This window comes from Ectothiorhodospira mobilis (assembly GCF_016584115.1).
Classification (GTDB): domain Bacteria; phylum Pseudomonadota; class Gammaproteobacteria; order Ectothiorhodospirales; family Ectothiorhodospiraceae; genus Ectothiorhodospira; species Ectothiorhodospira mobilis.
In genome coordinates this window covers 1-56,627 of sequence record NZ_NRSK01000018.1, presented here as the reverse complement: position 1 = coordinate 56,627, position 56,627 = coordinate 1, and the positions used below count along the sequence as shown (strand labels likewise).

At 69.7% G+C, this 56,627-nt stretch carries 51 protein-coding genes, 2 tRNA genes and 3 pseudogenes (1 of these 56 running past the window's edge); 25 read left to right on the top strand and 31 right to left on the bottom strand.

The features are described 5' to 3' along the window. The 9 genes from prsT to CKO33_RS08675 all read right to left on the bottom strand — a co-directional run. Positions 1-963: the start of an XrtA/PEP-CTERM system TPR-repeat protein PrsT gene (prsT, locus tag CKO33_RS08715; protein WP_200181555.1), read on the bottom strand. 1,812 nt of this gene lie to the left of the window's left edge; the window shows 963 of its 2,775 coding nt (coding positions 1-963); it begins with the start codon at positions 961-963; its stop codon lies off the left edge, out of view. Positions 964-1,136: 173 nt separating this feature from the next. After that, complete coding sequence (gene prsR, locus CKO33_RS08710; RefSeq protein WP_242472554.1) at positions 1,137-2,522, bottom strand: PEP-CTERM-box response regulator transcription factor; 1,386 nt, start codon at positions 2,520-2,522, stop codon at positions 1,137-1,139. After that, positions 2,519-4,705 carry an XrtA/PEP-CTERM system histidine kinase PrsK gene (gene prsK, locus CKO33_RS08705; RefSeq protein WP_200181553.1) on the bottom strand — a complete coding sequence of 729 codons (2,187 nt, stop codon included), beginning with the start codon at positions 4,703-4,705 and terminating at the stop codon, positions 2,519-2,521. The genes prsR and prsK overlap by 4 nt, the downstream gene beginning before the upstream one ends. 12 nt (positions 4,706-4,717) lie before the next feature. Continuing rightward, complete coding sequence (locus CKO33_RS08700; protein ID WP_242472553.1) at positions 4,718-6,085, bottom strand: TIGR03013 family XrtA/PEP-CTERM system glycosyltransferase; 1,368 nt, start codon at positions 6,083-6,085, stop codon at positions 4,718-4,720. Between the two features lie 539 nt (positions 6,086-6,624). Next, positions 6,625-7,368, bottom strand: a complete 744-nt coding sequence (cysZ, locus tag CKO33_RS08695) for a sulfate transporter CysZ (RefSeq protein ID WP_200181550.1) — start codon at positions 7,366-7,368, stop codon at positions 6,625-6,627. A 150-nt stretch (positions 7,369-7,518) separates the two neighbouring features. After that, a tRNA-Thr gene (locus tag CKO33_RS08690) sits at positions 7,519-7,594 on the bottom strand. Between the two features lie 81 nt (positions 7,595-7,675). Further along, entirely contained in the window at positions 7,676-8,305 is a 630-nt protein-coding gene (locus tag CKO33_RS08685) for a hypothetical protein (protein ID WP_200181548.1), read from the bottom strand. After that, positions 8,305-9,057: a type III pantothenate kinase gene (locus CKO33_RS08680; RefSeq protein WP_200181546.1), complete on the bottom strand. Its 753-nt coding sequence runs from the start codon at positions 9,055-9,057 to the stop codon at positions 8,305-8,307. The genes CKO33_RS08685 and CKO33_RS08680 overlap by 1 nt, the downstream gene beginning before the upstream one ends. Next, positions 9,054-10,034, bottom strand: coding sequence for a biotin--[acetyl-CoA-carboxylase] ligase (locus tag CKO33_RS08675; RefSeq protein WP_200181544.1), 981 nt, complete (start codon positions 10,032-10,034; stop codon positions 9,054-9,056). Before CKO33_RS08675 ends, CKO33_RS08680 begins: the two co-directional genes overlap by 4 nt. Positions 10,035-10,091: 57 nt before the next feature. On the opposite strand from CKO33_RS08675, the gene CKO33_RS08670 reads away from it, so the two are divergent. After that, on the top strand, positions 10,092-10,718 hold the full coding sequence (locus CKO33_RS08670; protein WP_200181542.1) for a lytic transglycosylase domain-containing protein: 627 nt from the start codon (positions 10,092-10,094) through the stop codon (positions 10,716-10,718). 7 nt (positions 10,719-10,725) lie between these two features. Here CKO33_RS08670 and pgeF read toward each other — a convergent pair whose 3' ends face one another. Further along, complete coding sequence (pgeF, locus tag CKO33_RS08665; RefSeq protein ID WP_200181541.1) at positions 10,726-11,466, bottom strand: peptidoglycan editing factor PgeF; 741 nt, start codon at positions 11,464-11,466, stop codon at positions 10,726-10,728. A gap of 23 nt (positions 11,467-11,489) precedes the next feature. Then, positions 11,490-12,791, bottom strand: coding sequence for a sensor domain-containing diguanylate cyclase (locus CKO33_RS08660; protein ID WP_200181539.1), 1,302 nt, complete (start codon positions 12,789-12,791; stop codon positions 11,490-11,492). Positions 12,792-12,995: 204 nt separating this feature from the next. Here CKO33_RS08660 and CKO33_RS08655 point away from each other — a divergent pair, with 204 nt between their 5' ends. Further along, on the top strand, positions 12,996-14,570 hold the full coding sequence (locus CKO33_RS08655) for a glutamate synthase-related protein (RefSeq protein ID WP_200181537.1): 1,575 nt from the start codon (positions 12,996-12,998) through the stop codon (positions 14,568-14,570). Positions 14,571-14,669: 99 nt separating this feature from the next. Here the strand turns inward: CKO33_RS08655 and CKO33_RS08650 are convergent, their stop codons facing one another. From CKO33_RS08650 to moaC, 7 genes are all read right to left on the bottom strand, one after another. After that, a complete protein-coding gene (locus CKO33_RS08650) occupies positions 14,670-15,059 on the bottom strand; it encodes a type II toxin-antitoxin system VapC family toxin (RefSeq protein WP_200181529.1) in 390 nt (129 codons plus the stop codon). Continuing rightward, positions 15,056-15,295 (bottom strand): type II toxin-antitoxin system Phd/YefM family antitoxin, encoded by a 240-nt coding sequence (locus CKO33_RS08645; RefSeq protein WP_242472552.1) that lies wholly within the window; start codon positions 15,293-15,295, stop codon positions 15,056-15,058. Before CKO33_RS08645 ends, CKO33_RS08650 begins: the two co-directional genes overlap by 4 nt. A gap of 429 nt (positions 15,296-15,724) precedes the next feature. Further along, positions 15,725-15,800, bottom strand: a tRNA-Phe gene (locus tag CKO33_RS08640). An 89-nt stretch (positions 15,801-15,889) separates the two neighbouring features. Beyond that, positions 15,890-16,168 carry an oxidative damage protection protein gene (locus CKO33_RS08635; RefSeq protein ID WP_200181527.1) on the bottom strand — a complete coding sequence of 93 codons (279 nt, stop codon included), beginning with the start codon at positions 16,166-16,168 and terminating at the stop codon, positions 15,890-15,892. After that, complete coding sequence (mutY, locus tag CKO33_RS08630; protein WP_200181525.1) at positions 16,134-17,249, bottom strand: A/G-specific adenine glycosylase; 1,116 nt, start codon at positions 17,247-17,249, stop codon at positions 16,134-16,136. The genes CKO33_RS08635 and mutY overlap by 35 nt, the downstream gene beginning before the upstream one ends. Beyond that, the gene (locus CKO33_RS08625; RefSeq protein WP_200181524.1) at positions 17,233-19,398 is read right to left on the bottom strand and encodes an AsmA family protein; all 2,166 of its coding nucleotides are present in this window, start codon (positions 19,396-19,398) and stop codon (positions 17,233-17,235) included. The genes mutY and CKO33_RS08625 overlap by 17 nt, the downstream gene beginning before the upstream one ends. Before the next feature lie 122 nt (positions 19,399-19,520). After that, positions 19,521-20,054, bottom strand: coding sequence for a cyclic pyranopterin monophosphate synthase MoaC (gene moaC / locus CKO33_RS08620; protein WP_200181522.1), 534 nt, complete (start codon positions 20,052-20,054; stop codon positions 19,521-19,523). Positions 20,055-20,232: 178 nt separating this feature from the next. On the opposite strand from moaC, the gene moaD reads away from it, so the two are divergent. Both moaD and CKO33_RS08610 read left to right on the top strand, forming a co-directional pair. Beyond that, a complete protein-coding gene (gene moaD, locus CKO33_RS08615) occupies positions 20,233-20,466 on the top strand; it encodes a molybdopterin converting factor subunit 1 (RefSeq protein ID WP_200181520.1) in 234 nt (77 codons plus the stop codon). Position 20,467: 1 nt separating this feature from the next. After that, positions 20,468-20,896, top strand: a complete 429-nt coding sequence (locus CKO33_RS08610) for a molybdenum cofactor biosynthesis protein MoaE (protein ID WP_200181518.1) — start codon at positions 20,468-20,470, stop codon at positions 20,894-20,896. A gap of 24 nt (positions 20,897-20,920) precedes the next feature. Here the strand turns inward: CKO33_RS08610 and CKO33_RS08605 are convergent, their stop codons facing one another. Together CKO33_RS08605 and CKO33_RS08600 are read right to left on the bottom strand one after the other, a co-directional pair. Next, complete coding sequence (locus CKO33_RS08605) at positions 20,921-21,874, bottom strand: DnaJ C-terminal domain-containing protein (protein ID WP_200181516.1); 954 nt, start codon at positions 21,872-21,874, stop codon at positions 20,921-20,923. 90 nt (positions 21,875-21,964) lie between these two features. Further along, on the bottom strand, positions 21,965-22,402 hold the full coding sequence (locus CKO33_RS08600) for an Hsp20/alpha crystallin family protein (protein ID WP_200181558.1): 438 nt from the start codon (positions 22,400-22,402) through the stop codon (positions 21,965-21,967). A gap of 158 nt (positions 22,403-22,560) precedes the next feature. Here CKO33_RS08600 and CKO33_RS08595 point away from each other — a divergent pair, with 158 nt between their 5' ends. The 6 genes from CKO33_RS08595 to CKO33_RS08570 all read left to right on the top strand — a co-directional run bounded on the left by CKO33_RS08595 (position 22,561) and on the right by CKO33_RS08570 (position 26,905). Beyond that, on the top strand, positions 22,561-23,427 hold the full coding sequence (locus CKO33_RS08595) for a YicC/YloC family endoribonuclease (RefSeq protein WP_200181515.1): 867 nt from the start codon (positions 22,561-22,563) through the stop codon (positions 23,425-23,427). 122 nt (positions 23,428-23,549) lie between these two features. Beyond that, the gene (locus tag CKO33_RS08590) at positions 23,550-23,771 is read left to right on the top strand and encodes a DUF2835 domain-containing protein (protein ID WP_090483304.1); all 222 of its coding nucleotides are present in this window, start codon (positions 23,550-23,552) and stop codon (positions 23,769-23,771) included. An 83-nt stretch (positions 23,772-23,854) separates the two neighbouring features. Next, entirely contained in the window at positions 23,855-24,574 is a 720-nt protein-coding gene (gene rph / locus CKO33_RS08585; protein WP_200181513.1) for a ribonuclease PH, read from the top strand. Positions 24,575-24,862: 288 nt separating this feature from the next. Continuing rightward, positions 24,863-25,474, top strand: a complete 612-nt coding sequence (gene rdgB, locus CKO33_RS08580) for an RdgB/HAM1 family non-canonical purine NTP pyrophosphatase (RefSeq protein WP_200181511.1) — start codon at positions 24,863-24,865, stop codon at positions 25,472-25,474. A gap of 31 nt (positions 25,475-25,505) precedes the next feature. Beyond that, positions 25,506-26,654: a radical SAM family heme chaperone HemW gene (hemW, locus tag CKO33_RS08575; RefSeq protein ID WP_200181510.1), complete on the top strand. Its 1,149-nt coding sequence runs from the start codon at positions 25,506-25,508 to the stop codon at positions 26,652-26,654. 56 nt (positions 26,655-26,710) lie between these two features. Then, the gene (locus CKO33_RS08570) at positions 26,711-26,905 is read left to right on the top strand and encodes a CPXCG motif-containing cysteine-rich protein (protein WP_200181504.1); all 195 of its coding nucleotides are present in this window, start codon (positions 26,711-26,713) and stop codon (positions 26,903-26,905) included. A gap of 7 nt (positions 26,906-26,912) precedes the next feature. Here CKO33_RS08570 and CKO33_RS08565 read toward each other — a convergent pair whose 3' ends face one another. From CKO33_RS08565 to apbC, 8 genes and pseudogenes are all read right to left on the bottom strand, one after another. Then, positions 26,913-28,478: a lipoyl protein ligase domain-containing protein gene (locus tag CKO33_RS08565; protein ID WP_200181502.1), complete on the bottom strand. Its 1,566-nt coding sequence runs from the start codon at positions 28,476-28,478 to the stop codon at positions 26,913-26,915. Next, complete coding sequence (ubiV, locus tag CKO33_RS08560) at positions 28,475-29,374, bottom strand: ubiquinone anaerobic biosynthesis protein UbiV (protein ID WP_338081755.1); 900 nt, start codon at positions 29,372-29,374, stop codon at positions 28,475-28,477. Before ubiV ends, CKO33_RS08565 begins: the two co-directional genes overlap by 4 nt. Then, positions 29,371-30,372, bottom strand: a complete 1,002-nt coding sequence (ubiU, locus tag CKO33_RS08555) for a ubiquinone anaerobic biosynthesis protein UbiU (RefSeq protein WP_439099431.1) — start codon at positions 30,370-30,372, stop codon at positions 29,371-29,373. The genes ubiV and ubiU overlap by 4 nt, the downstream gene beginning before the upstream one ends. A gap of 11 nt (positions 30,373-30,383) precedes the next feature. After that, positions 30,384-31,343 carry a tRNA modification radical SAM protein MnmL/YtqA gene (gene mnmL / locus CKO33_RS08550; protein WP_200181498.1) on the bottom strand — a complete coding sequence of 320 codons (960 nt, stop codon included), beginning with the start codon at positions 31,341-31,343 and terminating at the stop codon, positions 30,384-30,386. A gap of 186 nt (positions 31,344-31,529) precedes the next feature. Continuing rightward, positions 31,530-31,754 (bottom strand): annotated as a pseudogene (locus CKO33_RS14010) (dCTP deaminase); the annotation flags it as partial. Continuing rightward, positions 31,755-32,909, bottom strand: a pseudogene (locus CKO33_RS08545) (Hint domain-containing protein); the annotation flags it as partial. It abuts the pseudogene before it with no gap. Continuing rightward, positions 32,883-33,233 (bottom strand): annotated as a pseudogene (locus tag CKO33_RS13625) (dCTP deaminase); the annotation flags it as partial. The pseudogenes CKO33_RS08545 and CKO33_RS13625, both read right to left, overlap by 27 nt. Before the next feature lie 93 nt (positions 33,234-33,326). Next, positions 33,327-34,421 carry an iron-sulfur cluster carrier protein ApbC gene (gene apbC / locus CKO33_RS08540; RefSeq protein WP_200181494.1) on the bottom strand — a complete coding sequence of 365 codons (1,095 nt, stop codon included), beginning with the start codon at positions 34,419-34,421 and terminating at the stop codon, positions 33,327-33,329. Between the two features lie 265 nt (positions 34,422-34,686). Here apbC and dauA point away from each other — a divergent pair, with 265 nt between their 5' ends. The 13 genes from dauA (at position 34,687) to CKO33_RS08475 (ending at position 49,507) form a co-directional block, all read left to right on the top strand. Next, positions 34,687-36,444: a C4-dicarboxylic acid transporter DauA gene (dauA, locus tag CKO33_RS08535; protein ID WP_200181492.1), complete on the top strand. Its 1,758-nt coding sequence runs from the start codon at positions 34,687-34,689 to the stop codon at positions 36,442-36,444. Positions 36,445-36,522: 78 nt separating this feature from the next. Further along, positions 36,523-38,553 (top strand): methionine--tRNA ligase, encoded by a 2,031-nt coding sequence (gene metG / locus CKO33_RS08530; protein WP_200181484.1) that lies wholly within the window; start codon positions 36,523-36,525, stop codon positions 38,551-38,553. Between the two features lie 168 nt (positions 38,554-38,721). After that, the gene (locus CKO33_RS08525; protein WP_200181476.1) at positions 38,722-39,711 is read left to right on the top strand and encodes a LysR substrate-binding domain-containing protein; all 990 of its coding nucleotides are present in this window, start codon (positions 38,722-38,724) and stop codon (positions 39,709-39,711) included. A 77-nt stretch (positions 39,712-39,788) separates the two neighbouring features. Continuing rightward, entirely contained in the window at positions 39,789-40,415 is a 627-nt protein-coding gene (gene mtnB, locus CKO33_RS08520; protein ID WP_200181474.1) for a methylthioribulose 1-phosphate dehydratase, read from the top strand. Continuing rightward, a complete protein-coding gene (gene mtnC, locus CKO33_RS08515) occupies positions 40,412-41,110 on the top strand; it encodes an acireductone synthase (RefSeq protein WP_200181472.1) in 699 nt (232 codons plus the stop codon). The genes mtnB and mtnC overlap by 4 nt, the downstream gene beginning before the upstream one ends. A 23-nt stretch (positions 41,111-41,133) precedes the next feature. Beyond that, positions 41,134-41,712, top strand: a complete 579-nt coding sequence (gene rsxA / locus CKO33_RS08510; protein WP_200181471.1) for an electron transport complex subunit RsxA — start codon at positions 41,134-41,136, stop codon at positions 41,710-41,712. Positions 41,713-41,751: 39 nt separating this feature from the next. After that, positions 41,752-42,333: an electron transport complex subunit RsxB gene (gene rsxB / locus CKO33_RS08505; RefSeq protein WP_200181469.1), complete on the top strand. Its 582-nt coding sequence runs from the start codon at positions 41,752-41,754 to the stop codon at positions 42,331-42,333. Positions 42,334-42,364: 31 nt separating this feature from the next. Beyond that, positions 42,365-43,945, top strand: a complete 1,581-nt coding sequence (gene rsxC, locus CKO33_RS08500; protein WP_200181467.1) for an electron transport complex subunit RsxC — start codon at positions 42,365-42,367, stop codon at positions 43,943-43,945. Positions 43,946-43,998: 53 nt separating this feature from the next. After that, the gene (rsxD, locus tag CKO33_RS08495) at positions 43,999-45,051 is read left to right on the top strand and encodes an electron transport complex subunit RsxD (RefSeq protein WP_200181465.1); all 1,053 of its coding nucleotides are present in this window, start codon (positions 43,999-44,001) and stop codon (positions 45,049-45,051) included. Continuing rightward, complete coding sequence (rsxG, locus tag CKO33_RS08490; RefSeq protein WP_200181464.1) at positions 45,048-45,680, top strand: electron transport complex subunit RsxG; 633 nt, start codon at positions 45,048-45,050, stop codon at positions 45,678-45,680. Before rsxD ends, rsxG begins: the two co-directional genes overlap by 4 nt. Beyond that, complete coding sequence (locus tag CKO33_RS08485; RefSeq protein WP_200181462.1) at positions 45,677-46,366, top strand: electron transport complex subunit E; 690 nt, start codon at positions 45,677-45,679, stop codon at positions 46,364-46,366. The genes rsxG and CKO33_RS08485 overlap by 4 nt, the downstream gene beginning before the upstream one ends. Before the next feature lie 8 nt (positions 46,367-46,374). Further along, the gene (gene nth / locus CKO33_RS08480) at positions 46,375-47,007 is read left to right on the top strand and encodes an endonuclease III (RefSeq protein WP_200181460.1); all 633 of its coding nucleotides are present in this window, start codon (positions 46,375-46,377) and stop codon (positions 47,005-47,007) included. A gap of 214 nt (positions 47,008-47,221) precedes the next feature. Beyond that, positions 47,222-49,507: a diguanylate cyclase domain-containing protein gene (locus tag CKO33_RS08475; protein WP_200181458.1), complete on the top strand. Its 2,286-nt coding sequence runs from the start codon at positions 47,222-47,224 to the stop codon at positions 49,505-49,507. 6 nt (positions 49,508-49,513) lie between these two features. On the opposite strand, the gene CKO33_RS13875 is transcribed toward CKO33_RS08475, so the two are convergent. Next, a complete protein-coding gene (locus tag CKO33_RS13875; RefSeq protein WP_200181451.1) occupies positions 49,514-50,290 on the bottom strand; it encodes a flagellar brake protein in 777 nt (258 codons plus the stop codon). A gap of 173 nt (positions 50,291-50,463) precedes the next feature. Here CKO33_RS13875 and CKO33_RS08465 point away from each other — a divergent pair, with 173 nt between their 5' ends. Further along, positions 50,464-53,250: a sensor domain-containing protein gene (locus tag CKO33_RS08465; protein WP_200181444.1), complete on the top strand. Its 2,787-nt coding sequence runs from the start codon at positions 50,464-50,466 to the stop codon at positions 53,248-53,250. Between the two features lie 9 nt (positions 53,251-53,259). Here the strand turns inward: CKO33_RS08465 and CKO33_RS08460 are convergent, their stop codons facing one another. Further along, entirely contained in the window at positions 53,260-53,841 is a 582-nt protein-coding gene (locus tag CKO33_RS08460; RefSeq protein ID WP_200181442.1) for an isochorismatase family protein, read from the bottom strand. Between the two features lie 51 nt (positions 53,842-53,892). After that, positions 53,893-55,260: a nicotinate phosphoribosyltransferase gene (locus CKO33_RS08455; RefSeq protein WP_200181440.1), complete on the bottom strand. Its 1,368-nt coding sequence runs from the start codon at positions 55,258-55,260 to the stop codon at positions 53,893-53,895. A gap of 108 nt (positions 55,261-55,368) precedes the next feature. Here CKO33_RS08455 and CKO33_RS08450 point away from each other — a divergent pair, with 108 nt between their 5' ends. Beyond that, positions 55,369-56,427: a carboxysome shell carbonic anhydrase gene (locus tag CKO33_RS08450; RefSeq protein ID WP_200181438.1), complete on the top strand. Its 1,059-nt coding sequence runs from the start codon at positions 55,369-55,371 to the stop codon at positions 56,425-56,427. Positions 56,428-56,627: the final 200 nt, after the last annotated feature.

Here is a 56,627-nt window from a genome sequence, read left to right as displayed (position 1 = left end):
ACGTTTGAGGTAATACTCGGACTGTTCGGCATTACCCAACCGGCGATGCACCTGCCCCAGGGCAAGCAGGGCGGGGGCATAGTCGTTCTGTCGACCCAGGGACTCCTCCAGGCTGCGGCGGGCCTGCGCCAGACGGCCCGCCTGCAGATGCAGCATCCCCTCCAGGTAATCGATCCCCGGATGCCGGGATTCCCCTTGTTCCAGGGTATCCAGATCCTCCCGGACCCCCTCGAGATCCCCCATCTCCAGACGCACCATAGCGCGATACAGATGATCCGGCCCCGGCAGTGCCCGGGTGGCGATGGCCCGGGTGTAGGCCTGTTCGGCCCCCTCCCGATCCCCCCGCAGGCGGCGATGATTGCCCAGGGCACTCCAGGCGGGTCCCAGTTCCGGATCGGCCTCCACGGCAGTCTCCAGCCAATGTAAAGAGGTGTCCCCCTCCCCCCGGGCCAGGGCAAGGCGAGCCTGGGTCAGGGCCCGCAGGGCGCGACCCGCCTCTGCATCCCCACTCTCTGTGAGGGATTGCCGGGCCAGGTCCCGGTTCCCTGCCGCGGCATGGGCATAGGCCTTGAGCGCGTGCAGGCGGGAGGCATCCCCGGGAGAGAGGCCATCGGGCAGCGGCCATTCACGGATATCCTCCCAGCGCCCCGCCTCCAACAGGGCCTGCCCCATGGGCCAGGCCTGACGTGCCGGTTCCGCCCCCAGTTCGATGGCCCGGACCCATTCGTCATAGGCCGCATCCGGATTCCCCAGTTCCAGATAGGTCCGGGCCAGCAGGCTGCGCCCTTGAGGGGATTCTGGATTCGCCTGCAGTGCGTTGAGCAACTCGATGCGGGCCGCATTGAACCGTTCTTTTTCCAGGAAGACCTCGGCCCTGGCCAGATGCTCCGCCTCGCTCTTCGGGGACGTATCCCCGCAGGCTGTGACCCCAAGAAGCAGCGCCACCGAGCAGGAAAGGGCCAAACCCCGCGCGGCACGCCCCGACCTTTTGCCAGCCGTCCCGCCTTCCCGGTACCCAAAGCCCGGGAACGCACCCGGTGTGTGTCTGTTCGTGTCCATTTCACCTCTCTCCAGGTTCCTCAGGGTCAATCTCCGTTCCGCCCAGGGTGACGGATCACGGGCCGTTGAAGCCGGGCTTACGCAGGGGATGCACCACGGCTCCTGTCCAGATCATGCTTCTTCATCAGGTCGTACAGCGTCGGGCGGCTCACCCCCAGCAGTTCCGCCGCGCGGGAGATGTTGCCGTCCACCATCTGCAGGGCGTGACCCACGGCGCGGCCCTCGGCCTCGTCCCGCACGCGGCGCAGGTTGAGCATCAGGGGCTGGTCGGCGTCCGGGGACAGTTCCAGGTCCTCGGCGGTGACCTGGCTGGCGTCGGCCATGATGACAGCCCGCTTGACGCGGTTTTCCAGCTCGCGGACGTTGCCGGGCCAGTCATGGCGTTCGATGGCCTGGATCGCGTCCTGGGAGAAGCCCCGCACCGAACGGCCCTGGTCCCGGGCATAGCGCTGCAGCAGGGCCCGGGCCAGGAGATGGGCGTCGCCGGTGCGGTCCTTCAGGGGCGGGATATGGATGGTGATCTCGCTGATGCGGTAATACAGGTCCTCGCGGAAGCGGCCCTCGCTGATCAGGGCGGAGAGGTCCTGGTGGGTGGCGCAGACCACGCGCACGTCCACGGGGATGCCCTCGCGCCCCCCCACGCGCTCGATCACCCGCTCCTGCAGAAAGCGCAGCAGCTTGGCCTGCAGGGCCTGGGGCAGGTCGCCCACCTCGTCCAGGAACAGGGTGCCGCCGTCGGCGTACTCGATCTTGCCTTTGGTCTGCCGGTTGGCGCCGGTGAAGGCCCCCTTCTCGTAGCCGAAGAGTTCGCTCTCCAGCAGGTTCTCCGGGATGGCGGCGCAGTTGATGGCGATGAAGGGCCCCTTGGCGCGCGGGCTCAGGCCATGCAGGGCCCGGGCGATCACCTCCTTGCCGGTGCCGCTGTCCCCCAGCAGCAGGGTGGTGGCATCGGTGGGGGCCACCTTCTCCACGGTGCGGCAGACCTTGAGCATCTCGGGGCTGCCGGCCACCAGCCCGGGGAGCGGCTCCGGGGTATCCCGGCGGGCGAGGCGACGGTTCTCCGCCTCCAGTTCGAAGAGCCGGTGGGCCCGCTGCACGATGAGGTTGAGGAGATCGGCATCCACGGGCTTCTGGTAGAAATCATAGGCCCCCATGGCCACGGCCTGTACGGCGTTGTCCCGGTCATTGTTGCCGGTGACGACGATGACCTTGGTCTCGGGGGCCAGGGCCAGCATCTCCTTCAGGGCCGCCAGGCCCTCGCTGGCCCCGCCCGGATCCGGCGGCAGGCCCAGGTCCAGGGTGACCACCCGGGGCTCGCCGCGGCGCAACTGGGCGATGGCCTCCTCACGGTCCTTCGCGGTGAGCACCTCGAAGTCCTCGAAGCACCACCGCAGCTGGCTGAGCAGGCCGGGGTCGTCCTCCACGATCAATAGGGCGGGTTTTTGCTGTGTGCCTCCGGTCAAGGTCTGGGTGCCTCACTGGCTGATGTGAAATGCTGTTGCCGCTCAAGCCCCACGGCCAACGGTATGCTGATCCGGAACCGGGAGCCCTGGCCGGGTTCGCTCCAGACCTCCAGATCCCCCCCCAGGGCGCGGATGAACTCCCGGCTCTCAAAGGCGCCGATGCCCATGCCGGTGAGTCCCTTGGTGGTGTCGAAGGGACGGAACAGGCGGTCACGGATGAATTCCGGGGTCATGCCGGTGCCGGTGTCCGTGATCTCGACATGGGCGTTGCGGCTGTCCCGCCACAGGGAAAGATCCACCTGCCCATCGCCGGCGGTGGCCTCCTGGGCGTTCTGGATGAGGTGGTTGAGCACGGAGCGCAACCTCTCGCGGTCGGCCAGCACGGGGCATTCCTCTCCATTGTGCGCCAGTTGCGGACGGGGTGCACGACCCTGGGCATCCGCCACGGCCTGCTCCGCCAGTCCCGTCAGATCCACGGCTGTGGCTTCGTGACCGGGATCCCCGCTGCGCAGCTGCAGCATGAGCCGGTTCATGCGCTCCACGGCGTTCTCCACGGTGCCGATGGCATCCTTGAGGAAGGCCGGGTTGTCGCCATGTTTGCGCGCATTGCTCGCCACCAGGGAGAGCTGGGCGATGATGTTTTTCAGATCGTGCACCACATAGGCCGAGAGGCGGTTGAAGGCCTCGAACTGACGGGCCTCGGAGAGCGCCTGCAGGGCTTCCATCTGGGCCAGGTGGCTGGCCGCCTGCATGCCGGCGGTCTTGAGCAGATCCCGGTCCTCCCAGTTGATCGCCTTCAGGGCCCTCGAGGGGGCCAGGAGCACGAATCCCAGCAGATCGTCCTCCTGCCTCAGGGGCACCAGCAGCCAGACGCGGGCGTCCGCCGCCAGCCACCCGGGCAGCTCCAGGCCGGGATAGTCCTCCGGGTGGGCGCGCACCTCGGGCAGATCCAGCACCCAGCCGGTCTGGGCCAGATAGCCCCCGAGGGCGCCATCCCGGGGTTCCCCCGCCGCCGTGGGTGGGGCCATGTTCCACTGCGCCACCGGCCGGAAATCCCTTCCACCATCGCGCATCCACAACTGCCCCCCCGGGCTCTCCACGATATCGGCCAGGGCCCGCACCACCCGGTCGGGCAGCCCCTCGCGGGAGCGGCTGTCCGACAGGGTGTGGATGAACCGCAGCCATTCCTCCCGATAATCATATTTGTAGTTGAAGAAATGCTTGCTGACGAACACCCGGAAGCGGGAACGCAGGTGGCCGGAGGCCCAGAAGACCAGCACCCCGAGGAGGGCGGCGAAGAGGAAGACCGCCTGCAAAACGGTGCCCCATTCACCGCCGAAGGTCCGCAGATAGTATCCGGCGGCGGCCATGAGCAGCAGGTAGCCCCCCGCCCCCAGCAGGGTGGCGGTATGGAAGACCATGCCCCGGGAGACATAGACATCCAGGGACCACTGGGGGTTGCGGGCCGCGGAAACGGCAATCAGGGGCACCACCAGGGCACTGACAAAGCCCCGGGACGCCCACAGCCCCCCGGAGATCTGGCGGAACAGCAGGCCCTCGGCATAGAGGTAGAAATCGAAGCCGTAGATCCCCAGCAGGGCGAGACAGAGATACTTGACGGCCCATCGGGCCTCGGTGGTGCTGTTGCGGAAGATCTGCTCCACCAGCAGCAGGACCGCCAGGGCCACCAGGAGCTTGCCCGCCAGCAGGACATCGCCGCGGGATCCCCCCGGAGGCAGCCAGGGCAACAGGGCGGCGTAACAGGCCAGCAGGGCCACCAGGAGCAGGGCGCCAAGGCCCAGGGCCCGCAGCGGGGGGCTCAGGCCCGCCGCACCCCCCGGCAGGGCGGAGACGGCGCCGGTTGCATGCCTGTCGCCACGGGGCGGCCCCGGCCGGGATGGCACCTCGGCGCCGTCCGGACTGCGGGCCTGGCGGATCAGGCCCCACAGGAAGGCGATCCAGGCCGCGTCCCGCAGCAGTTCGGCCAAAAAGACCACCGGGATGCCCACGACCTCCGGATAGGCCGCCCGCAGACCCAGCACCACCGACCAGATCAGTCCGGCCAGGGCGGCCAGGATGAGCAGGGCCCCCTGCACCCGGCGCTTCCAGCCGATGGCAAGGACGGCCACCAGAAGCAGGTTCGCGACCGCCGCGACACCATAGCCCGTGACCCCCACGTCCATGCTGGGCGGGCCTTAGCGGGAGCCGCGGCCCCAGAGCACCACTTCCACCGTCTGCAGGATGGTGAGCAGATCCAGGGCCATGCTCTGGTTCTTGACGTAGTAGAGGTCGTACTTGAGCTTCTCGAAGGCGTCCTCTTCGGAGGCGCCGTAGGGGTAATGGATCTGCGCCCATCCCGTCAGGCCCGGCTTCACCCAATGGCGGTGCCGGTAGTAGGGCAGCTTCACGGCCAGGGATTCCACGAATTCCGGACGCTCCGGCCGCGGACCGACAAAGCTCATATCCCCGCGCAGGACGTTGAACAACTGCGGCAGTTCGTCCAGGCGGGTCTTGCGCATGAAGGCCCCGAAACGGGTCACGCGGGGGTCTTGCTTCTGGGCCCACACGGCCTTGCCGTCCTTCTCCGCATCCATGACCATGCTGCGGAACTTGAACAGGGTGAAGGGCTGGCCCTTCTGCCCCGTGCGCACCTGACGGAAGATCACCGACCCGCGCCCCCGGCTCTCCAGGGCGATCCCCAGGGCACAGATCAGCATCAGCGGCCAGGTCAGGCCCAGCAGGGCCAGGGAGGTGACCACATCCAGGACCCGCTTGGCGTGATCCCGGTAGACGCTGTGGCGGAATCCCCGGCCGAAGACGAAGCTGGAGGGCCGCAGGATGTCCAGCCGCAGCAGCCCCGCCTCGCGTTCGAAGAAATCGGCCACATCCAGGACATTGAGACCATGCATCTTGCAGTGCATGAGCTCGTCCGCGGGGAAACCGCGCCGGGGGTCGTCGTAGGCCACCACCACATCGTCGATGTGGTGCCGGCGCACGAACTCGGGCAGCGGCTCATCCAGGCGCACGACGGGTTCGTCCGCCACCCGGATATGCTCCTCCCCACCCGGGACGAAACCCACCACGGTGAAGGCCACCCGGTCCGACCTGCGGCGCAGGCGCTGGAACATGCTGGCGCCCTCCCCCGCGCCCAGCACCAGGACGCGGCGCTTGAAGGCATCATGGGCCACCAGGTGATAGATCCCCAGGCGCACGGCGAGGAGGCCGGGCAGGGCCAGCCCCGTGGCCGTCAGCAGGACCTGCCAGGGTATCGACACCCCCGGGAAGAACAGGACCAGGCCCGTCAGCAGGACCGTTCCCAGGGAAAGGGCCCCGATGATCCGGGAGGCCACCGCGGCCACGCCCCCCCGGAATCCCCGCCGGTAGAGCCCCATGCAGAGCATGCCCACCATGTTCAACGCCATGAACAGGACGATCTGCGTGGAACCGACCGTGGCATCCGCCGGAGGAATGGAGGTCCGGGACAATCCATGACCGGTCAGCAGGATGGCGAGGGCGAGGACCAGGGCCTCGGTGCAGAACAGCAGCAGGAAGGGGGAGGACAACTCCCGGCCGAGGATGCGCAGGTGGAAATGCCGGATGCGAAGGGGCCTTCGCCCGCCGGAGGGCTCCCGGGGCCCTGGTGCAGGCGGGCCTCCATCGATGGATCTCAGTCCCGGCCCTCCGGCCACCCCGGGTGCACCCGCCATGGTCACCACACGGTCTTCCGCTGGATCGCCCATTCCATACCCCCATTGACCCGGCTCATGACCCTTATGCCGGTTCCTTCAAGCCCTTCCGAGCCACCGGACATCCGGCAGGATCGGGCCTCGGTCACGGCTCAACTGTGACTCAATTCACAGTCTAGCAGTCCTTTTGAACGAGTCCAGTCCTTCCGGACAGGCGTCGTGCCACGGCAGGAAAAGACCAATCCCTTGTGCGGGGATCCACCCCCTCGGCAGGTACCGGAAGTAAGGATGGACCTCCACCCCCGACACTGCAAGTGCAATCGCGCCAGCACAACGCCCGATCCACGGTCTCTCACCGGCGGGAGACCGCATCCCTCAGCCGCGGAATCCGGAGGCCGGGCATGGCCCCCATGGGGTTACGAAGGCACCTCCGGCCGCAGCCGATCCACCCAGAGGGCGCTGGCCCCGGCCACCGCCGCCGGCATCACCAGAAAATTCGCCAGGGGGATCAGGGTGGCCAGCATCACCCCGGTGCCAAACCCCAGGGACAACCATCGCTGCCGCCCCAGGATACGGCGCTGCCGGTCGGGCCGCAGGTCGTGATGGCCCATGGGGTAATCGGCATACTCCAGGGCCAGCATCCAGGCGGTGAACACCGCCCAGACCAGGGGGGCGAGCAGGTTCACCCCCGGGATGAGGAATAGGACCAGGAGGGGCAGCGCCCAGCGGATGAAATAGCCGAGCTTGCGCAGTTCGTCCAGCATCGCCCCCGGGGCCCCCTTCACCGCCTGCCAGAGCCCTCCGCCCCCCGGCGGGGCGCGGCCGCTCAGGCGTCGCTCCACCGCCTCCGCCAGCAGGTCATTGAACGGCGCGGCGATCAGGTTGGCGACCACGGAGAAGGTGAAAAACAACAGCACCGCCGCCGCCACGAAGAACACCAGCCACAGCACCCCGGCGAGCCAGGCCAACCACTGCGGCAGGGCCGGGAGGACGGCATCCACCAGCAGGCCGAACTGATCGGCGGCCAGCCAGAGCAGCACGGCGAACACCAGGGCATTGATCAACAGGGGCAGGGCCACGTAGCGACGCAGCCCGGGCTCGGCGATGAGGCGCAGGCCGCGCAGGAGATAGCCGGTACCGGCGAAAAATGGCTTGAGCATGGTCGCGGCCCCCGATGCGTTGCAGCGGCCTCAGGCCGCCGGGGCGGGAGGATGGGGCAGGCTACGGTCGGGATCACCAGCGGGGGCTTCAGGCCCGCCCGGCATGCCGCAACGACCCCGCGCCCGAACGCATCCCTGGCGATGAAGAAGTGGTGCCGGAGATAGGGATCGAACCTACGACCTTGGCATTACAAGTGCCCTGCTCTACCAGCTGAGCTACTCCGGCATTGTGGCTGGCATTATGGTAGACGACCCCCCGCACCGCCGCAATCGGATCAGCCCAAAAGCCCGAATCCGGCACGGAGGTTCATGACCCCGGGCAGGGCTGGCGTTGCAGACGCATCCCCTCCACCGGCAGCGGCAGGACACCGAGGTCGGCAGCGGCGGGGGCGGCCAGATCCAGCCAGTATTGCGGCCGCTCCTGAAAGCGTACCACCAGGACCGGGTGCAGCCCCAGGGAGCGGATCCGGTGCAGGTGCCGGGCGGCCCGCACCTTGTCGGAGAACAGCCCCAGGGACAGATCCCCCTTCCGGGCTCCGTCCAGGATGACAAAGTAATCCGTAAGCCCGGCCGCCCGCAGCCGCCGGATCAGGGGCGCGGGCCCCGCCTCCCCCGTGGGCAGGACCACCCAGTAGGAGGCCGGCACCTGTACGCTCATGCGCCGCAAGGCCCCGGTCATGCCGGCGGCTCGGAAGGCCTCCAGACGGCGAGCCGCCTCCGCCTCCCCCTGAAAGGGCCCCAGGCGATGGCAGGCGGGCCCGGCCGTGGCTGTGGCGGCCGGCGGCGGGTCCGCCTTCTCCGCCAGGCGCAGCAGGGGCACGCCGGGACGGGCCGCGGACAGGGCGCCTCCCGCCGGGTCCGGCAGTGGCGGTGACAACAGGGCCCAGGCCAGCCAGGCCAGGTTCAACACCACCAGCAGGGCGAACAGGACCCGCATCAGCCCCGCTCCAGGGCCCAGGCCAGTCCCTGCAGCACCAGGTCCGGCATATGCACGGCGCCGCAGGCCAGATGGGGGACAAGGCGCGGGGCGTCCCCGCCGGTGAGGAGGACCGCCGCCTGGGGCGGCGTTTCCCCCAGGCGGGCGGTCAGGGCATCGATGGCGGCGGCCAGCCCCAGCAGCGTCCCCGAGGCCACGGCATCGCCGGTGCACACCGCGGGCACGCAGGATTCCCCCCCCTCCACGGCCCCGCCCACGCCGGGGGCCAGGCCGAGGCTACGGCGCATCAGGCCCAGCCCCGGCAGGATCAGACCGCCGCTGTGGTGCCCACCCGGCAGCAGCCGGTCCAGGGTCACGGCCGTACCGCAATCCACCACCACGGCCGACTCCTCCCCCAGGGCCCGGGCCCCGGCCAGGGCGGCGTAGCGGTCCCGGCCCAGACGATCGGGGTCGTGGTAGGCGGAGACGATGCCATGCTGCGCCGCATCCACCTCCAGGAAACGGGGATCGGGCCAGCCCCGGCGCCGTGCCCAGGCGGCGCAGGCCGCGCGAAAGTCGGGGCCCACCACCTCCACGGCCCAGACCCCTTCCACAGGCCGCGCCGGCAGACGCTCCCCCAACGCTTCCAGCAGTGCCTCCCAGGGGGCATCGGCGGCCCCGGGATGTTCCAGCGCCCCCCGATCCTGCAGTGTCCGCCCATCCCAGAAGGCCCATTTCAGGCGGCTGTTGCCCACGTCCAGCAGCAGCCTCATGGCGTCCTCCGCAGGCTGATCTCCCCGGTCTCGATCCATTCCCTGCCCCGGGCCGTCTCCAGGCAGAGCCGCCCCCGGGCATCCACGCCACGGGCGATCCCCCTGCGCTCCCCCCCCCCGGTGAGGGTCACGGGGCGATTCCGGGTGGCATCGCGCCGGTTCCAGTCCCCATGGAAGGCCGCGAATCCCGGCTCCGGATAGGCCTGCAGCATCCCCACCAGGGCACGGATCAGGGCGGCGGCCAGACGGCTGCGGGAGGGCAGTGGTTGCAGACCGGCCCCGGCCAGATCGGCATGGGGCTGGCCCACCTCCAGGTGGGGGGGCAGGCGCAGGTTGATCCCCACACCGAGGATGAGGGCATCGGGCCCGCCCCGGCCGGCCCGGGCCTCCACCAGGATGCCCCCCAGCTTGCGCCCGTGCAGATACAGATCGTTGGGCCACTTCAACTGCAGGCCCCGCACCCCCAGATCCTCCAGGGCCTGCGCCAGGACAACCCCGGTGGCCAGGGGTACGGTGGCATCGGGCCGGGGCCAAGGGCGGATGTCCCAGAGCAGCGACAGGGCCATCCCGGCACAGGGGGGCATGCGCCATTGCCGTCCCCGACGGCCGCGCCCGGCGCTCTGGAAATCGGCGCAGCAGGCCACAGGCCCCTGCACCCCCTGGCGCCGGGCCCGGTCCAACCAGGCGCTGGTGGAATCCACCTGCTCCAGGGCGTGCACCTGTGGCACCTGCGGCAGGTCCTCCAGGGCGGAGCGCACCCTCCCGGCATCCACCGGATCCGGGGGCGGCTCCGGGGGCAGGATGGTCTCCCCCTGCCGCCGCCAGGCCAGCCCCACCTCCCGCAGGCACTGCAGACCGGCCTCCACCTCCGGCACCGGCAGGTCCAGCCGCGCCGCCAGTTCCTGCAGCGTACGGGGCACGGCCAGCAGCCGCAGCAGGCCATCGGGGAATCGGGGCAGGGGATCGGAGGTGGACATGCGTTGCAGGCTCGTTCGCGGTATCCCTATGATCCGCCCAAGGGGGACCGAAACTCAATGCACACCGCACCACCCATCCGCCGCGCCGCCCCGTGGCTGCTGGCCCTGGCCCTGGCCCAGGGGACGGCCGCTGCGGACGAGGTCTATGTGCACCGCGACGAGCACGGCGGTACCTGGTTCACCGATCAGCGGGAGATGGGGGAGGGATTCACCTTCATCGAACGCCGATACTACGGTCGTCCTCCGGCCCGCAGCGCCTGCCGCGGACTGACCCCGGACGCGCTGGAGCGCCGGGCGCAACGAGAGATGGGATGGGTGCGGCACTACGCCCGGCTCAACGGGCTGGACCACCGGCTGATCCGGGCCATGATCACGGTGGAATCCTGCTTCGACCGCCATGCCGTGTCGCGGGTGGGGGCCCGGGGGCTGATGCAGCTGATGCCGGCCACCGCCCGGGAACTGGGGGTGGAGGATGCCTTCGACCCGCGCCAGAACATCCGCGGCGGCACCACCTATTTCGCCCGTATGCTGCAGCGCTTTCATGAGGACACGCGCCTGGCCCTGGCGGCCTACAACGCCGGACCGGGGGCCGTGGAGCGCCACGACGGCATCCCCCCCTATCCCGAGACGCGGGACTACGTGACGCGGGTGATGTCCCTCTACCAGGGCCTGGGGGGCGGCTGAAGGCGGATCATTCACGCCAGATGAGGGTGGCCATGCGTCCGGTGCGCCCGTCCCGGCGATAGGAGAAGAAACGCCCCGCTTCCCCGTGGGTGCAGGCCGTCATGCCGTGCACCTCCCCCACCCCGCAGGCGATGAGCCGCGCCCGGGCCAGGGCCTGCAGGTCGGCGAGCCAGCGGTCCCCCCGCGCCGGTGTGAAGGCGCAGGCCATGCCGGGATCCTGTTGCACAAAGGCCCGGCGCACCTCCGGCCCCACCTCGAAGGCCGCCGGGCCGATGGCGGGTCCGAGCCAGGCCAGCAAGGCCTCCGGGGGACGGGTGAAGGCCGCCACGGTGGCCTCCAAAACCCCGGCCGCCAGGCCGCGCCAGCCGGCATGGGCCACGGCCACCTCCTCCCCCGCCCGGTCACAGAGGCACACCGGCAGACAGTCCGCCGTGAGCACGGCGCAGACGACGCCCGGCCGCCGGGCGATGGCGGCATCCGCCCGGATGGCATCCGGCGTCACCTCCGCCGCCTCCGCCACGGTGGTGCCGTGCACCTGTTCCAGCCAGACCGGCTCCCCGGGCAGGCCCAGGGCCCGCACCAGGTGCCGCCGGTTCTCCCTCACTGCCTGCGGGTCATCCCCGGTATGCAGGGCCAGGTTCAGCTCCTGGAAGGGGGGACGGCTCACCCCGCCGCTGCGGGTGGTGACCACGGCGCGGACCCCGGCGGGGGCGGGCCAGCGGGGTTCGATGCACAAAGGTTCGGGCAAGACGTGCTCCTCGTCGCAATGATTCAGCAGGGGGATTCCTCCAGATCCTCCGTTCCCGGCGGCCCGGCCACGGCCACCCGGTTGCGCCCCTCGCCCTTGGCCCGGTAGAGGGCCAGATCGGCCCGGCGCCGGGTGGCGTCGGAGTCCTCGTCCCGGGGATCCAGGGCCGCCAGGCCGACGCTCACCGTGACCCCCACGATCCCGCCGCGGTAGACCACGGGGGTGGATTTGACGGTGCGCCGCAGCCGCTCCGCCACCCCCCGCGCATCCTCCATGGCGGTGGCCGGGAGCAGGGCGGCGAACTCCTCCCCGCCCATGCGCGCCCCCAGGTCCATGCGCCGCAGGATGGTGCGCAGGAGTTCGGCCACGTGCCGGATCACGGCATCCCCGGTGGAATGGCCGTAGGTATCGTTGATGCTCTTGAAATGATCCAGATCCATCATCAGGACCACCGCCGGTTGATCCGGACGGCGCTTGACCCGGGCCAGCTCATCGACCATGCGCCCCAGGAACTGGCGGCGGTTGGCCAGGCCGGTGAGGAAATCCGTGCTGGCCAGACGGCGCAGTTCCTCCTCGCGGTGTTTGCGTTCGCTGATGTCCGCGAGGGTGCCGGCCATCCGCAGCGGACGGTCATCGCCATCGCGACAGATCACCCGCCCCCGTCCCAGGACCCAGATCCAGCCCCCGGAGCGGTGACGCACGCGGTACTCGCAGGCATAGTGCTCGCTCTGACCCTGCACATGCCGCTGCAGGGCGGAGGAGACCCGGGTCAGGTCCTCCGGATGCAGCAGGTGCAGCCACTGATCCAGGCTTTCCTCGAAAGGATCCCCCTCGGCATAGCCCAGGATCCCGCGCAGGCGGGGGCAGTACCGGATACGCCCGGTGCCCAGGTCCCAGTCCCAGACCCCGTCCCCGGCACCCTGCAGGGCGAGGCGCCAGGGCTGTGCGACCGTGTCCCACCGGCCATCCCCGGAAGGGACGTCCAGGGTGCACAGAAAGTGCCTTACCTCGCCCAACCGGGCCAGATGGATCACCTCCGGGAACGACGTCTCCCCGTCGGGGGAGAACAGCACCTCCCGGTACACGGGGCGACCATCGGCAGGGCAATCGGCCAGCCAGCGTTCCAGGGCCTCCCCTCCGGCGCCGGGCACAAGCCCGGCGAAGTTCGGCCATGCCCCCGGCACACCGCCCAGGCCCAACCGGGAGCGGGCCGGGGGATTGGCCGCCCGGATCGCACCATCGGGCGCCAGCACCAGGGCCGGCACCGGCAGGGCCCGGATCACCCCCTCCAGGGGATCCGTGGCCGGGTCCGTGTATCGCGACAAACCTCCTTCTCCTTGTGCCCATCCTGCAGGGTACGGGCACGCCTCTATCGCAAGCCGATCATCATAATCCGGGGCCGGGGACGATGCCAGACAACCCCTTCCTCCCCTGACCCGCCCCGGGGCGGATCTTCTAGACTCGATGTAGCGGCCACAGTCCGGCCACCGGGGTTGAATCCCCCCTCCATTCCACTGCGGGAGGACGCCATGAGTGACTGGCAAACCGTATGCGAAGCCACCGAACTGAAGGAGGACCGGGGCCACGAGGTGTGGGTCAACGGCCGCCCCCTGGCCCTGTTCCTGCACCAGGGCCGGGTCCACGCCCTGGACGATCGCTGTCCCCATCTGGAGGGCCAGCTGTCGGAAGGTCGGGTGGTGGGTGGGGACGCGGTCTGCCCCCTGCATGGCTGGAACTTCGACCTGGAGACGGGGATCTCCCCCTACCATCCCGGCGACCGCATCGACACCTATCCGGCCCGGCTCAAGGATGGCCGGGTGGAGGTGGACGCCGCCGCCGTCCCGCCCCTGCCCGCCGCCACCTTCGAGGGCTACCAGGGGCGCTGGCGGCGCTGGTCCGGGGATACCCGGGGTAAGGCCGAGATCCGCCGCCTGGCCATGGGCAAGGGTCCCGCCTTGGCCCCCATGGGGGCGCCGGCCGAGTCCCCCGGTCCGGTGCCCGGATTCGACCACTTCCACCTGGCGGCGGCGCAACTGGAGCCCATGCCCCGCCTCGACGGGGAGCCCGCCGACACCCGGGTGATCCTGGGGTCGGGGGCCGGGGCGCCGCTGCACCTGGCCCTGCCCGTAACCATCTCCCACATGTCCTTCGGCGCCCTCTCCCGGGAGGCGAAGATCGCCCTGGCGGAGGGGGCCGCCCGGGCGGGCACCCTGATCGGTTCCGGCGAGGGGGGAATGCTGCCCGAGGAACGGGCGGCCGCCGGGCTCTACGTCCTGGAGATGGCCAGCGGCTACTTCGGTTGGAACGAGGAATCCATGGCCCGGGCCGATGCCTTCGAGATCAAGCTGGGCCAGTCGGCCAAGCCCGGTCTTGGCGGGGAACTGCCGGCCACCAAGGTGACAGAGGAGATCGCCCGCGTGCGCGGCATCCGGGCCGGCGAGGCCGCCCGCGCCCCCGCCCGTTTCCCTGACCTGGAGGATGCCCGCGCCCTGGGGGAGCGCATCACGGCCCTGCGCCGGGATCACCCGACAAAGCCCGTGGGGCTGAAGATCGCCGCCAACCGCCTGGAGGCGGACCTGGAGGCCGCCCTGGCCCTGGAACCGGACTTCATCACCGTGGACGGCTTCGGCGGCGGCACCGGCGGCGCACCGGTGCATGTCCGCGATCATTTCGGCATGCCCCTGGTGATGGCCCTGCCCCTCGCCCGCCGCCGCGTGGATGCCCATAACGCGCTCAGCGAGCGGCCCGTGACCCTGGTGGCCACCGGTGGCATCCGCACACCGGCCGACATCCTCAAGGCCCTGGCCCTGGGGGCCGATGCCTGCGCCCTGGCCACGGCGGCCCTCTTCGCCCTGGGCTGCGAGTACTACCGCGCCTGCCACACCGGGCGCTGCCCCACCGGCGTGGCCACCCAGACCCCACGCCTGCGGGCGCGGGTGGACCCGGCCGTGGCCGCCGAACGCGTGGCCCGTTTCCTTGACGGCACCCGCGCCATCCTCGAGGACTACCTGCGGGTCACGGGCCATGCCGGGATCGGGGCGCTGTCCCGGGATGACCTGATCCCCCTCACCCCGGCGGCCCGGGACCTGCTGGAGGCGGGCTGAAGGCACCGGGGAGGACTCCAATGGAGGATATGTTGACACCCTCTGAAGCCGAGTGGTCCCTGCAGATACCCCCGAGGGTTCCCCCAGCGGCCCCCCACGCTAGGAACGCGCAGATTGGAGGTGAACTCCGTACTTGGAGATTTCGGCATCGGCGGTAAGGATGGTCAGCCCTTCGGCTTGTGCCTGGGCGATGCGCATGCGGTCGAACGGGTCCTTGTGGTGCTGTGGCAATGCGCCGGCCTGCGTGCCGTGGAAGAAGGTCATCGGCAAGTGGTTGAATCCCTCCTCCTCGACGATGCTATCGAGGTCCTGGTCCTCGATGCGTAGCTTGCCCATGGCCTGTTTGATTGCGATCTCCCAGCCGGTGGCCGCGCTGACGAAGACCTGGTTGCGGGGATCGGCGATGGCCGCCCGGGCACGCTCGCCAAGAGACGGGTCCCCGCTGAGCCACCAGAGGAACGTATGGGTGTCGAGCAGCAGACGCCTCATGCCCCCCCCTCAAAGGCCTTGATGACCTCTGTGGGGGTCTCGTCGAAGTCCGCCGACATGTGGATCCTGCCGGCGAGACGACCTGGCTTTCGTTGCCCCTGGGGCGCGACGTAGGGACGAAGCTCAAGATAGGGCTTACCGTTCTTGGCAATGATGACCCTTTCTCCCGCCCATGCTTGCTCGGCCAACTGGGAGAGCTTCGTCTTGGCCTCGTACATATTGATCTGGACTGACATTGCAACCCGAACCCCCGCATAGTCTAGTTGGTCTAGACTATTGCGTGAGAGCAAGGTTCGCAATCACGACTCGGCATGTGCCTGGCAAGCGCGTTGGGCCGGATTTCTGGCGGGCTAAAGCAGCGTCCCCCTGAACCGGGTTTACGTCCACAACGGGCTTGTGGACGTCCTTCCAGAAGACTTTCAACACGTGAGTTAAACCCCTTGGAAACGGCAGGGCCTGCCCGCCAGACAGGGTGGCAAGAAAGCGGGCGGCACGGAAGAACGGCCTCGATCCTCAGCCAGGTGGACGGGGAGTCCGGCATCCGGGAGGCGGGATAGCACGGGAGCTACACCCTGCTGTGCGGCAGGGTTTTGCGGGCTGGTGTCCCGGCAGTACCCCAAGAAACGAAAAAGCCCGCTCAATAGCGGGCTGAGTCGTTGCTTATATGGTGGCCGGGGACGGAATCGAACCGCCGACACGGGGATTTTCAATCCCCTGCTCTACCAACTGAGCTACCCGGCCTGACCTTGTTGCTGCAGGGGAGGCCCCTGCGCGAAGGCACGTATTAAAGCGTTCCCCGGGGCTTTCGTCAAGCCCCGCGGGGGATCAGGTCACGCACCCCGGCCCGGATCCACGAAGCCTTCGGGCCGGGTGGCCCCCTCGCCGAAGAAAAACTTCTCCATCTCCCCTTCCAGGAATTCCCGGGCCTTGGGGTCGATGGGGGTCAGGCGGTACTCGTTGATGAGCATGGTCTGGTGTTGTATCCACTTCTGCCAGGCCTGCTTCGAGACATTCTCGAAGATCCGCTTGCCCAGTTCCCCCGGATAGGGGGGGACATCCAGGCCCTCGGCCTCTTCACCCAGCACAACGCATTTCACCATGCGAGTCATCGTCTTCTCCGTCGTCTTGCATCACGTGTTGCAGCAGCCGGCTCACCGGGGCCGCCAGGCCCAGGCCGGCATGGGCGTGCCCGTTATACCAGACCCGGTCCGGGGCTTCCATCACACCCGGCGCGGGGGCTTTCACCCGCAACTGCACCGGGGTGATCTCCAGGCGGAAGTGGGTGAAGGTGTGCACGAAGGCGGGCAGTGCCCGCACCTCCACGGGATCCGCGCCCAGATGCCGTCGGCACCAGGCCTGTGCCGCCTCTCCGGATCCGTCCTCCTCCACCTCGGGGAGCCCCCACAGTCCGCCCCAGAGCCCCGCGGGCGGGCGCCGCTCCAGCAGCACCCCCTCCGGCGCCGTCACCAGGAGCATGGTGGTACGGCGCAGGGGCTGCGCCCGCCGGGGCCTGGGAGTGGGCAGATGTCCCTGCAGGCCCTGCTCCCGGGCGATGCAGTCCGCCGCCAGGGGGCAGTCCCCGCAGGCGGGGCGACGGCGGGTGCAGACCGTGGCCCCCAGGTCCATGATGGCCTGGGTATAGTCCGCCACCCGCTCGGCCGGGGTCAGGGCCTCGGCCAGGGTCCAGAGTCGGGCCTGCACGGCGGCGGCGCCGGGCCAGCCCTCCACGCCCCGGTGACGGGCCAGCACACGCCGCACGTTGCCATCCAGGATGGCCTCCCGATCCCCGAAGGACAGGGCCAGGATGGCCGCCGCCGTGGAGCGGCCGATGCCCGGCAGGGCACTCAGGGCCTGCCGATCCCGGGGGAATCGGCCACCGTGCAGATCCACAATGCGGCGGGCGGCCTTGTGCAGGTTGCGGGCCCGGGCGTAGTAGCCGAGCCCGGACCAGTGGTGCAGCACCTCATCCAGGGGGGCATCCGCCAGGTCCCCCACCCCGGGAAAGCGCGCCATGAAGCGCCGGTAGTAGGGAAGGACCGTGGCCACCCGGGTCTGCTGCAGCATGATCTCCGAGACCCACACCCGGTACGGGGTGGCGGGCCGCTGCCAGGGCAGGTCGTGGCGTCCGTGCCGGTCGAACCAGGCCAGCAGGCGGGGGGCGAATGCCCGCGGCTCAGCGGAAGCGGTCAAGCAACTGCTCCTGGAGGCGCCCGGCCTCCTCCTTCAGCCGCTGCTCCTGCTCCTGGAGGGCGGCGTCCGCCTCCTCGCGCACCCGCTGCTCCGCCTCTTCCCGGGCCTGCTCCGCCTCCTGCTCCACCCGGGCCTTGAGCACCGATTCCAGATCGAGCCCGATGCGGGGATCATCGAAGGTCCCGCCCACGGTGATGGGCAGGTTCAGGTTGCGCAGGTTGTCCAGGGGGCGTCCCCCCTGCCCCTCCAGGGTGGCCACGAGATTGGTGTCCACGCGGTAGTCCAGACGCCGGGGCGGCAGGTCCACCTCGCCCTGTCCGCGCACCCGAAGCAGGGGCGAGGCGGCCTGCAGGTCGTCGTTTCTCACCAGGCCGTCTTCGATGGTGAAGCTGCCGGTGAGCTCGGTGAAGTCGGTCTGCCGGGGGGCGTCCCCTTCTTCCAGGGTCTGCCCCCGCAGCCGGGCCTCGGCCTGGCGGATCACCTGGGCGATGTTGATGCCCTGGACGGCGCCGTCCCGGAAGCGCAGATCCCCATTGCCGTCCAGGGCGGAGACCAGGGCCCGCACCGAGTCCCCCCGGGTGGACAGGGACAGGTTCACATCGCCGGTGCCGGTGAGCTTGCCATCGCCGGTGAGGTCATCCAGCAGGGGGCCGATGCGCACCGAGGACAGGGCCGCCCCGGCGCTGTAGGTGGGGGTATCCTGGCGCACGTCCAGCCCGAGACGGCCCTCCAGGCTGCCGTTGTAGAGGTTGCCGCGGATGGACTCCACGCCCAGGCGCCCGTCCCGGGCCTTGACCTTCAGGGACACGCCCTGCATCCGCAGCCCCGAGACCCTGAAATCATCCACGCGGAAGGTGCCCTCCAGGTTCAGGCCGCGCAGGGTTTCCATGGGCAGGGCGATGGGGGTGTCCGGCCAGCCCGTGGGACCCGTTTCCTTGCCGGCCGCGTCCCCGGTCTCCTCGGCAGCCGGGGGCAGGTAACGGTCCAGATCGATACGATCCAGATCGATGCCGAAGGTCACCGCCGGCTGCGCAAAGCCCTGCAGGGCGGCCCGGCCGGAGAGGGTGCTCTGATCCAGGGTCATCAGCAGTTGATCCACATCCAGCCGTTCGCCCTGCATGTTGAAGGCCAGGTCCAGGGCGGCCTGGGTGAGCACCTCGGGATCGGCGGTGGCGGGGGCTTCCATCTCCAGGGCCGCCAGGACCTTGCGGGGGTTGAAACGACCGCTGCGCAGCTCGCCTTGGACCCGGGGGGTTGCGTCCAGGCCGGTGACCTCCACCAGCCCGGTCCAGTGGGTCTCCAGGGCATCCAGGGTCAGGCGCTCCACCTTGGCCAGCCCGGATGCCAGATCGGCCACCAGGTCCGCCTCCAGACGGGCCTCCACGGGGGCCGGAAGGGCCTCTCCCCGGGCATCCAGCCGGGTCACCATCTGGCGCAGGGCATAGCGCTGCCCGGCCGGGTCCAGCATCAGCAGGCCCTGGGTCTCCAGGCGGGCATCCAGCCCCGGGTCGGGCACCTGCAGGCTAAGGGAGATCTCCAGCGGGGCCTCCTCCCCCATGCGCAGCTGCCCCAGGGTGAGGTCGAAGGGGTCGATGGTCATCTCCGTACCGGCCTGGGCGTCGCGCCAACTCACCCGGGCATCGCGCACGTTCACCCCGGCGATATCCAGCCCCCGCAGGGCCGGCGGCACGGGTTCACCGGCTCCCGGGGACGGGGTCTCTTCCTCCGGGGCCTCCCCTGCGGACGGGGCCGCCGTCAGATCCTCCCAGTTGCCGCGGCCTTCGGCGTCGCGGGCCAGGTTCAGGTCCAGCCCCTCCAGGCGCACCCGCTGCACCTCCAGTTCGCGCCGCAGCAGGGGCAGCAGGGCCACGGAGACATCCACCTGCCGGATACGGGCGAAGTGCTCCCCGGGGAAACCCTCGGCGTTGGACAGGGTGGTCTCCCCCAGTTCCAGCCCCAGGCGGGGGAACAGGGACAGGCCGATGTCCCCCCGGATCTCCAGGTTGCGACCGGTACGCTGCTCCACGGCGGCGCTGATCTCGTCCTTGTACTCGTTGGGGTCCACGGTGATCAGGACCACCCCCGCCAGGGCCACCAGGACCACCAGCAGGACCGCCACTGCCACCAGGCTGCGCTTGATCCACTTCATCGATGCCTCCGCGAGCAACCCCGCACCCGAACGGCGCGGTGTGCATCCAGTCGTTTGAACGCGCTCAGTCTAACCGCCGCCCGGTCTGCATGCACGACCCATCCCCGCTTCAGGGGCAGGCCTCAGCCCCTGCCCCGGGACGGACATCCGCCCTCCCCCGCCGTGGCATCCCCGTCCCCTGCATCCCGTACCCATTCCCCTGATCGCCCGCCAGACTTGTGCACCAGGGCGATGCCCTCCATCACCATCCCGCGATCCACCGCCTTGCACATGTCATAGACACACAGCAGGGCCGCCTGCACCGCCGTCAGCGCCTCCATCTCCACACCGGTGGAGCCCACGGTGCCGGCGGTGACCCGGCAGTGGATGCGGGGCGGATCGTCCCGGGGCTCCAGGGCCACGTCCACATGGCTCAGGGCCACGGGATGACACAGGGGCACCAGGTCCGCCGTACGCTTGCTGGCCATGATCCCCGCCACCCGGGCCACCCCGAGGACATCCCCCTTGCCGTGCCCCCCCTCGCGGATCCGGTTCAGGGTATCCGGGGCCATGCGGATCCACCCCTCGGCGGTGGCGGAACGCCGGGTGGGCGGTTTGCCCCCCACGTCCACCATGTGGGCCTCGCCGGCGGCGTTGAAATGGGTGAGCAGGTGCATGGATCCGGAACTCCATCATGAGGCTGCGGTTACGGGGAACCATGCTAGCGCAGCCGCGCCCGGGGTGTCCGCCGCGCCGGCCCCGGAGGGGGGTTGACGCCCTGGGGGACGCACCGGAGACTGCCCCGCAGGCGGGGCCGCCATCCCGGACGGCCCCAAGGGAAGGGAGCACCATGGCATGGTCATCCGCGTGCGTTACTTCGCCCGCCTGCGGGAGGAGCTGGGCCGGGAGGAAGACACCCTGGACGCCAAGGGCCTCTCCTGCGTCGCCGATGTCTGGGCCCGGGCCCATCCCGGCCAGGAGCGGCCACCGGGGGTGCTCATGGCGGTGAACCAGGCCTATGCCGCCCCCGACGATCCCGTGCGGGACGGGGACGAGGTGGCCTTCTTCCCGCCGGTAACCGGGGGCTGAGATGGCGGTCTCCCTCCATCCTGATCCCTTCGATCCGCTGGCCCTGCTGGCCGCCTGCACGGAGCCGTTGCCGCCCGGCGGCCATGGGGCCCAGGCGATCTTCATCGGCACCCTGCGGGACTTCAACGAGGGGGATACGGTACGGGCCATGACCCTGGAACACTACCCGGGCATGACCGAGGGGGAACTGGAGCGCATCGAGCGGGAGGCACGGGACCGGTGGCCGCTGCAGGAGGTGCGCATCGCCCACCGCGTGGGATCCATCACACCGGGGGAACCCATCGTCCTGGTGGCGGCCTGGTCCACCCACCGCGCCGCCGCCTTCGACGCCTGCCGCTTCCTGGTGGAGGCCCTCAAGTCCCGGGCCCCCTTCTGGAAACAGGAGACCCTGGCGGACGGCCGCCAACGCTGGGTACAGGGCAATGCCTGAGCCGCGCGCCGGAAACCGCCCGGGTCAGACCCCGGCCACCCCCGCCAGGTGCCGGCGGGGATCATAGGGCATCTCCTTGCGCATGCGCTCGTAGAAACGACGCGCCTTGTCGCTGTCCGCCGGGGGCGTGACCATCTGCAGGACGACGTACTGATCCCCCGGCGGATTGCCCGGCATGCCCCGCCCCTTCAGGCGCAGGCGCCGCCCGGAACCGGACCCGGCGGGAATCTTCATCTCCACCGGCCCCTGCAGCGTGGGCACGCTCACCGTGGCCCCCAGGGCCGCCTCCCAGGGGGTGATAGGCAGGTCCAGGTGGATGTCCCGGCCCTCCAGGTGGAAATGGGGATGGGGCTTGATCTGCACCTCCAGGTAGAGATCCCCCGCCGGGGCGCCGCCCATGCCGGGGGACCCCTGGCCCGCGAGCCGGATGCGTTGCCCCGGGATGACACCGGCGGGCACCTTCACCTGCAGGTTGCGATTCCCCGCCCGCACGGACACCGAACCGCCCCGGAAGGCCCGCTCCAGATCCAGGTTGATACGGGCCACCCGGTCCTCCCCGGGGGCATGGAAGCTACGGTGGGTACGGTGCCCCCGGGTGCGGCGGGCGCCGCCGCCGAAGAGGGTCTCGAAAAAGTCGGAAAAGTCGCTCTCGGAGAACCCCTCCTGGAACCCGGAGGAGCTCCGAAAACCACCGCCCCCCGGGGGCGCGCCACCGAACCAGGCATCCCAGTCCGGCGGCGGCCGGAAGTCCTGGCCGGAACGCCAGCTACTGCCCAGTTGGTCATAGGCCTTGCGCTTCTCGGCATCCCCCAGGACCTCGTAGGCCTCGTTCACCTCCTTGAAGCGTGCCTCCGCATCCGGTTCCTTGCTCACGTCCGGATGGTACTTGCGCGCCAGGCGGCGGTAGGCCTTCTTGATCTCGTCCTGGGAGGCGGAGCGCTCCACCCCCAGCACCTTGTAGTAGTCTTTGTATTCCATAGGTGCTCACGATACCCCAAACAAAGAGCGCCGCGTGAGAACGCGGCGCAGGGTGGGAACGGCAGGCCCCATGCAGGGCCCGCCGCCGGTTCAGCCCTCCACGGTGATGCGACGGGGCTGCACCTTCTCCTGCTTGGGAATGTGTACTTCCAGCACGCCGTTGGCACTGCGGGCGCTGATGCGCTCGGCATCCGCCGTATCCGGCAGGGAGAAGCGCCGGTAGAAGCTTCCGCGCACGCGCTCCACCCGCTTGTAGTTCTCCCGCTCCTCGGTGCTCTCCGCCTTGCGCTCACCGCGGATGGTGAGCACACCGTTCTCCATGTGCACCTCGATATCCTTGGGATCCACGCCGGGCACGTCGGCGTGCAGGACGTAGGCATCCTTCTCCTCGCGGATGTCCACCGCCGGCATCCAGTCGCTGGTGGCAGCGGGCTCCTCCCCTCCGGCCATCCCCGAAGGGTTCAGACGATCCAGCTCGCGGGAGAGCTGGTTCAACAGGCTCCAGGGTTCGTAACGGGTCATGAACATGGCACTCACCTCCGTTGTCCGATCTGCTCGTTACCACATCGTCTTTCACACCCGGATATTGGGGTGACGGGACGGATTTCAAGGGAAATGCCACCCCGGGGGCGGGACACCGGCCCCTTCCCGTACAATAGTCCGTTCATGGCAACCCAGGAGTGAGCATGTTGAACAGCATGACCGGTTTCGCAAGATGCGAGGCCACCGGCGAGTCGGGCACCCTCGTCTGGGAACTGCGCAGCGTCAACCACCGCTATCTGGAGATCGCGCCCCGCCTGCCGGAAGAGCTGCGCGCCCTGGAGGGGCCGGTGCGCCAGAAGGTGCAGGAACGGCTGGGCCGCGGCAAGGTGGAATGCCAGCTCCGCTTCCGCCGGGCCGAGGGGCAGACGGGGGGCATCCAGCTGGACGAGGCCCTGGCCCGGGAGGTGATCCAGACCGTCACCCGCGTGGAGCACTGGATGATGAACGCCGCCCGCATGACCGCCATGGACATCCTGCGCTGGCCCGGCGTGGCCGCCGAGGCCAGCCCCGACCTGGAACCGGTACGCCAGGCCGCCCTGGAACTGCTGGATCAGGCCCTGGAGACCCTGGCCCAGAACCGCGCCCGGGAAGGGGCCCAGATCCGCGAGATGCTGCAGACCCGCTGCGAGGCCATCACCCAGCAGGTGGCCCATGTACGCACCCGCCGCCCCCAGGTGATCGAGGCCCTGCGCACCCGCCTGCAGACCCGCATCCAGGAACTGGGCACAGACCTGGACCCCGGCCGCCTGGAACAGGAACTGGCCCTGCAGGCCCAGAAGCTGGACGTGGCCGAGGAACTGGACCGCCTGGACGCCCACGTGGCCGAGGTGCGCGCCATCCTCGAGCGCAACGAACCCGTGGGCCGGCGCCTGGACTTCCTCATGCAGGAGATGAACCGGGAGGCCAACACCCTGAGCAGCAAGTCCAACGACATGGACACCACCCAGGCGGCGGTGGAACTGAAGGTGCTCATCGAGCAGATGCGCGAGCAGGTGCAGAACGTGGAGTGATTCCTGCTTCTCCAGGACGTCGTCACCGGAAGAGGCCTGCAAGGCCCGACGTTCACCCGAAACAGTGACTATGCTGCATGGGGATGATCCATCACCGGCACCCCCTTCCAGGAACCGCCGCCATGCCCCGTTACCACCTGCATCTGGAGATCTCCCGGGAGGCCTTTCTGCAGTACTACAGCGGCGCCGCGGCGGCCGTGGTGGCCCGGTCCGCGGAGGGGCCCCGGGTGCGTTTCCCCGCATCGGCCCTGCGGCCCTTCGTGGGCCATGACGGCATCAACGGCCGCTTCGTGCTCACCGTGGACGAACACAACCGCCTGCAGTCCCTGGACCGGGTGGATTGACTCCTGGCCTACTGGATGGCACATGGCCCCCGGCGCCGGGGTGCGCGTATAATGCCCGCCCGCTTTTCCCACAGGAGACCCCCATGCGACCCAGTGGCCGCGCCCCGGACGAGCTTCGTCCCATCCGCATCACCCGCCGCTTCACCCGCCACGCCGAGGGCTCGGTACTGGTGGAATACGGCGACACGCGGGTGATCTGCACCGCCAGCGTGGACGAGCGGGTGCCGCCCTTCCTGCGGGGCAAGGGGCGGGGCTGGGTCACCGCCGAATACGGCATGCTGCCCCGGGCCACCCACGACCGCATGGCCCGGGAGGCCGCGCGGGGACGCCAGGGGGGGCGCACCCTGGAGATCCAGCGCCTCATCGGCCGCAGCCTGCGCGCCGCGGTGAACCTGGAGGCCCTGGGGGAACGCCAGATCACCGTGGACTGCGACGTGATCCAGGCCGACGGCGGCACCCGCACCGCCTCCATCACCGGCGGCTACGTGGCCCTGGCGGATGCCATCGCGTCCCTGAGGGCCCGGGACGCCCTGCGCAGGGATCCCCTGTTCGGCAGCGTGGCCGCCGTCTCCACCGGGATCTACAAGGGCACCCCGGTGCTGGACCTGGACTACGCCGAGGACTCCGAGGCGGAGACCGACATGAACGTGGTGATGAACGAGGCCGGGGGCTTCATCGAGGTGCAGGGCACCGCCGAAGGCCACGCCTTCCGACCGGAGGAACTGCAGTCCATGCTGGACCTGGCTCAGAAGGGCATCAGCGAACTCATCACCGCCCAGCAGGCGGCCCTGGCCGAGGGCTGATCCTCCGGATCCCCATCGCTGCAGTATCCGCAACGGGGGGGGGATGTGCGCCGCAGGGAAGCGGCGCGCAAGCCTCCAGGGACGGATCCACGGCGTCCCCTGGAGGGTCTGCCCCCGCAACCCGGTCCAGGGCAGGAGTCCCGTTGCGGGGGGAGATCCGCAAGGGGTGTGCGCCGCAGGGAAGCGGCGCGCAAGCCTCCAGGGACGGATCCACGGCGGCCCCTGGAGGATCCCCCCCCGCAACGGGACGGAAACGCTTGCCTCCATGAATTCCAAGAGGAGAACCCCATGCAGATCGTCCTGGCCACCGGCAACCCCGGCAAGGTGAAGGAATTCCAGCAACTCCTGGCCCCCACCGGCCACCAGGTACGCCCCCAGTCCGACTTCGACGTGCCCGAGGCCGAGGAAACGGGGCTCACCTTCGTGGAGAACGCCATCATCAAGGCCCGCAACGCCGCCCGCCACACCGGCCTGCCCGCCATGGCCGACGACTCCGGCATCGAGGTGGACGCCCTGGACGGGGCCCCCGGCATCTACTCGGCCCGCTACGCCGGTCCCGACGCCGACGCCCGGGCCAACAACCAAAAGCTCCTGGAGGCCCTGCAGGACGTGCCCGAAGCACAGCGCACGGCCCGGTTCCGCTGTGTCATCGCCTTCCTGCGCCACGCCGATGACCCCGCCCCCCTGCTCACCCAGGGCACCTGGACGGGACGCATCGCCCTGGCCTCCGCCGGCGAGGGCGGCCACGGCTACGACCCCGTCTTCCTGGTACCGGAACTGGGCCAGACGGCGGCAGAGATCCATGCCGACGAAAAGAACCGGCGCAGCCACCGGGGCCAGGCCCTGGCCGCCTTCCTCGAGGCCCTGCGCCGGGAAGGCCCCGGCGACCCACAGACCTGACCGCCCTCCGGGCCGGCCCCGACACCCTCCCATGCCCACGCCTCCCCTCGCGCTCTACGTCCACATCCCCTGGTGCGTGCGCAAGTGCCCCTACTGCGACTTCAACTCCCATGGGGCACGGGAGATCCCCGAGGCCGCCTACCTGCAGGCCCTGCTGGCGGACCTGGAGACGGATCTGGAACGACTGCCCCACCGGGCGCTTGAGAGCGTCTTCATCGGCGGCGGCACCCCCAGCCTCTTCTCCCCGCAGACCATCGGCCGGCTGCTGGAACGGGTGGCAAGACGCCCCGGCCTGGCCCATGACGCCGAGATCACCCTGGAGGCCAACCCCGGCACCCTGGAGCAGGCGCGTTTTCGGGGCTTTCGCGACGCCGGGGTCAACCGCCTCTCCATCGGCGCCCAGAGCCTGGATGACACCCTGCTACAGCGTCTGGGGCGGATCCACGACGCCCGCGCCGTGGTGGAGGCCGTCACGGCGGCCCGGGACGCGGGCTTTGCAAACCTCAACCTGGACCTGATGTGCGCCCTGCCGGGACAGACCCCGGCCCAGGCCCGGGCCGACCTGGACGCCGCTCTGGCCCTGGAGCCGGAGCACCTGAGCTGGTACGAACTCACCCTGGAGGCGGAGACCCCCTTTGGCCGGCATCCCCCGGATCTGCCCGACGAGGATACCCGCGCGGCCATGCAGGAGGCGGGGCGGGAGCGGCTACAGCGGGCGGGATTCGAGCACTACGAGGTATCCGCCCACGCCCGCCCCGGACACCGCTGCCGGCACAACCTCAACTACTGGCAGTTCGGCGATTACCTGGGCATCGGCGCCGGGGCCCACGGCAAGCATACCCTGCCGCAGGGGCGCATCCTGCGGCGCTGGAAACGGGCCGATCCCGGGGCCTTCATGGCGGCGGCGATGGCCGGGGATGCCGTCGCCGGGAGCGAGACCCTGGACCCGGCGGAAGCGGCTTTCGACTTTGCGCTCAATGGCCTACGCTTGACCGAAGGGGTGCCGATGAGTCTGTTCACGCAGCGCACGGGGCTGCCGGCGGTGCATCTGGAACCGGCCCGGGGCACGGCCGTGGCCCGGGGGCTGCTGCAGGACCGGCCGGACCGGCTGCGCCCCACGGACCTGGGGCGGCGCTATCTGGACGACCTGGTGGCCCTGTTCATACCGCAGGGGAACTGAACACCGGCAATCCCGGATCCAATGGTTTCCAAGCCTGGCACGAGGAGGATCCCGCCATGACCGATCCCCTGGAAGAAGTGACCGTGGAATGCCCCTGGTGCGGGGCCGTGTTCGACACCCCGGTGGATGTCCAGGAGGCGGGGGACCGCTACGTGGAGGACTGTCCCACCTGCTGCGCCCCCATCGAGTTCCATGTGGCACTGGACCCCACGGGCCGGCTGCAGGTGACGGTGCAGCGGGAGGGGGGCTAAGGGATGCTCAACCGCCGCCGGGGACCCAGGTCATCACCTTCTCCAGCAATGGGGCGTCCAGGGCCGCCTCGGCGGTGAAACGGCCCTCGTAGGCCGCATCCTCCTGATTCAGTTCGTAGCAGTTGGAGCCGGTGATATCCATGAGCACCGCCGGGATGCCGGCAGCGCGGAAGGCATGGGCCCGCTTGAGATAGAAATGCCGGCAGCACATGCCCACGTAGGCCGGCGCGCCCTCGCGCTGCATGCCGCCGAGCACCTCCCGCAGGTGTTCGTAGCGGGTGATGGTGACCACCTGCATGCCCCGGGCCCGGGCCAGGCGGTAGGCCTCCCCCACCTCGCAGCCGCCGCACTCCACGCAATCATCCTCGTGGCGCCACTTGCACCAGGCGGGCTTGGCGCAGTAGGGCACCAGCAGGACCGTGGCCCGGGAGAGGATCTCCGGCGCCGCCTCGCTGCCATCCACCCGGTGCACCATGAGCCGGTTGGCCTCGGCCGCGGTCAGCCCCAGGGCCTGTTCCCCCCGCCGCCCCAGGGCCAGGCGCAGCAGCCGGGCCAGGGGTTCGGGTCCGAACCCCGGCATCTCCGCCCCCACCTCCCGCAGGCGGTGCAGCAGTCGCACCTCCGCCGCCTCCAGGGGCGCCCCCTCCAGGGCCCGGCACAGGTCCGCAAACAGGTGCACGGGGGCAACGTGCACGGCCCCCGCCAGGGTGGCCTCGCGGATATGCGTGCCCGCGGCATCGGGGACGAGGCGCAGGTGGAGCACGCCGCCGGGGGTGGGCAGGAAGGCCCGCCAGCTCTCCCCTTCCTCGGCCTCCCAGTCCACCTGAAGTCCGGGCATCACGCCCGCCGGGTCGGGCACGGGGTCCGCCGTGGCCGCGCATCGGGCCGGGGGTTCCGGGATCGCCTCCAGGGCCAGCTCCTCCATCAGGGCCCCGGTCACCGCCGCCTTCACGGTTTCCGGATCCCGGGGGCCATGGGGCAGGTCCTCCAGGGTGATAAAGCGCTGGCGGGCGCTGAGGATGCCCTCACTGCTGAGCTTCTCCCGGGGGAAGCGCAGCACCTTCAGGAGGGTCTCCACGTCCAGGTATTCCAGGATCACGCCGTGGTAGAGGATGGCCTCCGGCTCCACGGCGAGAAACCCCGCCGCCAGCTTGCGGCCGTCCACTTCCACATCGTTGGGGAAGGCGCTGCGGGCGGGGATGCCCAGGCTGCCCAGGGCCCGGGCCAGGGCCCGGTTTAGACGGGCCATGAGGGCGGTGAGGGTGTCCCCCTCCCCCAGCCAGTCCCGGGGCAGGGTCAGGGTGAGGCAGCACTGGCCGGGGCAGAGATAGAGGGCGCCGCCCCCGGAGAGACGCCGCACCACCGGGATGCCCGCCTCCTCGCAGTAGGCCCCGCGCACAGCATGGCAGGCGGCCTCGAAGCGCCCCATGCTGGCGGTGGGCTCATAGCGGTGGAAACGCAGCCGCGCCTCCCCCAGGGCCACCCCGTCGCGCAGATGCACCCGGTCCCGGGCGGCATGCACCGTCCCCGGGGCCAGGCCCTCGCTCCAGACCCGGCAGGGCCGGGCCGTCATGCGGATAGTCCTTCCTCATGCCAGCACATGCCGGCATCCCCCTGCCAGTAGCCGTTGCAGAACCGGGGAAAGAGGGGTTGCAGACGCTCCAGGGCCTGGGCCGAGGAACGGGTGCCATCGATACAGTCGCGAAAGGCCCGGATCACCTCCAGGGTACCCTCGGGCTCGGGGGAGATGCGCGCCACCTCCACCCCCATGTCCATCAGTTCCGGGAGGGAACCGATGAGGTTGGCGGGATCGGCGGACTGCAGCTGGATGCCGTTGATGGTGAGGAAGGTCTCGCCGTCCTGGGTGGCCATGGGCAGGCCGCCGGGGTAGTCGATGCAGGCCAGCTCACAGGCGTCCTTGGGCACATTGCGGGCGCGGGCGGTGAAACAGCGGGCGGAGAAGGCCAGGGGCAGGCGGCCGAAGGCCAGGACCTCCGTCTCCAGGCCCGCGGGGCGGGCGGCATGCATGGCCGAGAGCACCTGCCGGGACAGCTCCACCGGCATCACCCAGCGCACGGCCCCCAGGTCCGCCAGTTCCGCCAGGGTGGCGGCGTTGTAGGTGTTGATATGCGGGCCGGCGACAAAGGGTCCGCCGGCGCACACCCCCAGGGCGGTGGCGTCGTTGGCCTCCAGCAGGAAGCGCCCGTTGCGCGCCAGGCTCTCCAGGGCCAGGCGCTCGGATTCCGCCTCCATGAGGGCCAGGGTGGAGAGGATCACCGTCTTGCCGGCGGCGGCGAGGCGGTCCCCCAGTTCCAGCCAGTCGGCGAGGCGCAGCTCGCGGCGCTTGGAGCAGACCGTCTCCCCCAGGTAGACGATGTCCACGGGGGCCTGTTCCACCTCGCGGTAGAAGTCCATCACCCGCTCGCGGGGCCAGTAGTATTGGATCGGTCCCAGGGAGAGCTTCATCATTGCCAGGCTCGGTGCAGGGCACCCAGGGTATGGGTGCGTCCTTCGGACATGCCGGAGAGCTGCTGCGCCCATTCCGGCCGCGGCGTGTAGTGTTCGGGATCGGCGTGGCAGGCGTCCAGGGCCTCGCGCATGACCCGGGTGGCCTTGCCCACGTAGGCGGGACTGCGCTGGCGGCCCTCCAGCTTGATGGCGCGCACACCGATGCCCAGCAGGTCCGGGAGGATATCCAGGGTGCTCAGACTGGTGGGTTCCTCGATAGCATAGAGGGTCTCCTGGCCGTCCCCCACCCGGTAGCGCCCCTTGCAGATCACCGGGTAGCCGGCGTTCTCGCCGGGGGCGAAGGTGTCGATGAGCACGCCGTTGAGGCGCGCCTCGCGGCCCCGCTGCGTCTCCACCCAGCGCACGGCGTGGGCCGGGGAGCAGGCGCCGCGGGTGTTGGGGGATTCGCCGGTGGCGTAGGAGGAGAGCATGCAGCGGCCCTCCACCATGACGCAGAGGCTGCCGAAGCCGAATACCTCGATGTCCACCCTGGAGCGCTGGATCACCTGCCCCACCTGGGACAGGGACAGCACCCGGGGCAGCACGGCGCGGCGCACGCCGAAGCGCTCGTGGTAGAAGTTCAGGGCATCGGCGGTGGTGGCCGAGCCCTGCACCGAGAGGTGCAGGGTGAGATCCGGATGGGTGTCGGCGGCGTGGCGCAGCAGGCCCAGGTCCGCCAGGATCACCGCGTCCACCCCCTCGGCGGCGGCGGTGTCCACGGCCTCGGTGGCCGAACGCCACAGATCCGGCTGGGGATAGGTGTTGAGGGCCATGTACACCCGCACCCCCTTGCCATGGGCGTAGGCGATGCCCTTGGCCAGGGCCTTGCGGTCGAAATTCAGGCCGGGGAAGTTGCGGGCGTTGGTCTCCCCCCGCAGGCTCAGATAGACGGCGTCGGCGCCGTTGTCCACGGCCGTGCGCAGGGCGGGCAGGCCGCCCGCGGGGCAGACCAGCTCCATGCGGTGTGCACTCATCGGCAGTTCTCCTGGGTTCCGGGCAGTTCGCATTCCGGCTGCAGGGGGCGCACCCCCTGGCGGGTGTCCCGTTGCCGGAGCGACGCCTCAATGGCGTTGATCACCGTCCACTTGCTGGCGCACCAGTCCGGCGCCAGCAGCAGCGGCTTGCGGGCCGTGGCGGTGAGGCGGTGAAAGACCACCTCGGGGGGGGTCATCTCGATCAGATCCACGGCGGTGGCGACGTACTCATGGAGGCTCCAGGGGCGGTACTCACCGTCCCGCCACTGGCGCGCCAGGCGGGTGCCGCGCACCACGTGCAGGGGGTGCAGCTTGAGACCGTCGGTCCCCTCCTCCAGCACCCGGGCCAGGGTCTGGCGCTGGTGCCAGGGGGTCTCCCCGGGCAGCCCGTGGATGAGGTGGGTGCACACCAGCAGGCCCCGCCCCCGGGCCCTGCGCACGGCGTCGCGGTACTCGGCAAAACCGTGGCCGCGGTTCACCCGGGCCAGGGTCTCGTCGAAGGCCGACTGCAGCCCCAGCTCCAGCCACACGAGAAAGCCCCGCTCCTGATAGGACACCAGCAGGTCCAGCACGGCGTCGGGGACGCAGTCGGGCCGGGTGCCGATGGACAGGCCCACCACCCCGGGCTGGGCCAGGGCGGCGTCGTAGAGGACCTTGAGCCGGTCCACCTCCGCGTAGGTGTTGGTATAGGCCTGGAAATAGGCGATGTAACGGCTGGCGCCGGTGCGCCGGACCACCACCTCCCGGCCCGCCTGCAGCTGCCGCGCCACCTCCCCCCCGTCCTGGCCCTGGGGGGCGAAACTGGCGTTGTTGCAGAAACTGCAGCCCCCCCGCCCCCGGGTACCGTCCATGTTGGGGCAGACAAAGCCGGCGCTCACGGTGAGCTTGTGCACCCGCTCCCCGAAGCGGCGCTTGAGATCCTGCCCCAGCGTGTTGACGCGATCGTTCAGGCCCATGCCGTCACCCCGGGCGCATCGGCGATTTCGACGCAGGCCGGCGGCGCTGCGTTGCGGTCGTGTACATGCTCGGATCACCTCACGGAGTCATGGCCCGAACCGGCCATTTAAACCCAAGTCTGTCCCCCTGTCATGCCTTGGATCAAGTCCAGAAAGCAGGGTTCCGGCAGGCCGCGCCTCCGGGGGTCAGGTCTTGGGCAGGGTGACCCCGCGCTGCCCCTGGTATTTGCCGCCCCGGTCCTTGTAGGAGACGTCGCACATCTCATCGGATTCCAGGAACAGCATCTGCGCCACCCCCTCGTTGGCGTAGATGCGGGCCGGCAGCGGCGTGGTGTTGGAGAATTCCAGGGTCACATGCCCCTCCCATTCCGGCTCCAGGGGGGTCACATTCACGATCACACCGCAATTGCTGACGAAGACGCCAGCCTCCAGGGCAAAATTCCCCGCCTCGGGCACAGTCAGGCAATAGACATCATGATCACCAGGCAAGGTCCGAACCGATTGAACCTTATGATTGCGGGCAGGCTTGGAGCCCTGCCCCCTGAACGCGGCCAATTCATCGGAGAATCGCCGAAAAACCGAGCGGTCACAGTCCAGCAGGCGGGCGGCCCCACGGATTGAGCCAGTGCGCTCAAGGGCTTCCCGAACGGCCTCCGCCGTGATCTCCTCGCGCAGGTTGATGCGTCGTGCCAGGGCCGCTTGCCGAGCGCGGCGCACACCCTGATCCTGGGCCCAGGCATCTCGGGAAATACGCGAAGACCGATCCCGAGCTACCGGATCGGCGTAATAATTCAACAAGGCCTCGCGCTGACGCCCGCGCCGCTCTTCCGTCCAGGATTCGATGCGTTTGCGTCGCAATTCTTCCCGGGCCTGGGCATAACGGGGGTCATTCCAGAACGCTCGTGCACGATGGGACTGGGCAGCCCGGTATTTGGAAAACCACGAGGGGTCCTGGCGTAGCTGTTCCAGGGCCTGGCGAATGGCTGCGCTATGTTCGTCTGGATCGAAGTCTTCGCCAAAACTGTAGGCGTTGTGCAGCCGCAGATGCGCACCGGCTTCCATGCGCTCAATATTCCAGGGCATATTGTTTCTGCGATCCAGATCCTTGTGATGTCGGTGCGTTCCTGGCTGATCGGCATAGATGCCATGACGCAGGTTCCATTCATCTGCCAGGCGGTGAGTGGGATAGAGATGCCCATTCAGGGGCTGGTAGACGACCTCATAGCCCCGGGCGAGCTGGCGGTACAGGGGCATCAACGAATCCCCATCCCGCAACTCGTGGGCCTGTACACGGCGTCCATCACGCCGCAGGAACTCATGATCCGGGGTGCAATGGATCACCTCGCCATTGTCCAGGGTCACTGCCATCAGGGCATCCCGTCCGATGAAGCGGGGCGCCTCCAGCAGCGTCACAATGACCCGACCATGCTCGCCGATGCTATACCCCCAGAACATTTCCCCCTGCTCGGAACGCCTGGCCATGTCCTCCAGCGTGGGGGCCGTGCCATCCGCCAGGGCCACCCGGGTATCCCCCCGAAAACAGCGGGCATAGGTGCTCTTGCCCAAGCAGATGGTGAGCACGCTGCGCGGGATGCGGAAATACTCCACCGTCCGGGCCAGGGCGAAGGAATTGGGGGGGATGATGCAGACGTCCGACTTCACGTTGACGAAGCTGCGCTCGTCAAAGTGCTTGGGGTCCACGACGCTGGAGTTGATGTTGGTGAAGATCTTGAATTCGTCGGCGCAGCGCACGTCGTAGCCGTAGCTGGAGGTGCCGTAGGAGATGATGGGGGCATCCCCGGCGTGGCGCACCTGACCGGGCTCGAAGGGCTCGATCATGCCGTGTTCCGCCGCCATGCGGCGGATCCAGTGGTCGGACTTGATGGACATGGGACGGGGTCCGTAACGGGGCCTGCAAAGCGTGGACGGGGACGGAAAGATACAGGCTGACGGGACAGAGATACAGTCCCGCCAGCCCTGGCCTCAGTCGTTCTCCACCACGATATTGGGGAAGCGGTCGCTGTAGTCCCGGGCCTGCAGGGCCAGACGGGCGGCACTGCGGCGGGCGATGTCGCGGTAGAGTTCGGCGACGCGGCCTTCGGGCTCGGCCGCCACGGTGGGATTGCCGCCGTCCGCCTGCTCCCGGATGCCGATGTCCAGGGGCAGGGCCCCGAGGAACTCGGCCCCGCATTCCCCGGCCATGCGCTCGCCGCCCCCCTGGCCGAAGAGGTATTCCTCGTGGCCGCACTGGGGACAGATGTAGATGCTCATGTTCTCCACCACCCCCAGTACCGGGACATCCACCTTCTCGAACATCTTCAGCCCCTTGCGGGCATCGGACAGGGCGATGTCCTGGGGGGTGGTGATGATGAGGGCGCCGCTGACGGGGATCTTCTGGGCCAGGGTCAGCTGGGTGTCGCCGGTGCCCGGGGGCAGGTCGATGACCAGGTAGTCCAGGTCCTGCCAGTGGGTCTCCCGCAGCAGCTGTTCCAGGGCCTGGGTGACCATGGGGCCACGCCAGATCATGGGGGTGTCCTCCTCGATGAGAAAACCGATGGACATGGCCTGCAGCCCGTGGCCTTCCAGGGGTTCCATGGTCTTGCCGTCGCGGGTCTCGGGCTTGCCGTGGATGCCCAGCATGCGGGGCTGGCTGGGGCCGTAGATGTCGGCATCCAGGATGCCCACGCGGGCGCCATCGGCCGCCAGGGCCAGGGCCAGGTTGACGGCGGTGGTGGACTTGCCCACGCCCCCCTTGCCGGAGGCCACGGCGATGATGTTGCGGATGCCCGGCAGCGGCTTGAGGCTGGACTGCACGGCATGGGGCACGATGCGGGTCTGCACCTCCACCGTCACCTCAGCCACCCCGTCGATGGCCGATACCCGTTCCCGCACCTGTGCCTTCAGGGCCTCGTGCCAGCCGGCGGCGGGATAGCCCAGGCACAGCTGCACCCGCACCCGGCCGGCATCGTCCACCTGGATGTCCTGCACCTCACCGCCGGAGACCAGATCCCGTTGCAGATAGGGGTCCTGGATCTCCTTCAGGACCGTTTCCACCTTGAGCCGCGAGACGTCGGTCATGCCCAACCCCTTGTTCCAGATGCTGTGGTGTATCGAACACGTATGGTACCAGATCCCCGGCCCCGGACCCGCCGGGCGGAGGGGAATCCCCTGATGTCACCATGGCCTTTTTCAGGCCACCCTGATACCATAACGCCACGCTCGGTCTTTTGCATCCCAAAGTCCGCAACCCCGCGGTACGGGACCCTCCCGGCCGGGAGGGAAGACCGGGGATCCGGGCCCCCGGCCCGCGCCATCGCACCTGGCCCTGCAAGGACTCCGCCCCATGCAAGACAGACGCCTCCATGTGCCCGCCCTGGCCACCGGGTTGCGGGCCGCCTTCCGTTCCGGCTACGGCCTCGCCCAGTTGCGCCGCGACCTCATGGCCGGGCTGACCATCGGCATCGTCGCCGTGCCCCTGTCCATGGCCCTGGCCATCGCCACCGGCGTGCCGCCGCAGCACGGCCTCTACACCGCCATCGTCGCCGGCGCGGTGATCGCCCTCACCGGCGGCAGCCGCTTCAGTGTCTCCGGGCCCACGGCGGCCTTCGTGGTGATCCTCCTGCCCATCGTGCAGCAGTACGGCCTGGGCGGACTGCTGCTGGCCACCCTCATGGCGGGTCTGATCCTGCTGGTGCTGGGACTGACGCGCATGGGGGGCTTGATCCGCTTCGTACCCTATCCGGTGGTGCTGGGCTTCACGGCGGGGATCGCCGTGGTCATCGCCGTGCTGCAGATCCCCGACCTGCTGGGGCTGGACCCCGACGGCATGGGGGAACACTTCACCGAGAACGTGGGGCGCATCGTCGCCGCCCTGCCCGGTCTGGATCCGGTGGAGCTGGGCATCGGCCTGATGACCCTGGCGGTCCTGATCCTCTGGCCACGGCTGCGCACCCCCGTACCCGCGCCCCTGGTGGGGCTGGCGGCGGGGGCCCTGGCGGCCTGGGCCGTGAACCACTGGGTGGGCGGGGCAGAGGTGGACACCATCGCCTCGCGCTTCACCTGGACCCTGGACGGGGAATCCGGCACCGGCATCCCGCCGTTGCCCCCCCATTTTCAGGCCCCCTGGCAACTGCCCGGCCCCGACGGCGAACCCCTGGGCCTGAGCTTCGGACTCATCCGCGATCTTGCGGCACCGGCCTTCGCCATCGCCATGCTGGCGGCCATCGAGTCCCTGCTCTGCGCCGTGGTGGCCGACGGCCTCACCCGCACCCGTCACGACCCCAATGCCGAACTGGTGGGTCAGGGCCTGGGCAACATCGCCGCACCCTTCTTCGGCGGCATCACCGCCACCGCCGCCATCGCCCGCACCGCCACCAACATCCGCAGCGGTGCGGTCTCCCCCCTGTCCGCCGTGGTGCATGCCGCCGTGGTGCTGCTGGCGGTGGTGGCCCTGGCCGGGATGCTGGGCCTGGTGCCCATGGCCGCCCTGGCGGCCCTGCTGCTGGTGGTGGCCTGGAACATGAGCGAGGCGCGTCACTTCGTCCACATGCTGCGTTCGGCCCCCGCCGGCGACGTGGCCATCCTGGTGCTGTGCTTCGGGCTCACCGTGCTCTTTGACATGGTGCTGGCGGTGGGCGTGGGGGTGGCCCTGGCGGCGGCTTTGTTCATCCGGCGCATGGCCCTGCTCACCCAGGCGGAGGCGGTGCCGCCGCAGGAGGACCCGGCCATGGGCCACCTGCCCGCCGGCGTGGCCCTCTACGACGTCAACGGACCGCTGTTCTTTGGCGCCGCGGAGAAGGCCCTCACCTCCCTGCACACCGTGGACCCGGGGGTGCGCACCGTGATCCTGGACATGCACGACGTGCCCACCATGGACGCCACGGCCATCGTCGCCCTGCACACCCTCATCCAGGAGATGGAGCGCCAGGGGGTGGCCCTGATCCTGGCGGGCCTGCCCACGCGCATCATCGTCAAGCTGCGCCGCGCCGGCATCCGCAAGCGGGCGGGACGCCTGAGCTATGCCTCCGACCTGGCCCGGGCCGCGGCCGTTGCCCGCCGCTGGCACGGGGCGAAGCGGCCTGCCTCCCCCCGCAATGGATGACGCCACCGCCACGCGGCCCTAGGCCCGGTGGTGGCAAACTTGCTAACGTTGATCTTTTTCATCCTGAACCGAACGCACATGACAGCCCAAAGCCGCGACATCCTGGTCACCAGCGCCCTCCCCTATGCCAACGGCCCCATCCATCTGGGCCACCTGGTGGAATACATCCAGACCGATATCTGGGTGCGCTTCCAGAAGGCCCGTGGGCACCGCTGCCTCTACGTATGCGCCGACGACGCCCACGGCACCCCCATCATGCTCAAGGCCCGCAGCGAGGGCATCCCCCCGGAGGAGCTCATCGAGCGGGTGGGACAGGAACATCAGCGGGATTTCGCGGACTTTCTCGTGGGCTTTGACCACTACCACAGCACCCACTCCCCGGAGAACCGCCACTTCGCCGAACTCATCTACAACCGCCTGAAGGACCAGGGCCACATCACCCGGCGCACCATCCGCCAGGCCTACGACCCGGAGGCGGGGATGTTCCTGCCGGACCGGTTCATCAAGGGGGAATGCCCCCGCTGCGGCGCCCCGGACCAGTACGGCGACTCCTGCGAGGCCTGCGGCGCCACCTACACCCCCACCGATCTCAAGCACCCCGTCTCCGCCATCTCCGGGGCCACGCCGGTGGAGCGGGAATCCGAGCACTTCTTCTTCCGGCTGGCGGACTTCGAGGGCATGCTGCGGGACTGGACCGCCTCCGGCAGCCTGCAGGACGGCATCCGCAACAAGCTCCGGGAGTGGTTCGAGGCCGGACTCAACGACTGGGACATCTCCCGCGATGCCCCCTACTGGGGCTTCGAGATCCCCGACGCCCCGGGCAAATTCTTCTACGTATGGCTGGACGCCCCCATCGGCTACATGGCCAGTTTCCGCCACTACTGCGACCGCCACGGCCTGGACTTCGATGCCTGGTGGGGCGCCGACAGCCGGGCCGAGCTGCATCATTTCATCGGCAAGGACATCGCCTACTTCCACACCCTGTTCTGGCCCGCCATGCTCCACGGCGCGGGCTTTCGCACCCCCACGGCGGTGCACTGCCACGGCTTTCTCACCGTCAACGGCCAGAAGATGTCCAAGTCCCGGGGCACCTTCATCCAGGCCCGCACCTACCTGGAACACCTGCAGCCGGAATACCTGCGCTACTACTTCGCCGCCAAGCTGGGTTCCGGGGTGGACGACATCGACCTGTCCCTGGAGGACTTCACCGCCCGGGTGAACAGCGACCTGGTGGGCAAGGTGGTGAACATCGCCTCCCGCTGCGCCGGTTTCATCCAGAAGCGGTTCGACGGCCGCCTGGCCGACACCCTGCCGGATGCGGACCTGTACGACCGCTTCCGCCGTGCCGGCGAGGAGATCGCCCGGCTCTACGAGGCCCGGGAGTTCGCCCAGGCCATGCGCGAGATCATGGCCCTGGCGGATGTGGCCAACCAGTACGTGGACGAACAAAAGCCCTGGGTGCTGGCCAGGGAGGAGGACACCCTGCCCCGGGTACAGGGGATCTGCACCCAGGGGCTCAACCTGTTCCGGGTGCTGATGGCCTATCTCAAGCCGGTGCTGCCGGCCATGGCGGCCCGGGCCGAGACCTTCCTGGACATCCCGCCCCTCACCTGGGCCGATGTGGAAGAGCCCCTCACGGCCAGCCGCATCCGGCCCTACGAGCCGCTCATGACGCGGGTGGACCCCAAGGCGGTCCAGGCCCTGCTGGAGGCCTCCAGGGAGAACCTCCAGCCGGCACAAACCGCCGTACCCGAAGGCCCCCTGACCCGGGACCCGATCCGGGAGGAGATCGCCTTTGAGGACTTCGCCAAAGTGGATCTGCGCATCGCCCGCATCCAGAAGGCGGAGCACGTGGAGGGGGCCGACAAGCTCCTGCGCCTGACCCTGGACCTGGGGGGCGAGACACGGCAGGTGTTCGCCGGCATCAAGGCGGCGTATGATCCCGCCAGCCTCCAGGGGCGGCTGACGGTGATGGTGGCCAACCTAGCGCCGCGCAAGATGAAGTTCGGCCTCTCCGAAGGGATGGTGCTGGCGGCGGGCCCCGGCGGGAAGGATCTGTTCATCCTCTCTCCGGACACGGGGGCCGAACCCGGGATGCGGGTGAAATAGCCCCGCCCAGGGCCTCATAACACAATCGCATTTAGATATGTATAATCACCACATTCCCGTATTCCGTGCATGGCCGGGGGCCGGCGGGATCGGGGGGCCGCCCGGCGGCGGCGTCACTGAACCAGGGGCCGGCTCACGCCGCGCAGCGCCAGACGGGACGCTTACCAAATGAAACTCCAGCAACTCCGATACCTGCAGGCCATCGCCCGGTACAACCTGAACATCTCCGAGGCGGCGGACCGGCTCATGACCTCGCAGCCGGGCATCAGCAAGCAGATCCGGCTCCTGGAGGAGGAGCTGGGTGTGCCCCTGTTCCAGCGCAACGGCAAGCACCTCTCCGGCATGACGCCGGTGGGCCGCCGCATCCTGGGCTACAGCGACATCATCCTGCGGGAGGTGGAGAACATCCGCGCCGCGGCGGAGGAGGCCCGGGACGAGCAGAGCGGGGACCTGCGCATCGCCACCACCCACGCCCAGGCCCGCTACATCCTGCCGCCGGTGGTGGACGCCTTCAAGCATCGCTTCCCCCGGGTGCGGGTGCAGCTGCACCAGGGCACCCCGCGGCAGATCGCCGAGATGCTCGCCCACGACGAGGTGGACTTCATCATCGGCACCGAGCCTTTGCCCGCCGCCGGCCAGGTGATCATGCTCCCCGCCTACCGCTGGTCCCACTGCGTGGTGGTGCCCCGGGGGCACGAACTGGCCGGGGAGAAGGCCCTGCCCCTGGAGAGGCTGGCGGAATACCCCATCGTCACCTACCTGGACGGCTTCAGCGGGCGCACCAAGATGGACGCCGACTTCCGCCGCGCCGGACTCACCCCGGACATCGTCCTCACCGCCGCCGACGCCGATGTCATCAAGACCTACGTGCGCCACGGCATGGGCGTGGGCATCATCGCCCGCATCGCCCTGGAACAGGCCCACGACGACGACCTGGTGGCCATCGACACCCAGCCCCCCTTCTCCGACAACATCACCCGCATCGGCTTCCGCCGCGGCGCCTGGCTGCGCAGCTACATGTTCGACTTCATCACCCTGCTGGCACCCCACCTGACCCACGAGCAGGTGGCCCATGCGGCCCAGGACCTGGACCCCGAAGCGGTGGAACGCCTGTTCGCCGACATGGAGGTACCCACGGGTCAGCCCACCTTCGCCTGATCCGGCCCCATACCGGGATGGACGCGGGTTCCGCCCTGGCGTACATTAACCGGCTGATTTTCCGATGACCGGCAGGTATGGACGACACACGAGAGCAGCCGGAGGCGCACGTCGATGGACTCATCGCGGCGGGGCGCTTCTTTTCGCAGCAGGGGTGGATGCCCGCCACCACCGGGGATCTGTCGCTGCGCCTGGACGCGGGCCCCATGGCCATCACCCGCGCCCACAGCCGCAAGGGGGAGCTGACCCCTGAGGACCTGATGCAGGTGGACCTGGAGGGCAATATCCTCTCGCCGGGGAAACAGCCCTCCGCCGGTAGCTTCCTGCACATCATCCTCTACCGCCGCTCGGCCCGCATCGGCGCCGTACTCCACACCCATTCCGCCAACGCCATCGCCCTCTCCCGCCGCCACGGCGGCGACTTTCTGGTGCTGCAGGGTTACGACCTGCTGGCAGAGGTGGAGGGCGCGGACCCCCGGGGCGGCGAACTGGCCCTGCCCGTCTACCGCCGCACCGCCGAGATCCCCCACCTGGCGGCCCAGGTGGACGAGGACCTGCACGGCCAGCCGGGGATGCCCGGTTTTCTCGTGGAAGGCCACGGCTTCTACACCTGGGGGCGAGACCTGGCCTCGGCCCGCCACCACGTGGAGATCTTCGAATTCCTCTTCGAATGCGAGCTGAAGATGCGCGGACCCCTCCCATGACCCAGGCGATCCTCACCGACATCGAGGGCGTCCTGTGCCCCACCGCCTTCATCCGCCAGGTGTTGATCCCCTACAGCCTGCGCCACCTGCCGGACTTCCTGGCGGCCCATCGGGAAGACCCGCAGGTGCGCCGGCTGCTGGCGGACGTGCGGGCCTACGCCGGAGGCGCCCTGGACGAGACGGCGCTGGTGGAGCGCATGCGCGCCTGGATCGAGGCGGAACAGCAGATCACCCCCCTCAAGGCCCTGCAGGGCCTGATCTGGGAGGCGGGCTACCGACGCGGGGAATTCCAGACCCCGGTGGAGGAGGACATGCTGCAATGCCTCAGGTCATGGCACGACCGGGGGGTTATGGTGTATCTCTTTTCCACTGGCTCCGTCCACGCCCAGGACCTCTGCCTGGCCCACAGCGAGGCGGGGGACCTGCGCCCCCTGGTGGCCCGGTGCTTCGACACCCGCATCGGCGGTAAGCGCCAGACCGCCGCCTACAAGGCCATCGCCGCCGAGAGCGGCCACCCCCCGGCGGGGATCCTCTGTCTGGGGGACCGTGTGGCGGAGCTGGACGCCGCCGCCGCCGCAGGTCTGCAGACCTGCTGCCTGCGCCGCGCCGGGGACACCCGGGATGCCGGCGGCCATCCGGTGGCGGCCTCGCCGCAGCAGGCGGAGGCCGCGGCGGCCAGCGCCATCCCCCACTGACACGCGAACACGGTGAACAGCCCATGTCGGAGTACGCGCTGATCCTGGTCAGCACCGTCCTGGTCAACAACTTCGTCCTGGTGAAGTTTTTGGGCCTGTGCCCCTTCATGGGGGTGTCGCGCAAGGTGGAGACGGCGGTGGGCATGGGTCTGGCCACCACCTTCGTGCTCACCCTGTCGGCGGTGTGCAGCTTTCTGGTGAACGAATACCTGCTGGCCCCCTTCGGGCTGGAATACCTGCGCACCATCGCCTTCATCCTGGTGATCGCCGCGGTGGTGCAGTTCACCGAGATGGTGGTGCACAAGACCAGTCCGTTGCTTTATAACGTTCTGGGAATCTTTCTGCCCCTGATCACCACTAACTGTGCAGTGCTGGGTGTCGCCCTGCTGAACACCCAGGAAATGCATGGTTTCATCGAATCGGTGCTCTACGGCCTGGGGGCGGCCCTGGGATTCTCGCTGGTGCTGGTGCTCTTCGCCGCCCTGCGCGAGCGCATCGCCGCCGCCGACGTCCCCGGCCCCTTCCGTGGCAACGCCATCGCCCTGGTCACCGCCGGGCTCATGTCCCTGGCCTTCATGGGTTTCATCGGGCTGGGGCGCTGAAGGCCCCGGGGCACCGCTTCCCGAGACAGGTAAACGCCTATGTTCGCCGCCGTCGTTGTCATGAGTTCCCTCTCCGCCGCCTTCGGCCTGATCCTGGGCTACGCCTCCATCCGCTTTCGCGTGGAGAGCGATCCCGTGGTGGATCAGATCGACCGTCTCCTGCCCCAGACCCAGTGCGGCCAGTGCGGCTATCCCGGCTGCCGCGCCTACGCCGAGGCCGTGGCTGCGGGCGAGGCCGACATCAACCTCTGCCCGGCGGGCGGCGAGGCCCTGGTGCTGACCCTGGCGGACATGCTGGGACGCGATCCCAAGCCGGTGGAAGGCGAGGCCAAACCCAAGGCCCACGCGGTGATCGACGAGAACCGCTGCATCGGCTGCACCCTGTGCCTGCAGGCCTGCCCCGTGGACGCCATCATCGGCGCCCCCAAGCAACTGCACACCGTGCTCCGGGACCAGTGCACCGGCTGCGAGCTGTGCCTCGACCCCTGCCCGGTGAATTGCATCCACATGCAGCCCGTGCCCCAGGATCTGACCACCTGGAAATGGCCGCTCCCCCTGGAGCGTCCCGACGGCCGCACCCCGGTCCCGGATCTCACCCGACCCAGCGGCGCCGGCGCGTAGGCGGCGCCAACCCATCCGGACACGCGCATCCATGACGGCAACCCCGCACAAGCTATGGCAATTCCACGGCGGCCTGAAGCTGCCGGACCACAAGGCGGAGAGCACCGGCGGGCCGGTGGTCACCCCGCCCCTGGCCGAGCGCCTGATCCTGCCCCTGCGCCAGCACATCGGCCAGCCGGCGCAGGCCTGCGTGCAGCAGGGGCAGCGGGTCTTCAAGGGGCAGATCATCGCCCGCTGCGACACCTATGTGGGCGCCCATATCCATGCCCCCACCTCCGGGCGGGTCGTTGCCATCGGGGATCACCCCGTGCCCCATCCCTCGGGGCTGAGCGCCCCCTGCATCACCCTGGAGCCGGACGGGGAGGACGACTGGGGGGACTGCCGCATGCGCCCCCTGGGGGAGGACGAGGCGGCGGACCCGACGACCCTGCGCAACCGCGTGCGTGAGGCGGGCATCGTCGGCCTGGGCGGGGCCGCCTTCCCCGCGGCGGTGAAGCTCAACCCCCGCCCCGGCCAGGCCATCGACACCCTGATCGTCAACGGCGCCGAGTGCGAGCCCTACATCACCTGCGACGACATGCTCATGCGCACCCGGGCCCGGGAGATCATCGCCGGGCTGCTGCTGGTGCAGCGCACCCTGGGGCCGGCGCGCTGCCTCATCGGCATCGAGGACAACAAACCCGAGGCGCTGCGGGCCATGACCGAGGCCCTGGGGGGCGAGGAGCAGGACAACATCCGCATCGTGGCCCTGCCCAGCATCTATCCCACCGGCGGTGAGCGCCAGCTGATCCGCGTGCTCACCGGGCGCGAGGTGCCCAGCGACGGCCTGCCGGCGGACGTGGGCGTGGTCTGCCACAACGTGGCCACCCTGGCGGCCATCCACCGGGCCGTGCACCATGGCGAACCCCTGATCTCGCGCATCGTCACCGTCACCGGCAGTGGCGTGCGGTCCCCGCGTAATCTGCAGGTCCCCATCGGCACCCCCATCGCCCACCTGGTGGCCCACGCCGGCGGCTATACCGAAGCGGTGGAGCGGCTTATCATGGGCGGCCCGATGATGGGCTTCGCCCTGCCCAGCGACGAGGTGCCCATCATCAAGGGGGGCAACTGCGTCCTCGCCGCCGAGGCCGGTGAGGTGAGCGCCCCCGAGCCGGTGATGCCCTGCATCCGCTGCGGCGAGTGCGTGCGGGTCTGCCCCGTCCGCCTCCTGCCCCAGCAGCTCTACTGGCACACCCGGGCCAAGGAGTTCGACAAGGCCCAGGACCACAACCTGTTCGACTGCATCGAATGCGGCTGCTGCGCCCATGTCTGCCCCAGCAACATCCCCCTGGTGCAGTACTTCCGCTTCGCCAAGAACGAGATCTGGGCCCAGGAGCGGGAGCGCAAGCAGGCGGACGCGGCGCGCATGCGCCACGAACTGCGCCGCCAGCGCCTGGAGCGGGAGAAGCGCGAGAAGGCCGAGCGTATGAACCGCAAGCGCCAGGCCTCCGGCTCCGGCGGGGCCTCCGGCGCCGCCGACGCGGCGAAGAAGGCCGCCGTACAGGCGGCCCTGGAACGGGCCCAGGCGCGCAAGGCGGCAAAGCAGGACGCCTCCGGAAGCGACGCCTCCTGAAAACCCCCGGGTTCCCAGGGCCCCCAACCCAACCCCGACCAAGACGGTACGTGATGCGTTTCAAGACCTTCACCTCCCCCCACATGAGCCCGGTGCGCAGCGTCCACCGGGTGATGCGCCAGGTGCTCTACGGACTGCTGCCCGGCACCGCGGCCATGGCCTGGTTCTTCGGCTGGGGGGTGCTGGTGAACGTCCTGCTGGCGGTGACCGTGGCCCTGGCCACGGAGGCGCTGATGCTGCTGCTGCGCCGCCGGCCCGTGCGCCCCTTCATCACCGACCTGTCGGCGGTGGTGGCCGGCTGGCTCTTCGCCCTGGCGATCCCGCCCCTGACCCCGTGGTGGATCACCCTGGTGGGGGTCGCCTTCGCCATGGCCGTGGCCAAGCATCTCTACGGCGGCCTGGGCTACAACCCCTTCAATCCCGCCATGATCGGCTACGTGGTGGCGGTCATCTCCTTCCCCCGGGAGATGACCCTGTGGATCCCCCCGGGGACCCTGGCGGATCCGGCCTTCACCTTCAGCCAGACCCTGGGGATCATCTTCCAGGGCCAGCTGCCCGCGGGGCTCTCCTGGGATGCCGTCACCAGCGCCACGCCCCTGGACCGGATCCAGTCGGGCCTGGGGGTGGGCCAGCCCCTGGGGGCCATCCAGGACACCCCCCTGTTCGGTTTCGTCGCCGGACGGGGCTGGGAGTGGATCAACCTGGCCTTCCTCGCCGGGGGGCTGTGGCTGCTCCACCGCCGCGTCATCACCTGGCAGGCCCCGGCGGGGATGCTGGGGGCCCTGTTCCTCATCTCCGGGCTGTTCTGGCTCATGGACCCCGCCGCCTATCCCGACCCCCTGTTCCAGCTCTTCAGCGGTGCCGCCATGCTGGGGGCCTTCTTCATCGCCACCGACCCGGTATCCGGCAGCGCCACCCCGGGGGGCCGGCTGCTCTTCGGCGCGGGCGTGGGACTGCTGGTCTTCATCATCCGCAGCTGGGGGGCCTATGCCGAAGGGGTGGCCTTCGCCGTACTGCTGATGAACATGATGGCCCCCACCATCGACCAGTACACCCAGCCCCGGGTGTTCGGACGGCGGGCCCGCGGCCAGGAGGACCAGGGATGATCCGCAACGTCCTCATCTCCGCGTTCCTGCTGGCGGTGTTCGGCCTCACCGGCGCGGCCCTGGTGGCCACCGTGCACCAGGGCACCCAGGCACGCATCCAGGCCAACCGCGAGGCCGACACCCTGGAGCGGCTGCACGCCATTCTCCCAAAAGGGGCCTACGACAACGCCATCGTGCAGGATACCGTACACCTGTCCCATCCCCTGCTGGGGGGCGGGGAGCGCACGGTCTACCGCGCCCGCCGGGACGGCCAGCCGGTGGCGGCCGTGTTCTCCGTGATGGCCCATGGCGGTTATGCCGGCGACATCCGCCTGCTGGTGGGTGTGATGGCCGACGGCCGCATCGCCGGGGTGCGGGTGGTGGAACACCACGAGACCCCGGGCCTGGGGGACGGCATCGAGGCCGCCAAGTCCGACTGGATCCTGGGCTTCGATGGGCGGGCCCTGGGGGATCCCCCCCGGGAGGACTGGGCCGTGCGCCGGGACGGCGGGATCTTCGACCAGTTCACCGGCGCCACCATCACGCCGCGGGCCGTGGTGGAGGCGGTCCGCGACACCCTTATCTACTTCGGGGACCACCGCGATCAGGTCTTCGCACAGAACCGGCAGAACCCAGGGGAGGCCCCATGAGCACCCGCTCCTATCGCAGGATCGTCGCCGACGGCTTCTGGCACAACAATCCGGGGCTGGTGCAGCTGCTGGGCCTGTGCCCGCTGCTGGCCATCTCCGGCACCGTGGTCAACGCCCTGGGGCTGGGGCTGGCCACCACCCTCACCCTGGTGGCCTCCAACCTCTCCGTCTCCGCCATCCGCAACTGGGTGCGCCCGGAGATCCGCATCCCGGTGTACGTGCTCATCATCGCCTCGGTGGTGACCGCCATCGAACTGGCCATGAACGCCTATTTCCACGAGCTGTACCTGATCCTGGGGATCTTCATCCCCCTGATCGTCACCAACTGCGCCATCATCGGCCGCGCCGAGGCCTTCGCCTCCAAGAACCCCATGCCCCGGGCCCTGGTGGACGCCCTGGCCATGGGGCTGGGGTTCACCGCGGTGCTGGTGGCCCTGGGGGGACTGCGGGAGGCCCTGGGCCAGGGCACCCTGTTCGCCCAGGCCCATCTCATGTTCGGCGACATGGCCCGGGGCCTGACCCTCACCCTCGTGGAGGACTACCGCGGCTTCCTCCTGGCCGTGCTGCCCCCCGGGGCCTTCATCGGCCTGGGGCTGCTGCTGGCCCTGAAGAACGCCGTGGACGAACACCTGGAACGGCGCGCAGCGCGCCGGCGGGCGGCCATGACCGAGCAACCCCAGACCTGAGGCCGCCCATGGAAGACCGTACCCGCCGGGAGATCTTCGAGCGCTGGCGCCGCGCCAACCCCCATCCCACCACCGAGCTGCACTACAGCACCCCCTTCGAGCTCCTGGTGGCCGTGATCCTCTCGGCCCAGGCCACCGACCGGGGGGTGAACCGGGCCACCGAGGGCCTGTTCGCCGTGGCCAACACCCCCCAGGCCATCCTCGACCTGGGCCTGGAGGGGCTCAAGGACCATATCCGCAGCATCGGGCTGTACAACGCCAAGGCGGAGAACATCCTGCGCACCTGCCGCATCCTGGTGGAGCACCACGGCGGCCAGGTGCCGCAAGACCGGGAGGCCCTGGAGGCCCTGCCCGGGGTGGGACGCAAGACCGCCAATGTCCTGCTCAACACCGCCTTCGGCGAACCCACCATCGCCGTGGACACCCACATCTTCCGCGTCGCCAACCGCACGGGCATCGCCCCGGGCAGGACCCCGCTGGCGGTGGAGAAGCGCCTCATGGAGGTGGTGCCCATGGAATTCCGCCGCGACGCCCACCACTGGATGATCCTGCACGGCCGCTATGTCTGCACCGCCCGCGCCCCCCGCTGCGGGGCATGTCTCATCGCCGACCTGTGCGAATACGATGAAAAGCGAACCTGATCACGGCAACACCCCCCCGGAGAAGGGGAGACGAATGGCGGCGTTTGTGAGACTATAACCCGTTACGGATCCTGGACGCGGGACGTACACGGATGCTGCGCGGCAAGGGGCTGCCCCCCACCCTAGGAAACACCCACATCACGGGACCGGCACCGGACGGCCATGGGGTCGGGCGTGCCTCCCGGCGGCGAGGCGGCCCCCGGCCGGTACGGCCGTGAGCTCCGGGGACTCCCAGGCACAGCGCACCCGCTTCCTCTACGAGGGCCTGCCCGCCTCCCTGCCCATCAGCCTGGCAACCGGCCTGGTGCTGGTGGCCACCCACTGGACCTTCCTGCCCGACCCCCTGATGCTGGGCTGGCTGACCATCCTGGCCGCGGCGGCGGCCCTGCGCGGATTCCTGTGGGTGGGTTTCCGGCGCGCCTGCCGCCGGGGGGAGGACGCCGACCCCTGCTGGCTGCAGTACTTTCGCCTGGGGGCCCTGGCCATGGGCATCGCCTGGGCCCTGGGGGCGCTGCTGCTGACCCAGTCGGGGGACGCGGCCCGCCAGTTCCTCCTGGCCTTCGCCATGGCCGGCATCAGCGCCGGGGTGCTCCTCACCCTGGCCACCGACCGGGTCTCGGCCCTGCTGGTGGTGGCCCCCATGCTCATGGCCCTGGGCCTGGGGCTGCAACTCCAGGAGCAGGGGATGCCCACCGTCTCCGCGGGCATCATCCTGCTGTTTCTGGCCTTCGTTGCCCTCACCTCGGGGCGCATGCAGCAACGCTTCGAGGAGAACTTCCGTCTGCGCCGGGAGGCCGAGGCACAACGCGCCCATATCCGGGACAACGAACTGCGCTGGCGCTTCGCCCTGGATGGCAGCGGCCAGGGGCTCTGGGACTGGGACCTGGCCACGGGCCGGGTGTATTACTCACCCCAGTGGCTGCACCTGCTGGGCCACACCCATGACCCCGGCCGCCCCTCCCTGGAGCTGCGCCAGACCCATATCCACCCGGAGGACCGGGCCCGGGTGGAGCGCGCCCTGGACCGTCACCTGCGCGGCATCGTGCCCCGCTACGAGTGTGAATACCGCATGCGGCGCGCCGACGGCGGCCTCATCTGGGTGCACGACCGCGGCCGGGTGGTCACCCGCACACCCCGGGGCGATGCCCTGCGCTTCATCGGCGTGCTCCAGGACATCAGCCGGCGCAAGCGGGTGGAAACGGCCCTGCGGGAGGAACGCCGGCTCTTCGCCACGGGTCCGGTGGCCCTGCTGGTGTGGGAAGGCATGGACAAGCGCCGCGTGGTCTATGCCTCGGCCAATATCCGGGACCTGCTGGGATACGGCCCCGGGGAGCTCTACGCCGACCGCTTCAGCTTCACCGACCTGGTGCATCCCCAGGATGTGATGCAACTGGTGCAGGACACCCCAAAGCCCGGTCAGGATCAGGTGGAGCAGTCCTACCGGCTGCGGCACCGCTCGGGGGCATACCGCTGGTTCTACGACATCACCCGCGCCGACCGGGACGAGCAGGGCCGCATCGTGCGCCTGCGGGGTTATCTCTTCGACCAGACCCGCATCAAGCGCATGGAGCAGGCCCTCGCCCGCAGCGAACGGCGCAACCGCGCCCTGCTGGAGGCCCTGCCGGACCTGGTGCTGCGCTTCGACGCCCGGGGCCGCTACCTGGCCTGGCATGCAGGCAACGCCGGCATGCTCTACGTCCCGCCGGAGCGCTTCCTCCACCGCAGCCTCTTCGAGGTGCTCCCGGCCGCCGCGGCCCAAAGGCTCTACGAGGGCATCCACCAGGTGCTCCTGCAGGGGCGCACGCAGGTGGTGGAGTACACCCTGGAGATGGAAGATGGTGGATACTCGGTATTCGAGGCCCGACTGGTGCGGCTGGGGGACGACGAGGTGCTGGCGGTGGTGCGCGACGTCACCGCCCAGAAGCAGGCCACGGAGCGCATCAGTCACCTGGCCTTCCACGATGCCCTCACCCAGCTCCCCAACCGGCGGCTGATCCAGGACCGCATCCGCCACGCCATGGAGCACGGCCAGCGCCACGGCCACCACAATGCCCTACTGTTCCTGGATCTGGATCACTTCAAGGCCCTCAACGACAGCCACGGCCACGCCGTGGGGGACCGGCTGCTGCAGCAGGTGGCGGTCCGCCTCAAGGGCTGCCTGCGGGAATCGGACACCGTGGCGCGCCTGGGTGGGGATGAGTTCGTGGTGCTGCTGGAGGACCTGGAACGGAACGAATCCCTGGCCCGGGATCAGGCCCTGCAGGCGGGAGACAAGATCCTGAAGGCCCTGTCGCGTCCCTACAACCTGGGGGATCTGGAGTATATCGCCACCCCCAGCATCGGCCTGTGCCTGTTCCGGGGCCAGGGGCTGGAGGTGGAGGAACTCATGCGCCGGGCGGACCAGGCCATGTACCGGGTGAAGAAGGCCGGCCGCAACGGTCTGCATCTGTTTCAGGCCAAGGCCACACCGCTGCCCGAGCGTGCCACCGGAAAGGGATGAATCGTTTCAGGCCCGCTTGGCCGCATCCTGCTGCAGGTCCATGATCAGACGGTTGAGGGTGCGCTCGGCGGCGGGTTGCAGGGCACTGAACTGCAGTCCCAGACGGCAGCGCCCCTCGCGGCGGGGATCCGGCTTGACGTTGCGCACCACCGCCGGCAGATCGCTCCAGCGGTATTCCCCCATCTCCAGGGTCCGGATCAGGACCCCGGTGCCCGGATCCGGCATGTCTCCGGCATCCAGTTCACAGTCCAGCCCCAGCCCCTGGATGGAGACATCCGCCGGACGCCCGGAGTAGACCGGCTGGTCGTCCCCCGTCCCCTCGTCCAGGCACCAGTGGGCCCGGGCCTCCATGGCCAGGGGGATGGCAACGCGAAAGGCCCCACGCCGCTGGCGATAGTCCACCACCTCCGGCCAGCGGCATACCAGGGCCTGGAGATCCCCCTCCTCGTGCAGCCGCTCATACACCGTGCGGAAGATCAGGGGCACGCCGCGCAGGGAGGCCCGGACCCGGAGTTCGTCCCCCGGGGCCAGGCGGCGCATCAGGACCTCGTTGTTGGGGGCCTCCAAAGCCAGCTGGTCGCTCTCCGGGGCCAGCTGGAGCAGCTGACTGACCCCCTGCAGGCGCAGGGGGGCATGCTCCAGTGGCGACGCCTCCCCTTCCGGGGCCGGCTCCGGGGCCACACTGGCGCTCACGGTGAGCAGGGCCCGGGCCCTGATGAGCTCGCGCAGGAGGGTCTGCTGTCGCCGGCGGTTGCGGATCAGGCTGGCGCTGGGGTCGGACATGGGGGATCGACGCATGGATGCAGGGGTCGGACATGATACCATCTGCCACCGGGCCTGTGATGTCAGCATCCGCGGCCCCACACCCTTGCCCGGACCGGCCGCACCATGAAGCCAGCCCCCAGACTGCACCACCCCCCATACCTCACCGGCCGGCCCAACCCGGCTACGGCCCCATGATGCGGGGGGCCGGGCTGCAGCATTTCCGGCAGATGGTGGAGGAGGCCTCCGACGCCATCCTCCTGCTGGACCGGGCCGGCATCATCCGCTACGCCAATGCGGCGGCGGCCCGGCTTTTCGGGCATCCCCTCAAGACCCTGCAGGGACACGAGTTCGGCTTCGTGGTGGTGCCCGATGAGCCCACCGAGATCCAGATCCCCCATCCCCGGCGGGGCGTGGTGTCCGCCGACGTGCGCACCGTACCCATGGACATGCAGGGGGAACCGGTCTGGGTGGTCTACCTGCGGGACGTGACCGACCGCAAGCGGGCCGAACAGGCGACCCGGGAGAACGAGGTCATCTTCCAGCATCTGCTGCAGGAGGTCCCGGACATCGCCATCCAGGGCTATCACCTGGACGGCACCGTGTTCTACTGGAACCGGGCCAGCCAACGGGTCTTCGGCTACGACGCCGGGGAGGCCCTTCAGGCCAGCCTGCTGGATCTGATCGTGCCCGAGAACCTGCGCGGGGAGATGGAGGAGAACCTGCGGGGGATGCGTGCCGAAGGGACGCCCCCCGAGTCCGGCCCCCTCACCCTGCGCCACAAGGACGGCCATCCGGTGGAGATCTATTGCGTCCACGCCGCCCTGGAATACGGCCCCGAGGACACACGCCTGTTCTGCATGGGGGTGGACCTCACGGAGAAACAACGGGACCAGCTGCGCCTGCGGGAGACCATCCGCGCCGGCAACATCGGCCTGTTCGACTGGGACCTGCGCACCGACAAGGTCTTCTACTCCCGGGAGTGGAAGGCCCAGCTGGGCTATGAGGACTGGGAGATCGGCGACGACTTCAGCGAATGGCGCTCGCGCCTGCATCCGGACGATCTGGAGCCCGCACAGCGCAAGGTGGCCGCCTTTCTCGCCAACCCCGAGGGACGCTACATCAACGAGGCGCGCATGCGCCACAAGGACGGGAGTTACCGCTGGATCCTGGCCCAGGGCTCCCTCATCCGGGGCGCGGACGGCCATCCCGCCCGGCTGCTGGGTTCCCATCTGGACATCACCCAGCGGCATGTCACCGAGGAGAGCCTGCAACGGCTGGCCTTCGCCGTGGACCAGAGCCCCAGCATCGTGGTGATCACCGACACCACCGGTCTGATCCGCTATGTCAACCGCCAGTTCTGCCACATCACCGGCTACACGGAATCCGAGGTAATGGGCATGAACGCCCAGCGGCTGGGCTCGGGCCTGCCCGGCGACGACAAGGACCCCGGCCTGTTCGAGAAACTGTCCCGGGGCGGGACCTGGGAGGGGCAGTTCAAGAACCGGCGCAGGAACGGCGAGATCTACTGGGAGCGGGCCCGCATCTACCCCATCCGCGACGGCCAGGGGCATATCACCCACTACATCAAGCTGGCCGAGGACATCACCGACCGCAAGCACCTGAGCGACCGCCTGGACTACCTGGCCTTCCACGACCCCCTCACGGGGCTGGCCAACCGCGACCTGTTCCTGGACCGGCTCGGGCAGGCCCTGGCGGTGGCGCGCCGGGATGACCACGTGCTGGCGGTGGGCCTGCTGGACCTGGACGATTTCAAGGTGGTGAACGACTCCCTGGGGCACGAACAGGGGGACCGCCTGCTGGTCCAGGTGGCGCGCCGCCTGCGGGCCCATCTGCGGGAGGGGGATACCCTGGCCCGGTTCGGCGGCGATGAGTTCGTGCTGCTGCTCAGCCCCCTGGAGCGGCCCCAGGACGTGATCCCGGTGGTGGAACACCTGCAGCAGGCCTTCGCGGAACCCTTCCTCCTGGGGGACAACAGCCCCATGGTGCTGGGCTTCAGCATCGGCATCGCCGTCTTCCCCCAGGACAGCGACCGCGCCGAGGAACTGATCCGTCACGCCGACGCCGCCATGTACCGGGCCAAGAACCAGGGCCGCCACAACTACAATTTCTACACCCGGGAACTGGACACCCAGTTGCACGAGCGCATGACCGTGGACCAGGCCATGCGCCGGGGCCTGGAGAACCAGGAGTTCCTGCTGCACTTCCAGCCCCGGGTGGACCTGGCCAGCGGCCGCATCCACAGCCTGGAGGCCCTGGTGCGCTGGCAGCACCCGGAATGGGGCCTGGTCTCCCCCGGGCGCTTCATCCCCCTGGCGGAGGAGACCGGCTTCATCCTCGCCCTGGGGCCGGAGATCCTGCGCCAGGCCTGCCTGCAGATCCGTGCCTGGGAGGCGGCGGGGCTGGAGGCACCTCCGGTGGCGGTGAACCTGTCGGGACGGGAGTTCCAGCAGAAGGGGCTGGTGGAGCGCACCCTGGAGACCCTGGAGGAGACCGGTGTGGAGCCGGGACACATCGAGTTCGAGATCACCGAGAGCGCCGCCATGCGTTCGGTGGAGCGTACCATCCGCATCCTCTCGCGCATGCACGAGCAGGGCTTTCACATCTCCATCGACGATTTCGGCACCGCCTATTCCTCCCTGAACTACCTCAAGCGGCTGCCGGTGCAGGCCATCAAGATCGACCAGTCCTTCGTCATGGACCTGGGGGACGACCCCGACGCCCATCCCGAGGACGCGGCCATCGTGCGGGCCATCATCGGCCTGGGGGAGACCCTGGGCCTGGAGGTGATCGCCGAGGGGGTGGAGACCGCCGCCCAGCAGCGCTTTTTGCTGGCACACGGCTGCCGCATCGGCCAGGGGTTCCTCTTCAACCGTCCCCAGCCGGCCGGGATCATCGCCCGACACCTGCCCGCCCGCACCAGGGCGATCGCCACCCAGGCCTTACGGGGCCGATCCTGAGCGGGAGGATCAGCCCGGGCCGGGTTGCAGCACCACCCCGTCCCGGGCCATGCGCGCCCGGGCCTGTTCGCCCCCCTCCGGGGACACTGGCAGTGCCCCGCCGGGGAGCAGCACGGCCGCGAAACCCAGGCCCACGGCATCCCGGGCGGTGGCCTCGACACAGACATCCTCCGCCAGACCACCGATCCACAGGCGCTGCACCCCCTGGCGGCGCAGCTCCTGCTCCAGCCCCGTCTCGTCGAAGGCGGAATACTGATCCTTGTCGAAGCGGGTCCCCTTGGTGACGGTGATGCACTCCGCAGGCAGGTCCAGCTCCGGATGGAAGGCGGCACCGGGGGTGTCCTGCAGGCAGTGGACGGGCCAGGGGCCGCCCTGCTCCGTAAAACTGGGGTGGTGCAGGGGATGCCAGTCCCGGGAGGCATAGACCGGCAGTCCCCGGGCCCGGGCCGCCTCCAGGGCGCGGTTGAGGACGGGGATCACCCGGTCCCCCAGGGGGATGGGCAGGCGCCCGCCGGGGCAGAAATCGTTCTGCACGTCCACCACCAGCAGGGCGTCCCCGGGCCGCAGCAGCGGATCGATGGTATCACCCATGGCACACCTCCTCCGGGGCAACCCCCGGCATGCGGCCCCCACGGGGGCGTTTCAGTCCCGCGCCAGGTCCCGGGTCACCGCCGCCTGATGGGCCTGCAGGGCGTCACTGACCCGCACCGGATAGGGGGGATCGGCCGGCGCAAGGCCGCGCACGGCCTGGGGCAGGCGCGCCACCTGGGCCTGGGCCCGCTGTCGCAGTGTATCCGGGGACGGGGCCGGCGCAAGCCGCCAGCCGCTGCTCATCACCGGCTGCAGCAGGGGCTCCCCCTCCAGGGCCTCCCCGGCCCGGGCGATGACATCCCCCGCCTCCGGCGCGTCCCCCAGGCGGCGGAAGACCTGCTTGCGCCCCGGCAGCACGGGCTTGCCGGTGGACAGCTTGAGCCGCCCCCGGCCCGCGTACTCACAGAGCTTGTAGGCCATGTCCAGGTCCGGGGCATCGCTGGACACCCCCATGGAGGTTCCCACCCCGAAGCCGTCGATGGGGGCCCCGGCGCGCAGCAGGCGGTCCACCTCGTCCTCGTCCAGGCCGCCGCTCACCAGGATCCCCACCCCCTCAAGACCCGCGGCATCCAGACGCTCCCGTGCCTGATACGACAGGCGCTCCAGGTCGCCGGAATCCAGACGGATGGCGCTGACCCGGAAATCCGGCCCCAGCTCCCGGGCCAGATGGATGACCCGGTCCACCCCCTGGAGGGTGTCGTAGGTATCCACCAGGAGCACGGTGTCGGGATAGAGGCGGGTGAATTCCAGAAAGGCCTGCTGCTCGTCCTCGTGGGCCTGGATGTAGCTGTGGGCCATGGTGCCCTTCACCGGCAGGCCGTAGAGCCGCCCCGCCAGGACATTGGAGGTCCCCGCCGCCCCCGCGATATGAAAGGCCCGCGCCCCCTTGAGGGCGGCGTCCAGGCCGTGGATGCGGCGCGCACCGAAGTCGATCACGGCCCGTCCCCGGGCCGCCTCCACCACCCGGGCCGCCTTGGAGGCCTGCACCGTCTGCAGGTGCATCTGGTTCATCACCAGGGTCTCGATGAGCTGCCCCTCGGGCAGCGGGGCGATCACCTCCAGCAGGGGTTCGTTGGCGAACAGGGGGGTCCCCTCCTCCACGGCATGCACCTCGCCAGTGAAACGGAATCCCGCCAGATAATCCAGGAAGCCGTCGGAGAACAGCCCCAGTCCCTCCAGATAGGCCAGGTCCTCCCGGGTAAAGCGCAGGGCCTCCAGCTGCTCCAGCACCGTGTGCAGCCCGCAGGCCAGGATGTAGTTGCGCCGGGGCGGCAGGCGGCGGGTGAACAGGCTGAACACCGCCGTGTCCATCCTGTCCTGCGCCCAGTAGGCCTGCATCATGGTGAGTTCGTACAGGTCCGTGAACAGGGCCAGGCCCTGGGGACCAGCGGGGCTGGGAAGAGCGCTGCCTGAGGTCATGGGGCTCCCCTGGATGGGAACGGGAGGATGGGGCCGGATGGCCCCTGATACCGATCTTAGTATACTCGGCCCGGACATCGTAAAGCCCATCCGTCACCGGGAGCCCCCATGGACAGCCACACCCGGCCCCTCGAAGAACGCATCCGATGGCTGTACGCACTGGCGGAGCATCATGCCCGCACCTTCTCCGGTGCGGAGGCAACCCTGGATCGCACCCGCTACCTGGCCCGTCATCCCACCCGGGTGGTGGTGATGAAGTGCATGGACGGGCGCATCCATATCCCCCATGCCACGGGCACCCCCCTGGGGGTGATCCATCCCTTCCGCAACCTGGGGGGACGCTTCGACCTGGGCTGGCCCTTCCTGGGGGAGATGCTCACCCGCACGGTGCAGCAGGCGGCCGCCTGCGGGCACCGGGTGCTCATGATGATCACCTATCATTTCTCCCGCGGGGACCGCGCCCGGGGCTGCGCCGGGTTCGACTGCGACACCGGGGCCGCCCGGGCCCACGCCTTTCAGATCCGGGATCAGGCCCGGCAGCTCTTCGGACCGGGAGGCGAGAGCGTCTATCCCCTGGTGTGCGGCTTCGAGACCGACGAGGAGGCCCTGACCCTGCACGGCGAGGCCGGGGCCACCCTGGATCTGGCCACCCTATCCCCGCAACAGCGTGGGGAACTGGCCCGCCAGGTGATGGAACTCTGCCCGGATATGCCCGGGGAGGTATGCCGTGACCTGATGCCCCTGCTGCAAGGCAATCTGGGTCACATCGCCGCCCTGCGGGACACCATCCGTGACCTGGACCTGCAGCACCGGGAATGGGCCATCTGCGTGGGCCAGGGCTTTGATTTCCTGCATGTGCCCAACACGGCCCTGATCATCGGCCCCTACAGCCCCGATCTGGCCGAACCCATCCGCAACGCCGCGGCCATCATCCGGGGCAACATGGCCGCCGGACGGATCCCGGACGACGGCTGCCTGCTCCTGGCCTCGGCCCCCTACGAGGAGATGGGGGTGGACCGGGCCCGGGCCGAACTCAAGGCGCGCTTCCTGGGGGGATTCGCCGCCAGGGTCATTGAACGGGAGGATCCGGATCTGGCCCGGCGCATGGTCCGCCACACCGCCGTGGTGGACTGGCGTACCCGGGGGCTGGAACGGCTGCCCGTCTGAGCGCACCACAGGGGATGGAGGTTGACTGGGACGGTTGGGGGGATGACGGACCGTGGAGCCAAGGCAAATCGCGCCGTCACGTGCCCGGGTACGCCAGTCCACCACGGCGGTGTGGCGGACCATGCGCCGGGCCAGATCCGGATCCTCCCGTTCAATGACCCTGGCGGCGAATCCCCCCAGGAAGCGCGCCTTGAGTTCGG

Coding starts and splice junctions, on each gene's coding strand:
- prsK (WP_200181553.1), bottom strand. CDS start 4,705: ATGGACGTGGGGGTCACGGGCTATGGTGTCGCGGCGGTCGCGAACCTG.
- rsxC (WP_200181467.1), top strand. CDS start 42,365: ATGACGGCAACCCCGCACAAGCTATGGCAATTCCACGGCGGCCTGAAG.
- hemW (WP_200181510.1), top strand. CDS start 25,506: ATGCCCACGCCTCCCCTCGCGCTCTACGTCCACATCCCCTGGTGCGTG.
- moaD (WP_200181520.1), top strand. CDS start 20,233: ATGGTCATCCGCGTGCGTTACTTCGCCCGCCTGCGGGAGGAGCTGGGC.
- CKO33_RS08570 (WP_200181504.1), top strand. CDS start 26,711: ATGACCGATCCCCTGGAAGAAGTGACCGTGGAATGCCCCTGGTGCGGG.
- cysZ (WP_200181550.1), bottom strand. CDS start 7,368: ATGCTCAAGCCATTTTTCGCCGGTACCGGCTATCTCCTGCGCGGCCTG.
- CKO33_RS08455 (WP_200181440.1), bottom strand. CDS start 55,260: ATGACCTCAGGCAGCGCTCTTCCCAGCCCCGCTGGTCCCCAGGGCCTG.
- CKO33_RS08625 (WP_200181524.1), bottom strand. CDS start 19,398: ATGAAGTGGATCAAGCGCAGCCTGGTGGCAGTGGCGGTCCTGCTGGTG.
- CKO33_RS08460 (WP_200181442.1), bottom strand. CDS start 53,841: ATGGGTGATACCATCGATCCGCTGCTGCGGCCCGGGGACGCCCTGCTG.
- CKO33_RS08605 (WP_200181516.1), bottom strand. CDS start 21,874: ATGGAATACAAAGACTACTACAAGGTGCTGGGGGTGGAGCGCTCCGCC.
- CKO33_RS08670 (WP_200181542.1), top strand. CDS start 10,092: ATGCACACCGCACCACCCATCCGCCGCGCCGCCCCGTGGCTGCTGGCC.
- CKO33_RS08685 (WP_200181548.1), bottom strand. CDS start 8,305: ATGCGGGTCCTGTTCGCCCTGCTGGTGGTGTTGAACCTGGCCTGGCTG.
- CKO33_RS08675 (WP_200181544.1), bottom strand. CDS start 10,034: ATGTCCACCTCCGATCCCCTGCCCCGATTCCCCGATGGCCTGCTGCGG.
- CKO33_RS08595 (WP_200181515.1), top strand. CDS start 22,561: ATGTTGAACAGCATGACCGGTTTCGCAAGATGCGAGGCCACCGGCGAG.
- rph (WP_200181513.1), top strand. CDS start 23,855: ATGCGACCCAGTGGCCGCGCCCCGGACGAGCTTCGTCCCATCCGCATC.
- CKO33_RS08600 (WP_200181558.1), bottom strand. CDS start 22,402: ATGTTCATGACCCGTTACGAACCCTGGAGCCTGTTGAACCAGCTCTCC.
- CKO33_RS13875 (WP_200181451.1), bottom strand. CDS start 50,290: ATGTCCGACCCCAGCGCCAGCCTGATCCGCAACCGCCGGCGACAGCAG.
- dauA (WP_200181492.1), top strand. CDS start 34,687: ATGCAAGACAGACGCCTCCATGTGCCCGCCCTGGCCACCGGGTTGCGG.
- mtnB (WP_200181474.1), top strand. CDS start 39,789: ATGGACGACACACGAGAGCAGCCGGAGGCGCACGTCGATGGACTCATC.
- rsxG (WP_200181464.1), top strand. CDS start 45,048: ATGATCCGCAACGTCCTCATCTCCGCGTTCCTGCTGGCGGTGTTCGGC.
- nth (WP_200181460.1), top strand. CDS start 46,375: ATGGAAGACCGTACCCGCCGGGAGATCTTCGAGCGCTGGCGCCGCGCC.
- mtnC (WP_200181472.1), top strand. CDS start 40,412: ATGACCCAGGCGATCCTCACCGACATCGAGGGCGTCCTGTGCCCCACC.
- CKO33_RS08465 (WP_200181444.1), top strand. CDS start 50,464: ATGATGCGGGGGGCCGGGCTGCAGCATTTCCGGCAGATGGTGGAGGAG.
- ubiV (WP_338081755.1), bottom strand. CDS start 29,374: ATGATGAAGCTCTCCCTGGGACCGATCCAATACTACTGGCCCCGCGAG.
- rsxA (WP_200181471.1), top strand. CDS start 41,134: ATGTCGGAGTACGCGCTGATCCTGGTCAGCACCGTCCTGGTCAACAAC.
- CKO33_RS08610 (WP_200181518.1), top strand. CDS start 20,468: ATGGCGGTCTCCCTCCATCCTGATCCCTTCGATCCGCTGGCCCTGCTG.
- metG (WP_200181484.1), top strand. CDS start 36,523: ATGACAGCCCAAAGCCGCGACATCCTGGTCACCAGCGCCCTCCCCTAT.
- moaC (WP_200181522.1), bottom strand. CDS start 20,054: ATGCACCTGCTCACCCATTTCAACGCCGCCGGCGAGGCCCACATGGTG.
- CKO33_RS08565 (WP_200181502.1), bottom strand. CDS start 28,478: ATGACGGCCCGGCCCTGCCGGGTCTGGAGCGAGGGCCTGGCCCCGGGG.
- rsxD (WP_200181465.1), top strand. CDS start 43,999: ATGCGTTTCAAGACCTTCACCTCCCCCCACATGAGCCCGGTGCGCAGC.
- CKO33_RS08645 (WP_242472552.1), bottom strand. CDS start 15,295: ATGTCAGTCCAGATCAATATGTACGAGGCCAAGACGAAGCTCTCCCAG.
- rsxB (WP_200181469.1), top strand. CDS start 41,752: ATGTTCGCCGCCGTCGTTGTCATGAGTTCCCTCTCCGCCGCCTTCGGC.
- rdgB (WP_200181511.1), top strand. CDS start 24,863: ATGCAGATCGTCCTGGCCACCGGCAACCCCGGCAAGGTGAAGGAATTC.
- mnmL (WP_200181498.1), bottom strand. CDS start 31,343: ATGGGCCTGAACGATCGCGTCAACACGCTGGGGCAGGATCTCAAGCGC.
- ubiU (WP_439099431.1), bottom strand. CDS start 30,372: ATGGAGCTGGTCTGCCCCGCGGGCGGCCTGCCCGCCCTGCGCACGGCC.
- CKO33_RS08680 (WP_200181546.1), bottom strand. CDS start 9,057: ATGAGGCTGCTGCTGGACGTGGGCAACAGCCGCCTGAAATGGGCCTTC.
- CKO33_RS08525 (WP_200181476.1), top strand. CDS start 38,722: ATGAAACTCCAGCAACTCCGATACCTGCAGGCCATCGCCCGGTACAAC.
- CKO33_RS08450 (WP_200181438.1), top strand. CDS start 55,369: ATGGACAGCCACACCCGGCCCCTCGAAGAACGCATCCGATGGCTGTAC.
- apbC (WP_200181494.1), bottom strand. CDS start 34,421: ATGACCGACGTCTCGCGGCTCAAGGTGGAAACGGTCCTGAAGGAGATC.
- CKO33_RS08655 (WP_200181537.1), top strand. CDS start 12,996: ATGAGTGACTGGCAAACCGTATGCGAAGCCACCGAACTGAAGGAGGAC.
- CKO33_RS08485 (WP_200181462.1), top strand. CDS start 45,677: ATGAGCACCCGCTCCTATCGCAGGATCGTCGCCGACGGCTTCTGGCAC.
- CKO33_RS08590 (WP_090483304.1), top strand. CDS start 23,550: ATGCCCCGTTACCACCTGCATCTGGAGATCTCCCGGGAGGCCTTTCTG.
- CKO33_RS08635 (WP_200181527.1), bottom strand. CDS start 16,168: ATGACTCGCATGGTGAAATGCGTTGTGCTGGGTGAAGAGGCCGAGGGC.
- CKO33_RS08650 (WP_200181529.1), bottom strand. CDS start 15,059: ATGAGGCGTCTGCTGCTCGACACCCATACGTTCCTCTGGTGGCTCAGC.